Below are 57,671 nucleotides of genomic sequence, written 5' to 3'. Positions count from 1 at the left end.
ACCCTTGCAATCAGCTCCAGAGGATTAAACGGCTTTGTTAGATAGTCATCTGCCCCTAAATTTAAACCGATAATTTTATCCGAATCCTCCGATTTAGCAGAAAGCATAATCAATGGTATATTATTTTCTTCCCTAATCTTCATCGTGGCCCTTAACCCATCCATCATTGGCATCATAATATCCATGATAATAAGATGAATCTCATGATCCTTGATGATATCTATGGCTTCCAACCCATTAAACGCTTTAAATAGTTGATATCCTTCATTTTCTAAATAAATTCCGATCGCATCGACAATCTCCTTATCATCATCACAAACCAACACGTTCATGGAAATTCACTCCCAACTTGTGTATCTACTATTTCTATCACCTTTTAGTATGCCTGCAAAAAGAATCATATCAAGCAAATCTTAACAAACACATGATGAAAATCTTAAGATTTTCTTAATGTCTAAATCATTTACAATAGATATTAAAAAGAATAAAAGCATCAACTATGTTCCTGAAGCTAGGGGTTTTACGCTTCTTTTTGATAATATTAATAACTTTTTAGCATCCTAATCATAGGACATTTAAAACTATAAAAAGGGTGATTAGGTGGATTTCTCGTTCATTTGGCAATCGTTCGTTTTAATTTTAGCAGGTATTTTACTGATAAGAATTTCCGGTCGAAAATCAATCGCACAGATGACACTTTCGCAAACAATCCTTATGATATCTATTGGTACAATCATTGTTCAACCGATTGTTGAAAAGAGTATGCTAAAGGCGGTTGGAGGAGCAGCGGTCTTTGTGGCAACAGTCTTGGTTGTGGATTATTTACAGCTAAAATTCAATGTCATTGAAAAATTTATCACAGGGAAATCCAAAGTGGTGATTGAGAATGGGGAAATCAACCAGCAAAATTTAAAAAAGCTTCGCCTAACCGTTGATCAGCTAGAAATGAGAATGCGAAATCTAGGGATATCTAAAATGGGAGATGTGAAATATGCAACGATTGAACCGAATGGATTACTTGGATATGAATTGAATGATGATGCTAAGCCTTTAACTACGGGAGAGTTTAAACAGTTAATGAACTCCTTTTTAGCTAAATCCCCTGATCTAAATGAGATTAATTCTCCTAGTAAGCAAGAGGCAATAAGCATTTTTGAGGAACTCGATGGCAAGAAAAAGAACAATCCCAAATATCTACAATGAATCCAGGAAATCAACGGTTCACTTGCCCTCTTATAAGCAAATATGTGCACGACACCAAAATTCAAAAAGGTTTGATTATTGTCAAATCATGAAGACCCATTAGGTAGAATCTTAACGTATACTTAACTAGAGAAATAAATGATACCGATTACCCTAAGGGCGGAGAGGATGATGGGATGCGAGTGGTAACAAAGTTGAAAATGGATGAACTAGAGATTATTAAAATCTACACTGGCAAAAGCTTGACCATAACAGTAGAAATTTTCACCGTTCCGGACGGCTATAAAAGCTTGGCAACTAACTCCTACCACTGCCATGACTCTTTAACAGGTATCGGATTGCATAAAGATAAAAAAGAGAGTGCGAAACTAGCCATCAAAGATTTACGAGAATTGATGACAGCGTTTAAGGACTAATACACGAATGACCACAAAACCATGCTGAACCAGCATGGTTTTGGTTTTATTACGCATAGACACACACTTGATAACGCCCCTCTGGTTTTGCTTCCCTTCATCGCAAGGACAAATTCCTCCCCGCTTAAGTTAACAAAAACAACAAATCAATAATTTTAATCAAAGAATTAATTATTTTAATTTTTTTTATAAAATAAATGAATTTCATTATTTACTATTTAATTTTATTGATTTATAATCAAATCAAATAAAGGAAAGGAATTCATTATGGCATATAAAGTAATCACAAATTGTCCGGTCTGCAGCAAAACATTAAGGATTACGAAGCTGCAGTGCTCTCATTGTCACACGACGATTGAAAATGAGTTTGAATTCTCCAAACTGGCGTCATTATCAAAGGATCAGCTTCATTTTGTGGAAGTATTTTTAACATGCAGAGGGAGTATCAAGGAAGTTGAAAAGGAAATGGGGATTTCATATCCAACCGTTCGAGGCAAACTAAACGACATCATTTCAGCCCTTGGATATGTGCAAAAGAAGAAAAATGAGGTAGACGAGAAAAAGGTTGTCGCCATGTTGGAAAATGGCGAAATCACTCCTGAAGAAGCCATTAGGCTTTTAAAAGATGAATAGGGGGAATTTTTCATGAAAGAGGAAATTGCAAGAGTATTAACCATGGTGCAAGAGGGCAAAATTGATGCGGATAAGGGGTCAGAACTGATCCAAGTATTACAGGCGAAAGAAGAAGCAGGAAGTAAGCTAGTAGAAAAACCAACGAAATATTTAGATAAAACATTAAAAGTTCGTGTGGTATCAGCAGAAAATGATAACGTCACGGTCAATTTGCCCGTAAAACTTATCAAGGCAGTATTAATGGCGGGACACAGCATCGCATCCAGTATTCCTCAATCAGAAAAGTATGTAAAGGATCTCGACATACACCTTATTATTGAAGCAATTGAAAACGAATTAGATGGCCAAATTGTGGATGTTAAATCGGCAAACGGAGATACCGTTTCTGTCATTATTGAATAGTGAGTGGCTTATGCTCCATCTAAAAGTGAAAGCAAAAGACGTTCGGCTCACGATCCCCATTCCATATGCCATTTTAAACATCGGTATTTCCATTTTGTCTTCAAAATTTATTCATCAACAGGCAAACAAATGGACAAAAGAGTACTTCGAAAGAAAAAAACTAGACATTACCATTCCACAGATAGACAAAAAAATGCTAAAGCCCATCGTCGAGGAACTGAAAAATCATAAAGGAATCGTGCTCGTAGATGTCAAAGCGAAGGACGGTACTGAGGTTAAGATTAGACTATGATGTTTTATAGAATACACACACCGGTCACTGACCGGCTTTTTTATTTAACTCATGTAAAGAGCATTGCCTTTCCTTATCGGGTGGTGACAGTGTACCGTATTTTAGAGAATTAAGTACTTAAATTTCCCATCATTTGTTGATCAACTACTTTTTCAAAATCAACCGGTTTATTTAATGTAATTCCTCTGCGATTCATAACTGTAATAATTAATCCTAATTCATAATACATAATCTTAGAAAGTATCCCTTTAAGTATGTTTTGATTAATTTCATTAAAAAAATCTAGTAATACATCAGTAGGTAATTTTTCATAACTAATCATTAGGTACACCTTCCCGCACAAATTTCTTATTACGAATTATTTTAAAGAATATTGAAATCATTTTCAATTACTTTTCAAAACTTTCTGAATTTTTATCCCAATAAGGTACTGGCAAAATTGTTACATCAGCCCACGGTGGGATTAATACACCAATTTGTAAGCGTTATTAATATCATAATAGAAGAAACTCGTTTTTTTATTTTTAAGTCTAGCTTACTATCTACCTATTAGTTGTTGAACACTTTGCACCTTTTAGTCTGAAAGTCCTTCAACTCTTTAGAAACTACCAAATGAGTGAGTTAAACAGACCCTTTTGTCGAAAAAACTGCAAGCCTCGTCTAATTTTGTCTCCTTTTAACTTGTTTTATCGAATCTATTCCATATCAGTTAATAAATGCTATAATTCATTTTAATTCTAATAGATATTAAATTTACTGAAAGTTTACTAAAAGTTTACGAGGTGTTATCGATAATGAGACTTGCCCTATGTGAAGCTGCTATTAAAGAGAAAAAAAACGAAATGATTAAATTAGGAATGACAAAAGGACTTCAAAATGAAGAAACCATCAATTGCAGCCAAGAACTAGACAAACTTCTTAACGATTATAATAGGTTATTATCGGACAATAAACATTCTAAACCTATTAATTATTACGATGACTATTACTCTTTACTTAGAGAACACATATTTAGGATTTTATCGCTGCCTTACAAATATTTTTTAATTTAAATGCAATAGTGATACCTCCACTTAAGTCCTTTAATAAACATTTCTAAATGTGTTTAGATTCGTTAGTAATTATAGAGAGAATGCACACATGGCATTCTCTTTTTTTGTCTATTATTAATCAAGGCTTTTTAGGTGGGTGAAATAGGGGCTTAGCAATTATCAAATGGGATAGATGGGAATTTTTTCTTTTTTTATCTACCTTCATTGTTGTAATTAGCAATTGAACTGTAATGACTAACATTAAAATCAAAATCACAGCACTCATATAGTATTGAATATTAGGTTTATATCCGTACGTACCGAATAGAAAAAAAGATAAGATAAACAAAAAAGATAAAAACAGCTCAAAAATTAATGTAATGATAAAAAATAGGATATAAGGAATAACAATCTCTTTGTGAGAAACGTGTTTTAAAGTTAATCCCTCCCAACATAAGTCTGCTAGTTTATGTATTTTCCTCATTGGTACCACTCCTATTAATCCCAACTCAAATCAGGGCGTCAATTAAAGAATATATAAATAGGACTAATTATTTCCTTATTGTCGGAAGAATAAACTATTATTTTTCTTTTATTGTATTTGCGTTGGTTTTATAGCAGTACCTCTAATTTAAAAATAGGTATTAATACTGTTACGCAGTTTAGTATTGCTCTAAAGAAACTTTTAAGCATAACAAAAAGGCTTCACTGGGAGCGAAACCTTTTTGTTAACAAAGCTCATATTAATCTAATGTCTTGATGTAAATTAGATATCCTAACCTACTTTACTTTCTTCTATGGCATGTTGCCAACTTGGGTAGTAATGCAAAGCACTCCGCATTAAATCAGGATAAAGTTGTTTTACCTCTTTTTTACGTAGAGAATTACCTTGGTTCTGTAACTTCTGGATCTGAGTAATGACTTCCTTTGATGTTAATGGAACATCCATTTTTCATTCCTCCCTTTCCGAGTTATCTTTACTATGTTTCCCTTTGGCTAACAATATAAAACCCGAAAGCATAGTTGTATTCCCTTTTTGACTGCAAGGATTTGTAGAAATGGCATTACCACTTCCCTATCTATTTTATCCACTTGGTGTGTACTTTCAGTGAAGAAAATATGAAAAAATTATGAAATGTTACCACTGTCAAACAAAATCTCAGAACAAAAAAAACCTCAGCCCAATTAGGCTGAGAGGTGATTAAAATTAACCCACACGTTTCATACTTTCCTCGTTTTGACCCTTCTCCTTCATCCGGCTAAAAATATTCGCTAGAACCGAACCAGATAAATTATGCCAAACGCTGAAAATCGCACTAGGAACTGCCGCTAATGGAGAGAAATGAGCGGTGGCGATAGCGACTCCCAAACCGGAGTTCTGCATGCCGACTTCCATTGCAACAGCCTTCTGTTTCGCCAGATCCATCCCGCATAAACGGGCAAAGAAGAACCCAAGCAAGAATCCTAACACATTATGAAGAATGACCACTCCAAAAATAATCAGACCCGTTTCGGCAATTTTGGCCGCACTTCCTGCTACTACAGCAGATACAATTAACACAATCGCAACTACGGAAACAAGCGGCAATGCTTTGGCACCGGCTCTGGCCTGCTTTCCAAAGAACTTTTTAATAATAAAGCCCAGCGCCAATGGAATAATGACCACTTGTACAATGGAAAGGAATAATGATGCCACACTGACATCCACCCACTTACTAGCAAATAAAAGGATAAGCAATGGTGTGACAAATGGTGCAAGAATCGTAGAAACAGAGGCAATCGCCACTGCAAGCGCCACGTTTCCTCTTGCTAGAAACACCATAACATTCGAAGCCGTTCCACTCGGGCAGCATCCTACTAAAATAACACCTACAGCAACTTCCTTCGGTAAATCAAGACCGACCGCCAATATAAACGCTAAGAGCGGCATGATGATAAAGTGGCCGATGACACCAAGTGCTACTTCCTTTGGTCTTCTAAAAACTTCTTTAAAATCTGATAATTCCAGTGTCAGCCCCATGCCAAACATAACAATTCCTAATAAAGGAACAATATATCCTCCTAACCACACAAAGTGGGCTGGAAAATTAAATGCAACAACAGCAAAGATTAATACCCATAATGTAAAGGTCTTTCCAGCAAAGCCGCTGATTTTCTCGATGACTCCCATAATATAATACCCTCCTAAATTATTTCGTTTTTCCAAATAATCAATATTTTTATATATTAGAATAAATATTTAAAAAAATCAATATTTTCTGCAAAATAATATTTTCACTAAAAAATGCAAAGGCTTACATGTTTAAAGAGGATTTGCAGTAGATATTTCATCTGTGCATTGTTTGAAAATTTTCTATATAATAAAAATTATATTTATTAAAGGAGCTTACAAATAATGACAAAAACACTTACCAGAGCACCGTTCAAAGCCGATCACGTCGGAAGCTTCCTTCGTCCAGAACGACTAAAACAAGCACGTCTTCAAAAAGAAAACGGAGAAATCACTGCGGAACAACTTCGTGCTATTGAAGATGAAGAAATCATTAGATTAGTAGAAAAACAAAAAGAAGTAGGTCTTTCAGCTGTTACTGATGGAGAATTCCGCCGTGCTTGGTGGCATTTCGACTTCCTAGCAGGCCTTGAGGGCGTAGAGCTTTACGAAGCTGAAGCAGGTATTCAATTTCACGGTGTCCAAACAAAAGCTCACGGACTAAAGGTTAATGGAAAACTAGATTTCGGTCCGCATCCATTTATCGAAGACTACAAATTCTTGCACAGCATCAAGGGTGACCATGTCGCAAAATTCACAATTCCAAGCCCAAATATGCTTTTCTTTAGAGGAGTTATTGAAGAAGCAGCTTATCCAAACAAAGATGAGTTCTTTGATGATTTAATTAAGGTCTACCAAAAAGCGATTCAGGCATTTTACGAAGCAGGCTGCCGTTATTTACAGCTTGATGACACTTCCTGGGCTGTGTTTTTCTCTGAGAAAGGTCACCAACAAATTTCCGATAAAGGCTATACTCCAGAAGAGTTAATTAAAATATTCACTCGTGCCATCAATGAATCGATTGCTAACAAACCAGAAGATATGGTCATCACCATGCATATCTGCCGTGGAAACTTTAAATCTACTTACACAGCAAGCGGCGGTTATGATAACGCATCTGAATATATCTTTGGCGAATTAAAGCTTGATGGCTTGTTCTTAGAATTTGATGATGAGCGCTCTGGTGGGTTTGCGCCGCTTCAACACGCCAATCGCAAAGATGTACAAATCGTTCTTGGTCTAATTACATCGAAGTTCGGTGACCTAGAAGATCCAAATCAGATCAAAGCACGGATTGCAGAAGCAGCAAAGTTTGTAGACTTAGACCAACTATGCCTAAGCCCACAATGTGGATTCTCTTCTACCGAAGAAGGAAATCTATTAACAGAGGAACAGCAATGGGACAAAGTTAGACATGTGATTTCGATTGCGAATGATGTGTGGAAATAAGAGAAATTGGAAGCGCTGGGGACGGTTCTTTTGCTTCCGTGATATCAACTATCCTAATATATATGTACTTACACTAAAGGCAAGGGCTACCACCCTTGCCTTTAGTGCTCTTAAATGGGTGCTAACTTTTTATATTCTTTTGTTTCAGCTGTAAATTCCTTTATTAAAGACCCTATGATGCAAAGAGATTCCTTGTTGTCTCTGTTTATAAATAATAACGATAGATTAGGAAAACCAAATTTAAATAGAGAACGCAGGAGGGCAGCAAAATGGCAGAAATCCCAAAGTCAGACATCAAGACTTTTTGCATGAGTGAATACGATGTATTAAAACGAGTAATCCTTTGTCAGCCTCAATATATGACGATCCGCGAAGTAATAAATGAAACGCAAGAGCATTTTAAGAATGAAGGTATTCATATTGAACGCGCGCTTGAGCAACACAGTAATTTTGTCAAAACGCTAAAGCAGAATGGCATCGAAGTTATTTTATTGCCTTATCATAAAAAATATCCTGAACAGGTCTTTACCCGGGATATTGGTTTTACTCTAGGGCAAACAATCTTTGTTGCTAAGATGGCAACGGATGTTCGCGAAGGGGAGGAAAACGTTTTAAAACAATGGCTGGAGGATGAAGAAATCTCTTATTATAATTTAGCCGAGGAACGAATAGAGGGCGGAGATGTTGTGATTGATCGGGAAAGAATTTACGTGGGGCTCAGCAATCGAACTGACCGTAAAGCTGCTGATCAATTACAGCGTCTTTTGAATCAATTCAATGTCATTCCCATCGCCTTTAAAGCAAAATACCTGCATCTGGATTGTATATTTAATGTCGTTTCTCCTGATGTGGCCCTTATTTACCCAAATGCCTTAACGAAAAAAGACATCGAGATTTTTTCTTCACGCTATGAATTAATTGAAGTTTCGGAAGAAGAACAATTTCAATTAGGTACAAATGTATTGAGTATTGGGAACAAACGGGTATTAAGTCTGCCGGTCAACGAGAAGGTAAACAAGCAGCTTCGTAACCGAGGCTTTCAAGTTATTGAAGTGGATATCACAGAAATCATTAAATCTGGTGGCTCCTTCCGTTGTTGTACCCTTCCTATCTTACGAGAAACGTAAAATAATTATATAAAAATGACCATATAAACAAACCTCAAGCCCGTAAAGGGTGAGGTTGTTTATATGGTCATAAGATACATCCAAAAACCATATAAAAAAATGGCTTGGAGAAACCTCCAACCCGTTTCTAAATTGCTCCATTCCCTTCCACTAACTTCTTCTTATCAGAATCAGAAGGAAACATACCTAGCATGAGAACTACTGGTACGATATTAACCACCGCTAAAACCGTCCCTTGGAAATCTGTACCACTCATTAACCCGTGTACAGTAACTAAAATATACAAAATAGGGTTAAGCGCATGCAGCTTTTGCCATTTTTTATAACCAATTTTCTTTCGGAATTTCGATGTGACAATCGTTAGAATTAAGAAATAAGTCGCAATCGATCCTAATCCGATAGAAATCGTTTCATAGCTGCCGCTAAAAGGAATCAGGATATCAGACCAACTAAATTTCATGTAAGCATCAATCAACAAAATTCCTAAGTGACCGGCAGTCATAATCAATGACCAATCTGACAATACCTCATGAAAAAGAAGGAGATTATTCACTTTTTTTTTTCGTTTCTTCTGGACCGCGGAATATAGTCCTGTTAATACCGCTAAATATAATAATAGATAAGCCACAATCCCTGTCGCTCGGATTGCGTACCATTCTAAAGACTCCATTTTATTCCCCACCTCTCCAAATTTCTTTTGCCTCATTTATGATAACCGCTGGATTATTTTTGACAGAAAGCAAGGCCTTCCCGCGCTCTTCTCCCAATAAAAGAACTACTTTCGCTAATACATCTGCCTCAACTGCCGTAGGCGCCGTTACCGTAGAAGAGATAATGGTGCTTGCAGATGGTTCGCCTGTTGCGGCATCAATAAGATGATGCTTACTACTTCCATTCACCGTCCATCTTCTTTTCATCGAAGTAGAAGTAGCTACCGCCCCTTCGGATACCTGGATGGAAGAGAGCATTTTTGATGGATCAAAGGGATCTTCAATACCAATATTTAAGAGCCGCGGCAGACTTCCAAAAGTCCGAATATCTCCGCCAACATTAACAAACCCATATCCAATATCGGATAAGATATCAGCTGCTCGATCGACCACCCAGCCCTTAGCAATTCCACCTAAATCAATCCGAGTATGCAAAACTACGATTTGTCTAGCCTCATCTAATTGATAAGGTCTCACTTTCGTAAACACTGGAGCTATAGGGGAAGGAGCCGTCAACTCCCTCCCTTTGATTAGCTCAATCGATTTTGTATAGCCGCTGTTTTCAATCGCTGACAATATACCTGGGTTAAACACTCCATTTGTTTCTTCGTAAAATCTAAGTGCTTCTTTTAAAATACTAAATAATTGGTCCGATACCTCGACTTCTTTCCCAAGCTGCTGATTTAACTTGGATAACTCACTATCCTCTTTAAACCGGCTGCAGGTGTCTTCGACAGAGGCAAATAATTTATAAACGGGCATGAGATCATTGGCAAATAGTTCTTGATTGATTGATAGTTGTACCATTGTACTCATGGAATTGAAGTTATATTTATACATGTTCAAGTTCCTCCTGTAGTAGGATCAAATGCACCATTGTACTCATTGAAACGAAATCATTCTTATTCATGATCAGGTTCCTCCGGTTGTCGTATCAAAGCCTCCATGTTGACTCGAAAACGAATGGTCTTGTGAAAAAGATTGATCATCTGACTGCTCAATTCCACTGTTGTCCGTAGAATCTGCACTAGTATCAGTAGATGTACTAGTATCATTTGATGTACTAGTGTCAGTAGATTGGCTAGGGACCTCATAGGTGATTGATGAATCTTGGGTACTTCCACTTTGAGAGACTTGAGTTGAATTTTGTGTGGTCGCTACTGTAGTTGTTGTGCTTGTTGTATCTTTATTGGTAACTCCCATATATGACATCATTCCGGCGACGAGAGCAAGACTGGCAAAGCTCACTCCCCAAGAGGTAAATTTCTTTTTTGGCATGTGAAGGACTCCTTTCAGTTATAAAATGCTTTCTAAGTCCATGTCTGCATTATGAAACGCCAACCTTAATTTAGTCTTAACAGGAATATAGGATCACAGGGACGACTCTCCTGGTTTTTACTATCGAAGTAAACACCCATTTTTACAAAATATGTATAAAAAAAACAATTACTCTTTTGGAAAAATAATCAATAAGAGGTTTTTTTCTATATGGGCAATCAAGCGCGTCCCTCCACTAGAACAGTCCCCCTGGCCACCCCTAAAGCTACAAGATGTCAATTCCCAGTAGTGAGAGGTAATACGAATGAAACACAAAACAAAAATAGCCCCTAAATTATGAAAAAACATAATTTTGGGGCTATTTCATTAATCCTCACTATGCATTTCTTTCCGCACAGAGGGCTACCTCCACTGATTTATGAAAACTAGATATTCATTAAATAACAACTTCCGCTAACTAGACAATGATACAAGTGCAATCTTTTTCAGTCCACAATAAGATATCAGAGATTAAGTCTATTTACGATGGAAGCAGAATCAGTTTACTGAAAATTAACATTATTAGAAAAAGTTAAATGCTATTGTAAATTTTAACAAGGTATACACAACACATAATTGTGATTTGTATTTATGCCATGTGGAATGGGTTGTGCTATATGTTTTTAGCGAACGAAGAATCGGGCTCATCAAAATTAATGGAAGGAGGTGCTGAAGAATTATTTAGGACTTTTATTTAAATAGACCGATAGCTACTGAGAATCAGGTTTATCCTATCAATTTTGTCCTGGCTATTCTATTTTTCTATCCATTTCATTTTCCTAAAATCAATAGGAGGTTATCGCTATATGTCTGAAAGCAAATCGGTACAACGAGCAAATTTACCAAAAAAGGACAAAGAAAATATTATAAAAAAGGCAGCCATTCTTGTTTCTACGTGCCTCATGTTTTTAGGTGCGATAGCTAATATAAATATTACACCTGCACAAGCTGCCGTAGGAACGCATGTTGTAATCAGTGAAGTTTATGGTGGTGGAGGCAATAGTGGTTCATCCTATAAAGATGATTATATTGAACTCTACAATCCTACAAATTCTAGTGTTAGCTTGTCTGGATGGTCTGTTCAATATGCCTCTTCAACTGGTACGTTCAATAACATTACAAATTTAACAGGCAGTATTGGCCCACATCAATACTATTTAATTAAACAGGCTAGCGGCGGTGGAGGAACGGTTAATTTACCGACTGCTAATGTTACAGGTACTACAAACTTAAGTGCAACCAGTGGAAAAGTTGCATTAGCAAAGGTTACCACCTCGGTATCGGGTTCAACAGATTCAAATGTTGTCGATTTTGTTGGCTACGGTTCTGCGAATAATTCAGAAACTTCTCCAGTAGCTACTCTATCTGCAACTAAAAGTGCAGAACGTAAAGACAATAACGGTGGAACCGTTCAGGGGCAAGGTAATGGTTGGGACACGAACAATAATGCAATGGACTTAGTGATTACAAGCAACTTGGCTCCTCAGAATTCATCTTCACCGGCTGAACCTACAACAGAAACAGGAACAGACCCAGGTACAGATCCAGGAACACAGACAGGTGTTGATGATGATAATATGGGGCTGGGGAATCCAAGCGGTGCCACAGCAGTTACTTCCAATTCCAATAATTATTTAATGAATAAGCAGCAATATACACTATCGTACAACAATAGTAAACACGAGCCAAACTGGGTCAGCTGGCATTTAGGTTCCTCTGATATTGGAAGCACTCCGCGTCAGGATGACTTCCGTGCAGATACCACATTGCCGTCGGGATGGTATCAGGTTACTGCTAGTGAATTTTCTGGAAGCGGATTTGACAGAGGGCACTTGACTCCATCTGGTGACCGAACTTCTTCTGTTGCCAACAATTCAGCTACGTTTCTTATGACCAATATGCTCCCTCAAGCTCCAAATAACAACCAGATTACATGGGAAAATTTAGAGTCATATTCCCGTAAACTTGTTTCAGCTGGAAACGAATTATATATTATTTCCGGAGGTTACGGAAGTGGGGGTACCGGGTCAAATGGATATAGAACGACGGTAGGGAATGGAGTTGTCGTGCCGGCAAAAGTATGGAAGGTAATCGTAGTATTGCCTAAGGGAAATAGTGATATTAGCCGTGTATCCACTTCGACAAGAGTAATCGCTGTGATGGTGCCGAATGATCAAACTGCTTCCAGTCAACCTTGGAGCAACTACAGGGTAAGTGTTGACTCGATCGAATCTTTGACCGGATATAATTTCCTATCTTCGATTTCAACAAGCATCCAAGGCAGCATCGAAGCCAATGTTGACAATGGTCCTACAAACTAAGCGACGTGGACGGTTCGCCTCTGGCTTTTTGAGTAAAGTAAGTGATCATTCCCGTTAAGTGCTCTAACTTGAAGTTGAACTTAATGAAATAGATTATAAGTCAAGATTCTCTTGACTTATTTTTTGATTCAAAAAGAGAAAATAATAAAACTTTTACATTATTTCACATAATTTTAACTCACAGATAATGTGAATTTAATAGAAAGTAATTACATTTATTTATGTAGATAATTCAAGATGAAAAAGGAGAGGAAAAAATGAAAAAGAAAAGAAAATTAGCTGCCGGACTAGCCCTATCGATCTCTCTGGCCTCCATTCCGCTTAACTTTGTAGTGGCAGAGTCCATTCCTCAAGTCCAATCCGAGAAAAAACAAGTAGAGAAAACATTTACAGTTTCATCTTCAGGTGAAGCACTGCTTGATCTAACTGCAATCGCTCCGGGTGTGGATTGGAGCAAGAAGGGCCAGGAATCAGCGGTTATCACGTTAACATTAGATGGAAAATACAACCAGGATATTGTTCTCTTTATGGGACAGAAAAAGTTCACTTACAAGGTAGCTCTTGGACACGTCAATCCTGGTGTTCATACATTAAGGGCTTCCCTTAATCTGGACAAGTCCCCAGAAGGAGCGAAACAGGTTAATATTATAAAAATGGATACAAACGTGGCATCTTCTGATTCTGAGGATGCACTAGGCTACCGTTTTTCACCTATCCTATATGGCCGCAATCTGCCAAATATCCCTGGTGCTTATGAGAATAATTATACTGATGTGCCGCTTATGATGTATCATACCCAATCCAAGGATGCAAATGGAAATATAACCATTGAATATACGGTGATTTGTTCAAACGAGGATGGCGGTACTAATACTCCGGCATTAATGGCACGTTGGGGCCGCACAACCGATATCGAGTGGATTTATCGGGTAAAACTGGATCCAAATCACAAGGTAATTTCGGAAAAGTATCAGTCACCTGGTCACGGAACAGTTGATTTTGACGGTTTAAAGGAACAAGACCATCCACTTATGTACACATCTACAAGCAATAACAATTTTAGTGCCGTAAAGGCTGGAGATACGACGAGTGGATACAGATTCTTCCTAAATGCTTCCCAAGAGCTTCCTTCCAATCGCACTCGGGAATACATAATGGATCAAAATCCATGGTCCTATCAAGTCATGGCAAAGGAAATGATTCGTGAAGGAAAAATCGAATCAATTGCAAACCCTGATTCGCAGGAAGTTTCCGATCAACGCAATTACCTGTATGTAGAATTCAACAAAGCGACTTCACCAGCGAATAGTTCAGCAGGAGTAGGAACAGCGATTGGCGTAACATTGAAAGGAGATTCCAAGCAGTACATTTCCAATCATAACGTTCCAGATTGGTCAATAACACGTGACAATCCTGCAGCAACCACTGTGGAACTTCCTGCAGGAACAACCACCAGTGATATTGAAAGCATTCATGCGATTGCTGTTCCGTTTGATTCCAATCCGAACGATGCCATTAATCCACCTGCGAACTACCAAATCAATGTAAAAGATGTCAATCGCGCCTTCATGCTGGACAATGATTATAAACCGCAAGCATCCCTGATGGAGTGGCATGGTACACAAGTTTTAACAGCCCAAAATCCGACCGTGGTTCTATGGACTGCTTCGGATAAACAATAACTGAAGTGAGACGGCGATCTCCAAAAAATGGGTTTCGACTTACTTTTTGGAGCCCCTTTTCTATTTCAATAAAGATTATTTAAGAATGTGCCTATTCCAATCGACCAATTTCTTCAATATCGAAAGGGTATATTCGACTAAATTCTTTATCTGCTATACTAATCAAACGATTGGTTAAAGCAGATGTAACATTCTCTATATAAGCTTTTCCTGTGAATGCATTGAAAGAAGAATGTCGAGATACGTTTGAAAATTCCGCAGGAAATAACCCATCTTTTTACATAGTTTGATGGGCTTCTTGCAAACTTGCATTATTCTATTCAAACCTCTACTTTCCGAAGGCAGTTTTTCATGATTTCTTTGTACAATGAAAAAATCAGGTGAGAAATTCACCTGATTTTTTCACCTTATAATTTTCCAACTCTTCTAATAGAAACCGTCAGATCAACCCACTTCAATTCTGCCATTCATTTTAGTAACTTCTTTAATAGCTTCCTTCATCCCATCATTATCAATTTTAATGAGATAATTCGTTACAGTCTCTGTTAACATTGGCACCATATTTAGGTCCGTACCCCAAACTTTTTCATAGGCAAGAACAGATGTAACAATTTGTTTTAGACCACTGTCTGTTCCGTCATAGTTTTGCCATAAGGATTTATATAAATCTAAAATATCCTGATCATCCTCCAGTTGGATTTCTTCTTCCCCTCTTTTTCCTTTGTAAAAACTGATTAAAGCGCTAAGGGAGAAGGTTAATTTCTTGGGAAGTTCCTTCTTCTTATCCAGATATTCAAGCAAAGACGGTAAATCCCTTGTTTTAAACTTAGACATTGAGTTTAAGGCAATGCTGCTCAAATAGTGCTGGACAAATGGATTCATAAACCTTTCCAGAACAGCCTCTGCAAAAAGCTTCAATTCTTGTTCTGGCATCTCTAATACAGGAATAATTTCTTCATAAATTAACTCTTCCACAAACTTCTTGGTAATTTCATTTGTAACGGCATCACCCACTGTGTCTAATCCGTATAAATAAGCAACAGGAGTCATGGCAGAATGGGCACCATTTAGAATTCTGACTTTACTTGTCCGGTATGGGGTCATATCGCTGACAAATTTAACATCAAGACCTGCTTTGTCAGTAGGAAATTCCTCTTTAATCCACTCTGGACCTTCAATGACCCATTGATAATATTGTTCTCCTACAACAACAAGATCATCTTGATACCCTAACTCTTCCGTGATTTCATGAATGTTGTCACTTGGGTAACCAGGAACAATTCGATCGACAAGGCTGCAGCAGAATGTATTGGCTTCATGAACCCAATAAACAAATTCTTCGCCCAACTTCCAATTGTGCGCATGTTGAAGGATGATTTCCTTCAGTTTTTCTCCATTTCGATCAATTAACTCACAAGGAATAATGATAAATCCTTTGTTTTTATCCCCACCGAACGCTTTATATCGGTGGTATAAAAGAGCTGTTAACCTCGCCGGATAACTTTTCTGCGGTTGATCCTCCAATTGATCATTTTCCTCAAAATAAATTCCAGCCTCGGTTGTGTTAGAAAAGATAAATCTTAATTCAGGGTTTTTGGCGAGCTCTAAATACTGGGAATAATCTGTATACGTGTTAATTCCCCTGCTGATACAATTGATCACGCTATGCTCTCTAACCGCTTGCTTGTTCTTGATTCCTTGCAGGTAAAGCGTGAATAATCCGTCTTGTTCATTTAATTTATGAACACCTGTCCCATGTTCTCTTGGTTGAACAACGACTACACTGCCATTAAAATTGGCTTCTTTGTTCATTTTGTCGATTTTCCAATCCACAAAAGCCCTTAAAAAATTTCCCTCGCCAAACTGTATGACCTTTTCCGGATATTCCCTGTAATCAGCCCATGTTTCCTTCGTTAATTTTTGCATTTATCTATTCATCCCTTTTAGTTAATATCTGAAAGCGTTAACAATATATAACCTTATTTTATCATCAATAAAAGGAATAAAAGTGACAGGTTTTGCTGTATTTATATCTGATTTTGATATGCTTGAACAAAAAAAAAACACAGGTGTTGACCCTGTGTTTTTTCCCGCGTGCTAATGAGCGCGGACTATTTTATGCTCTTTTCGAAAATTTGCTGGAGTCGTATCGATATATTTCTTAAAGATTCGATGAAAATGGGTCATGCTTTCGAAGCCGCATATTTCTGCGATATACGAAACAGAATGATTGGTTTCTACTAAAAGTTCTTTGGCTTTAATCACTCTTTTGGAATTTAAATACACCGTCAAGCCCATCCCGGTTGTTTGTTTAAATACTCTGCTGAAATGAGAGGTACTGACCAGAGCCTGGCTCGCCAGTTCGGTCAGGTTTAAGGGCTGGCTTATATTACTATTAATATAGACTAAAATTTCTTTGACCCACTCAGGTCCGTAGGTGTTTCTTTCGATTAAGTCCTGTTTATCATCCGTAAAGGCACGATATAAATCAAGAAGAATCTGATGAACAATCAGTAAAGAAGCATGCTTATTACCCAGTTGGTTATTTTCCGTTTCTTGATTAATTGTTAAGAGCTGCTCTACCATCTTTTTTTGATTGTCTTGTGGAAGAGCAATTTTAAAATTTTTCACCTTTTTTGCCCTCTCAAACAAATTTAAGAAAGAAAAAGTATCATCTATTAAAATATTATAAATTAATGTCGGGCTGAAAAAAATGATGGTAGATGTAACTGGGTCATCCTTATCAGGCATGGCACGATGAATCGTATCATTTGGGATAAGAAATACATCACCTTGCCGCATGTCATAGAAATTGTCATCAATGAAAAAAGTCCCTTTTCCGCTATAGACATAGACAATTTCATAGTAGTCGTGAATATGATCAGACAATTCCCTCTGCGGGCTTTTCGTATCTCGATAAATAAAAGAAAAAGGAAACAGTAAATTATTGTTTGAAACTTTTTGAACAGTTCTCATTTAGCTCATCACCCATAGTTATCTTATATCAAAAAATGGTACAAATAAAGCAAAACATGTAATTTATATTTCGATTCTTGTTGATTAAGATAGAAGAAAGCAAATGTTAGAGATAATCACACCTAAAAATGAAAGGGTTTTCTTCTCTTCGTTTACAAAATTTTTAAAGGCTGGGAGGAAAATGAATGAGTACAGTAGTGCAATTGCATTCCAAAGACGATGTGGTCATTTCCTTGCATGAGGTCCATCAGGGCGAGAATCTTCAAATTCAAACCGAAGAAAACGGCATCATCAATATTTCTATTCAAGAGGATATTCCTAAGGGGCATAAAATTTTAGTCCGACCTGTAAATAAAGGGGAAGATGTTCTCAAGTTTGGTTATTCAATTGGTAAAGCAAAGAGGGACATTTCTGTTGGAGAATGGGTACATACCCACAATCTTGAAACCGGTTTAAATGGAATCTTGGATTATACCTATCAACCTATCAGCCAACAGGAAGTCAAAAAAGAATCGGAGCATACATTCCAGGGATATCTTCGTGAAAACGGAGAAGCTGGTATCCGAAATGAGATCTGGATTATCAATACGGTAGGCTGCATTAATAAAACCTGTGAAGCTCTTGCTAAAATGGCGAGTGAAAAGTTTAAGGATCGCGGAATAGATGGAATCTATCATTTCCCCCATCCTTTTGGATGTTCCCAGTTAGGGGATGATTTGTCTAATACACAAAAGCTGTTAGCGTCTTTGGCCCAGCATCCAAATGCAGCTAGTGTCTTGGTTGTAGGACTGGGGTGCGAAAATAACCAAATTGAATCTTTTAAAGAGGTGATTGGTGAATTTCCTCCAAATCGCATAAAATTCATGAAGTCCCAGGAAGTGGAAGATGAATTAGAGACTGGTTTAAGTTTAATGGAAGAATTAGTCGAATATGCAGAACAATTTAAACGCCAGCCGGTACCTGTTTCAAAGCTGAAAATAGGATTGAAATGCGGCGGCTCTGATGGGTTTTCTGGTATAACAGCAAATCCCTTAGTTGGAGCGGTATCTGACTTAATTGTTGCTGACGGCGGAACAACGATTTTAACAGAAGTCCCTGAGATGTTTGGGGCGGAAACCATCCTGATGAATCGCGCGGAAAATGAGGAGATTTTTAATAAGATTGTTCACTTAGTGAATGATTTTAAAGAATATTTTATTCGTCATGATCAGGTCATTTACGAAAACCCTTCACCAGGTAATAAAGCAGGTGGAATTAGTACACTTGAGGAAAAATCGCTTGGCTGTACGCAAAAAGGGGGACGTGCTGTCGTTGTTGATGTAAGTTCTTACGGTGAACGAGTAGTAAAACCTGGTTTGAATTTAATCAACGCGCCAGGAAATGACCTTGTCTCTGTTACTGCATTGACTGCAGCTGGTGCTCATATCGTATTATTTACAACGGGTAGAGGAACACCATTTGGCGGGCCGGTACCAACAGTAAAATTAGCGACAAATTCCGATTTAGCCAATCGCAAAAAGAATTGGATTGACTATAATGCTGGACAGCTGCTTGAAGGAAAAACCATGGATGAACTGAAAATTGATTTATTCCAATATATCCTTGATCTTGCATCAGGAGAAAAGAAGACCAATAATGAAAAGTTTGGTTTTAAAGAAATTAGTATTTTCAAAGATGGAGTAGTTCTATAGACACCAAAATTTAGAAGTCCCACAAATAAAATTACCATGTAAAATAAAGGAGTCTAATTCCAAATGAAAAGTATTGTTTGTGAACAACCGAATCAATTTAAAATGGTTGAAGTGGAACGGCCTGAGCTTAAAACGGGAGATGCTCTAGTCCGCATCCGCCGCATTGGTATTTGCGGAACCGATTACCATGCGTACAAAGGAAACCAGCCTTTTTTCAGCTATCCTCGTACACTCGGTCATGAACTTTCTGGTGAAATTGAATCGATCGGTGCGAATTCTGCTGGTTTAAAGGCGGGAGATCAAGTATCATTCATTCCGTACATGAATTGCGGTGAATGTATTGCGTGCCGAAATGGAAAAACAAATTGCTGTACAGATATGAAAGTCTTGGGTGTCCATATTGAAGGCGGAATGAGTGAATGGATCACCGTTCCTTACACTCATTTAGTTAAAACAGAAACGCTGACACTGGACCAGTCTGCGATGATTGAACCTTTAAGTATAGGGGCACATGCGGTTAGACGTTCTGAACTTAAGCAAGGGGAGTACGTTCTAGTCATTGGAGCAGGGCCAATTGGTTTAGGGGTCATGGCTTTTGCTAAGCATGAAGGGGCAACAGTGATTGCCATGGATGTAAACGAAGAACGTTTAGCGTTTTGCCGTGAATGGGCCCGTGTGGATTATACTGTGAACGCATTGGAAAACCCGGTGGAGAAATTGCAGGAAATCACAAATGGGGAAATGCCAACCGTTGTGTTTGATGCAACAGGAAATGCTAAATCGATGTCTGATGCATTTAACTATCCTGCACATGGCGGAAAATTAATTTATGTTGGTTTAACCAAGGGGAATATTTCATTCGATGACCCTGATTTCCATAAAAAAGAACTTACCTTAATGGGAAGCCGCAATGCTACACGCGAAGATTTTGAATATGTAGTGAGAGCAATACAAAATGGCGGCGTGGATATCGAATCATATATTACACATCGTGCAAGCTTTGATGAGATGCTCAATCAATTTGAAGAGTGGTTAACTCCAGAGGCAAAGGTAATTAAGGCGATTGTTGAAGTGTAATAGCTAAATGTTGATTTTATGCACTCTGTTGATTGGAGCGGAATGCGCGAGATCCTCGAAAATGCTATCGCATTTCCTTCGTGCGGTGATTATTCAAGGAAGATTATTCAATGTCCTGCGGGAGTACGGGGCAGGGGAGACCCCGCAGGCGCTGAAAGCGCCGAGGAGGCTCCCCGGCGCACGCCCGCGAACCGCACGCGCATGGAGCGGATATCAACAGACTAGTTTAACACAGCCAAAAGAACAAATGGGATGATTTAGGTATTACAAGAAAGCGCTGACAAAACTTTAGGGGGTAAATAAATGTTATCAAAAATGTTCACTAGAGATAAACTACCTGTAATGATTTTATTATTCATAGCTGGCGTAATCAATTATTTAGACCGTTCTGCATTGTCCATTGGTGCTCCATTTATTAAGGAAGATTTATCATTATCAGCAACACAAATGGGAATCATTTTTAGTAGTTTTTCTGTAGGATATGCTATTTTCAACTTTATTGGCGGAATGGCTTCTGATAAATACGGAGCGAAACTTACTTTGTTTGTTGCCATGATTGTTTGGTCATTATTTAGCGGTGCGATTGCATTAGCCGTTGGATTTACAAGTTTAATTGTCATTCGTGTTTTATTTGGAATGGGTGAGGGCCCTCTTTCGGCAACCATCAGTAAAATGGTCAATAACTGGTTCCCGGCTGACCAACGCGCGTCTGCTGTTGGTTTAACGAATAGTGGAACACCTCTTGGTGGAGCCATTTCTGGACCAATTGTAGGTTTTATTGCTATCTCATTCAGCTGGAAGATATCCTTCCTTTTTATAATGGTTTTAGGTCTTGTTTGGGCAATATTTTGGTGGAAATTTGTTAAAGAAAAGCCTGCTGCATCTGCGGAAAAGTCAACTGTCGTAAAAATCAACACGGTTCCACAGCAAAAACGTCCATTAACCTTTTATTTGAAGCAAAAAACAGTATTATTCACAGCATTTGCATTCTTTTCCTATAACTATATTTTATTCTTCTTCTTAACTTGGTTTCCAAGTTATCTGGTAGATGCTCGTCACATGGATGTTAAAGAAATGAGTGTTATAACAATGATCCCATGGATTGTCGGATTTATTGGACTAGCCTCTGGCGGATTTGTTTCAGATTTTGTTTTCAAAAAATTCACAAATAAAGGTGTATTATTCTCAAGAAAAGTTGTGCTTGTCACTTGTCTATTTATTTCAGCTGTTTGTATCGGAGGAGCTGGTCTTGTAACCACAACAGTCAGTGCGGTAACATTGGTTGCGTTTTCGGTATTTTTCCTATACTTGACAGGGGCCATTTATTGGGCGATCGTCCAGGACGTTGTGGAACAAAGCAGTGTGGGATCAGTAGGCGGCTTCATGCACTTCTTGGCGAATACTGCCGGGATCATCGGACCTGCTTTAACAGGTTTCTTGGTTGATAAATCTGGTTCATTCACATCTGCATTTTTACTTGCAGGGGGGTTAGCAATCTTTGCTTCCTTATCTGTCATCCGTTTTGTTCGTCCCATTAAATATCCCAGCACTAACACGAAATCCGTAAAAATTTCAGGTTAACATTTAAAGAGACAATAAGTTCCAAAAAAAATCGACAGGTGCTGCCTGTCGATTTTTTCGGTCTAGTTAAGAAGTAAAATAGTCAGAATGCATTTCGATTACTTCTGGTAATTGGTCTTTTTTATGGCTAAAATGGTACTGCAATAATTTCTCTGTTTCCTCCTCGTTATTGGAGAAAACGGCTTTAAGAATACTTTGATGTTGACTTACCACATTTTCCATATGGTTTGGTGTCTTTAACTCTAAGTATCGCATCCGATTCAAATGACCTCTCATTTGTAACACAACAGAAATTAATGTTTTGTTTTCAACAAGTTCCAAAAATAGTTGATGAAATGCTTCATCCAACTGCAAGAATTCTATATTTTCTCCCTTAATGATGGCTTGTTGTTGTTTTTCAATTAATTCAATCGCCTTTGCTTCCATTTCTTTTTGACGTAAATCATCTGGATTCCAGTTTCTGGCCACTGATTTGAAAGCACTTATTTCCAAACTTTCTCTTACAAACCTGGCTTCTTCCACTTTCTTTACAGATATTAAAGCAACACGTGCACCCCGTTGTGGAATTATTTCAAGTAACTCTTCTTGAAATAGCATTAGAAAAGCTTCACGAATGGGTGTACGGCTTACTCCTAAAACAGCAGCCAGTTCACTTTCAGATAACATTTGTCCTGGTTTAAAATTTAATGTAATAATTTCTTCCCGGATTTTATCATAGGCTGCTTTTCCCAGTGTTTTTCTGTTATTTGTGGTGATACTTTTAAGACTCAATATGAAACCCCTTTATATAGCATACTTATATACAAAATTTTACTTCTGTAAGTTACTGAAGTCAACAGAACTCTTGCCCAAGAAACGATTTCTCATTTTATTCGATCGTATTCTATTTAATGATTGATTTGATAAAATAACCTACTCCACCAAAAGAAGCGAAGTAGGCATATTAATAGTCTCTCGATAAATTGATTTTAACTATTAGCGGACAATTTTCCCTGGTCCATTGTTTGCAAAGGCAGCTACCTCATCTACTGAAAACACATTACAATCACCATGAACTGTATGTTTTAAGACAGATGCTGCTGTCGCAAATATGATTAGTTCCTGGGAGGGCTTATTTTCTAAGATTCCATGTAAAATCCCTGCCGCAAATGCATCACCACCGCCAACTCGGTCAACGATGTGATCAATCTGGAAAATCTCTGATTGGTACAACTCTCCGCCAGTGAAATAGTTTCCTTGCAGCGTGTTGGTTGAAGCAGAAATAATCGTTCGGAGCGTTGAACTGATATACTGAATGTTTGGATACAATTCAATCATTTTTGAATAGTAATATCTCAATCTATCCTCTTTGGACAAGGAAGGGTCGGCTTGATCTAGGCCGAGAATGTAAACGGCATCCAATTCACCGAAAGAGCATATATCCACAAATGGAAGTAATGTTTTAAATGCATCTGCTGCTTCTTGCTGGCTCCAAAGTTTTGCCCGGAAATTGAAATCAAAGCTTGTAAGTATCCCTTTTTCCTTTGCTTTTTTTAGCGCATGCAAGGTAAGTTCCTTTAATCCTGGGGATAGGGCCGGAGTGATTCCGGTCACATGAAAGAGTTCCGCCCCTGAAAAAACTTCATCAAAATCAATTTCATCCGGTCCAAGCATCGAAAAACTGGAGTACTTCCTGTCATACGTAACTTGGGAATTTCTTTGTCCTACTCCAGTTTCAAGGTAGTAGGTACCTAACCGTTCCCCGCCTTTAATCAGATAGTCCGTATGGACATCGTAGGATTTCATATGTCTCTCAACAGCGATTCCTAATGGATTTTCCGGTACTTTACTGACAAAATAGACGTCATGTCCAAAGTTTGAAAGTGAAATGGCTACATTTGCTTCGGCACCGCCATAATGCATGCTAAGCTGATCAGCTTGAAAGAGCCGTTCACCGCTATTTACGGAATAACGAAGCATAATTTCTCCAAGTGTAACGATTTTTTTCATCAGCAGTTCCCTCTTGCTTCTTGTACTTTTTGAACATATTGCTTGGCATAGTCCGTAATTTTGTCATAATTCCCTTGTTTGGCTGGTGCCACTAAATTTCCACCCACACCGACAGCGACACAGCCATTTTTTATCCATTGATCCACATTATCTAAGTTGACTCCGCCAGTTGGCATAATGTTCACTTGTGGAAGAGGAGCTTTTACTGCCGTTACAAAGTCAGGACCGAAGGCATTACCAGGGAATAGTTTCACGATATCGACCCCGGCCTCTAACGCATGCTTTATTTCGGTGATCGTCATACATCCAGGCATATATGGTATTTGATAGAGATTACATAGCTTTGCTGTATCTGCATCAAATGCCGGACTAACGACAAACTGCGCACCGGCAAGAATCGCGATCCTTGCTGTTGTTGCATCAAGAACCGTTCCGGCGCCAATGACGACATTTGAATTCTCTCCGTAAATAGAAGCTAATTCCTTGATGACTTCATCTGCACCTTTTACAGTGAAAGTAACCTCAATCCCTTGAATGCCGCCTTCTACACATGCTTCTGATATTTTAATAGCTTCTTCCTTGGAATCTGCTCTGACAACGGCGACTACGCCACAGTCGGATATTTTCGTCAATACGTCTAGTTTTTTCATTATTTTCTCCACCTTTCATTTATTCTTTTTCCAACGGCAGCTATTAGTAAAGTTATTGGCCACCCAAACTTTACTTGTGACGCCTTTTCGGTCGCCTATTCGGGCTATTGGCTACCCAACTTTCAAATCGTACTTATGCCGCAAGTTGGGTCGTCAATAATAGGAAATGGGCCATGACAAACTTCGCATGACCCACCAACACCTATCTAACCGCAAATTATTCCTTATCTGATAAGACATATTTCTCCAGAGTACGGCGGACGGCACCGGTACTTGCAAGCATGTCATAAAACATGGACTCAATCTTTTCGCCCAATCCTATCTCATACACATTGACTCCAAAGATCGCTTCATTAGACAGGATTAAATTTATGTTAGATGTTCGGTCACCCAAAGCAACACCCAGAAGAGCCTCTTTCAGGGTCTCAAGCTGAGGGTCAGGACTTAGAGTAAATGGCTGACCTTCATCATCAATGCCAAGGAGATAGCGGCACCACGTTGCAATCGCAAGCGGGATCGCGTTCAAATCGGCCGGATTCAAGTCCTCTCTTTTTACATAAGACTTCAACGTTTCACTGAAGCGGATTCCTACTTTTAAGGAAGTGTCGCAGGCGATGCGCTGCGGCGTATCTGGGATATAAGGGTTGGAAAAGCGTTCGTTCAAAACTTCATCCAGGAATGCCTTCGGGCTGATAATCTTAGGGTCGACCACGACCTTCAATCCTTCTTGGTAACCGATCATTTCTACAAATTTCCTCAGTGTTTCGTCTTTCATTTCATCTGCAATCAACGTATAGCCAAGCAGGCAGCCGGAAACAGCCAATGCGGTATGAAGCGGATTCAGGCAAGTGGTTACCTTCATCGTTTCAATATTGTTCACCGTTTCCCGGTCCGTAAAAATAATTCCCGCCTGCTCCAGAGACGGACGGCCATTCGTGAATTTGTCTTCTATGACAAGATATTCACTTACTTCTGCATTGACGAAAGGTGCCGTATACGTATTTTTCGGTGTGACAATGATATCCATGCCGCTAATCCCTTGGTCAACAAGAGCTTCCTTCACCTTTTCAGATGGCCTTGGCGTAATTTTATCAATCATGGTGAAAGGGAAGGTAATCTTGCCCTCATCTTCGAGATAAGCAATAAAGCCTTCCTCCACAAGTCCCCTCTTGAGCCATTCCTTTGCAATCGTTAAGACGGCAGCTTTGAGCTTGTCGCCATTATGTGAACAGTTATCCATGCTGACGAAAGTCATTGGATATTGTCCTTTCAAATATCTGCGATAAACAAGCGATGTGACAATGCTCATGGCATGGACCGGCTGATCCAATCCAGATTCAAAATCCTTCTCAACCATGCCTAGGAACTCCCCGGATGGATTCGTCAAGGTATAGCCTTTTTCCGTAATTGTAAAACTGGCCATCTGCAGACTTGGATTCTCAAAAATCCCGACAAGTCGCTTGAATTCATCGTTCCTGTTAAAATCAGCTGCAATCGTGTCGACAATGCTGTTAATGACAGTCTTCTCAAAAGAGCCGTTTGCTTTCATGGTCACAAGCAGGGTCAGATTATCATACGGCTTATTTAACCGTTCGATCATGTCAAAATCATACGTTTTCACGGCGATAATTCCAGTCTCGGCTTGTCCTTGGTTTAACAGTTTTTGATGAGCATTAGCAACAAAGGCCCTGAAAATATTTCCGGCACCAAAGTGTACCCACTGCGGCTTTTCTAGCGTGTTTTTGGCGACCTGTTCAAAATCAAATTGCGGAAGTTCGACTCCGATTTCTTTCCAGGCTTCAGCTTCATTAACTATGCTGCTTCTCTTTAACTGTAGCACTTAGTTCTCTTCCCTTCTCTTTTTCAAGGCTGTCCCAAACACCTAGCATGTACATAATTCCAAGCGCTCTGTCATACAGCCCATAACCAGGACGGCAGTGTTTTTCTTCGCCCCAAAGGTGACGGCCGTGATCCGGTCGGACATAACCTGTAAATCCATTTTCATGGTACGCTTTGATGACTTCGGCTACATCGACGCTTCCATCTTGGCCGCGGTGAGAGACTTCAATAAAATCGCCATTTTCAAAAACCTTTACATTACGGATATGTGCAAAATGGATTCGATCATGAAATTCGCGAATCATCGCCGGTAAATCGTTTACAGGATTGGTTCCTAATGATCCAGTGCAGAAAGTTAAGCCATTGTAAGGGCTGTCCACTAAATCTAGGAATCTTCTGATATAATCCCGATTGCGAATAATACGCGGCAATCCGAAAATCGGCCAAGCGGGATCATCCGGATGGATCGCCATTTTCACATCAACTTCTTCACATACAGGGATTACTCGTTCAAGGAAGTATTTCAAGTTGTCGAAAAGAATGTCTTCGGTAACACCCTCATACGCTTTAAACAAATCATCCAACTTAGCCATACGTTCCGGTTCCCATCCCGGCATGGTAAAGTCACCGGCGCCGCCCAAGATTTTTTCAACCATATCTTTTGGATCATCGGTAATCGCAGCTTTTTCATAAAACAGGGCATTGGAACCGTCTGGCAATTCCTTATATAGGTCTGTTCTTGTCCAGTCAAAAACCGGCATAAAATTATAGCAAATTACTTTCACTCCGACTTTAGAAAGCTTCTTAATGGTATCGATATAAATATCGATATACTTATCCCTGGTAGGCAATCCGATTTTGATATCATCATGAATGTTTACGCTTTCTACCACAGCCGGGCTGAATCCTTTACTGCGAATTTGGTCCGCAACCTCCTGGATTCTTTCCATTTCCCATTCTTCCCCTGCAACCTTATCATGCAGAGACCAAACCGCTCCCATTACACCCGGAATTTGCCGAATATGGTCAAGTGTAATCGAGTCGTTCCCTTCACCATACCATCTCCATGTCATTTGCATTGATATCCACTCCTTCTCTTTTTATCGTGAAAAATCTAAATGAACTTTTCTTACTGCGTCTGGATTAGTTTCGATTAATTGAATCGCTTCTTTCACTTGCTCGAAAGGAAACGTATGTGTAACAAAGCTATCTATATCTATTTTTCTATTATTAAAAAGATCGATGACTTCTGGAAACTGGTCCGTTTGCAATCTGGATCCGCTGACTGTCAGTTCTTTTTTCGTAATCTCCAGCTGTGGAATCCCTGACTTTTCTTCACTAAATCCTAACACAACAATTCTTCCAGCAACTGAGGCAAGTTGGACCGCTTGTTCGAATGTTTTTGTTGTACATACCGCATCAATGACAACATTCGCTCCCATTCCCTCGGTTAATTCATTTATTTTTTGAAAAATATCTTCATTCAACGGGTTGACCGTATAATCTGCACCAAGGCTTTCGGCATAGCTCAGCTTTTCTTCACTTAAATCTGAAATGATACATGTTGCTCCTCTATACTTGGCAACCTGCAAGGCACAAATCCCAATCGGGCCGGCGCCCATGATAAACACAACGTCTCCCTGCCTGACATCCCCACGCCAATTTGCTTGTGCTCCAATTGTAAAGGGCTCTACTAAGACCGATTCTTTCCAAGCTAATGTTGGGTCAACTTTGTGAGCCATTTTTTCAGGGACAACAACATACTCCTGATAACCACCATCAATGTGAACCCCAAAAACCTTTAAATTCTGACAGACATTTTGACGTCCAGATCGGCACGCATAGCATTCTCCACAAGTGAGAATCGGTTCGATGACCACATGATCGTTCACCTTTAGAGAGGTAACGTCTGCGCCAGTCTTTACTATTTGGCCAGTGACTTCATGTCCGATTACTCTTGGATAGGTAGCAACTGGTGAGGTTCCATGATAGATATGGACATCTGAACCGCAGATACCAGCCATCTTCACTTGAATCAGAACCTCATTTTCATGTTGAATCTGTGGCATTTCTTTCTCAATGATTTCAAGCTGCCCTGGTTTAACCACTTGTATCGCTTTCATAATTCATACTCCTCCATACCCTTCTTCTCTTAAATACTAGTATACAAGGTAAGAGTCAACAAACTACGGAATACTAGTATACAAGATAGGGTATAAAATTAAATTCATTTGCTATAGCTTCATTATATTACACTGGTATACTAGAATACAATCAATCTGCTATGCTATTAAACCGCTTTCCCTGTCAACTCAGCCTTATATTTTTTAGTAATAGGTTTAACAAACTTAATGACTGCCAATGAAGCAAAAACTGCTAACCCTCCGGCCAATAAAAATGCCGCGGTGTAAGTACCAGATTTCTCCACAAGGAAACCAGTTAATGTAGGACCAATGATTCCAGCAGTATTAGCCAAGAAGTGCATGAATCCTCCGACAGATCCTACGTTCTTTTGGTCGACAACGTCTTGGACAATCGCCCAGTAAATCGCACCTGTTAAATATAAGAAGAAAACGGATAATGCTACTAAACTTACAGCAGCCACTGTGGTCGTAACGAGACCAGCAATCCCAATACAAACGGCAGATGTAAACAAACAAGATACTAATACTACTTTACGAGCAAATAATGCTTTTCCTACTTTTTTATACACAAAATCAGAAACCATACCGCCTGAAGCTAGACCAATGAAACCCAACACCCAAGGAATAACGGTTACGACACTCATTTCTTTAATACTTAGACCACGTGCATCGGTTAAGTAACTTGGGAACCAAGTTAAGAAGAAAAATAGAATATAGTTATAAGCAAAGAACGCAAAAGCAGTAAATAGAACCGTTTTTTGTTTTAAATAAAATGTTAATGGTATTTTTTCACCTGACTGATTTTGACCTGACTTTGCAGAGCCATTATTTTGCTTACTTTCCTCAGCAGGTTTATCTTTAATAAACATGAACCAGCAAACTGCCCACACTAATCCGATGATCATAATGAGGACGAAAGAGATTTTCCAGCCATAATTCAAGGCAATGATCCCAACGATAGGGCCGGCAATCGCTCCCCCTAGTGGTGTACCGCTATTAGCAAGCCCAATGGCAGTTGCCCGTTTATCTGAAGGGAACCAGTTATTGACCATTTTATTGATAGTTGCCGACAACGGACCTTCGCCCATTCCAAAAAGGACCCGAATAACAATCAAGCTGGCAAGGCTGAATGCTAGCGCAATCGCACCGCTGAATAGAGACCAAACAATCATAGCTACGAACAAAGTAAGTTTTGCCCCGTATTTATCAGACGCCATTCCGCCAATAAAGTTGAAAATAGCATATCCAACAGAGAAGCTACTAAAAACGATACCCAATTGTGTCGGTGATAAATGTAAATCTTCGGTAATAAAAGGTGCCGCTATAGAAAGAGCAGATCTGTCTAGGTAGTTCACCACACCTGCCAAGAAAAGCATTACTAATACAATCGTTTTTCCTTTTGAAAACATATGTTAACCCCCTTGTTATGTTTGTGGTTCAAATGCAACCGTTTACTTTTCATGATAAAAAAATATTCATTTCGTCTATTTTAGTTTATCACTCCTTTTGGCTAGTAAATGTAAGCCTATTCAAAACGTCTACATAGAGATAGTAACACATACATATACTAGTATACTAGTATCTTTTGAATGTTTTTTATTTTCCTTTTTTTAACAGGTTTAATAGGAACGGTTCTCCTGGTCACCCAGCCCCTTTTGTCCAAACAAAGGATTTTAATTGAAAATAGCCGCCCACTTAGGTATGAGAATTCATAGGCGGAGAATTTCCGGCTAGTCAGCAATATCTTTATAAAGATTTTCGAATATTTCTTTCGGTAATTTAAATCCAACTGTTTTATCATTTCGCCAATAAATAACCAACTTAACTTCATTGCCTTTTTTTTCGACTTCTAATAATGCATTTTCACCAATATCTCGAATAGAAATTAATTTGTTCCCATCTTTTTTATCTTTCTTTTTATAATCGTAATTGTAGTAACTCATATAGCTCGCCTCCTAACATCAAACTCCTATTTTTTTATTCTACAACAAAGTAGACATTACCTTCTTTCTAAAATATCCACACTTTTAGTACAACTCTTAGCACTAAAAATCTCACTAAAATCATACTGCACAATGGCTATTGTACAATGCTTCTCATCTAATGAGGAAAAAGGTTCAGTCCTCTGCTGCGATAATGTTGCAGGGAACTGAACCTAATTTTTTCATTGCATTTATCTTACTTTTTCACGGCATAATTTTAATACACTATTCAGTAAAACGTTCGCACCTTTAGCGCAGTCTTCATAGGAAGTTAATTCATCCTCACGATGACTGTAGCCATTTACACTTGGTACAAAAATCATCGCAGTTGGTATATAAGAGGCGATGAATTGAGCATCATGTCCAGCGCCGCTATACATTCGATTTTCTTGATAGCCTAACTCTTTGCAAGTGGAATCCAAGGCATTGATTACTTCTTCATTAAAGTCAACCGTATCTCGATCCCATAGAAGTGTTGACTTTATTGAACATCCATTTGAATTTTTTGGTAATTGCTCCACTATTCGGCTTACTTCGGGAATGACCTCAGGATCCTGATGTCTTGCTTCTAAAGTAAAGGTTACCTCTGAAGGAATAACGGTATGAATATTTGGATAGGCATTGATTCTTCCGATGGTGTATACAAGATCCGAATCTAATCTCTGTAATTGTTTTTGCATATCTGCAATCATATTGGCAGCAGTGAACATAGGATCTTTACGCATGCTAATCGGTGTTGTACCTGCATGATTGGATTCTCCGTAGACAGTGATTTCGTAGCATACCATTCCGAGTACACCTACTACAACACCGATATCTAAGTTTTTCCTTTCAAGTACAGGTCCTTGTTCAATATGCAGTTCGATATAAGCGCTCGCTTCTTTTAAACGATTTTTCTCAGATCCTTCGAAACCGCTTTCATTTAATACTTGAGCAAATGAAATGCCATTTTTATCTGTTGAAGCGAGCATTTTTGTTTTATCAAACTTTCCGGATAACACACCGGAAGCCATAAGAGATGGCTCAAACCGTGCTCCTTCTTCATTTGTAAAATTGACAATCGTAATTGGGTAGTCTAACTCGATATTTTCATCTTTTATCGTATAGACCGTCTCTAAAGCAGTTAGGACGCCTAGCACTCCATCGAAACGCCCGCCTTTGACAACAGAGTCTAAATGAGAACCTATGACAATAGGTGGTAAGTCTTTCTTTCCAGGTAATGTGGCATACATGGTCCCCATATCATCGTAGGTTACGGTCATTCCTATTTCTTCACATAATGTTTGGAATTTCTGACGTGCTGCGATATCTTCCGCAGATAATGAAAGTCTCGTTACTCCGTTGTTATCTGTTTTGCCAAATAAACTAAATAAATCAATTAATTTTTCAAGTCGATTCGCATTACACTTTATCACAAGGAGCCCTCCTTTAATTATTTAACCAATTCTTTCTTCTACTACCTTGGAACTTTCTCTTGCTACAAAAGTGTTAGTTAGTAAACTTACACCCACTCCTATGAAAATATTAACCGCAATGGCTACAAAACCAATATTGATATCATTAATGACACTTGGAATATTTGGGAAAATATTTACTAATTTAAATGCAGTGACTGAATTAAATAATACGATGGAAACCCCTGTGATAATACCGGCAATCGCCCCGTACGCATTCATAAGCTTTGTATTAAAGAATCCGAAAATAAGCGCAGGCACTAATTGGGTAATTAAACCATATGACATGATGTTTAAAATAGCCAAAGCTTCTCCGCCAAAAATACTGAAAATATAAGCAGTTAAAATAATGAATAAAACAAATAATTTAGACACGGATAGTTGCTGGCGATCGCTTGAATTTGGCTTAATTAACTTATAAAAACCTGTCATTAACCCGACTGCACCAGACATGACCATTACCGATACCGGTACTAACGCCGTAAGTACGCCAGCCCCGCCAACAATTCCCACAAACCAAGGATCGAATGTTTGCATCGTGAGACGTAACAATGAAAGGTCACCATCAGCACCTTCTAAACCAGGTACTTGAATAATCGCCGAAAATCCAATAAAGAAAGCAAATAAAATTAAAATCGTATACAACGGCAGCGTGATCGCGTTTTTCTTTAATGCACGCTCACTTCTAGCAGATAATACTACACTAAACGACTGTGGTAATAGGTAAAAACCAAATGCATTTAATACGATGGTTGAAATAAACCATGACTTACTAAAGCCTTCAGATGCGAATGTTAACGCTTCGGGTTTAACCGTTTGAAGGGCTTCGAATAAAGGCTTGATGCCGCCAAAATAGTGATAAGGAATATAGATACCTAAGAATACAATCACAAATAAAATCATGATATCTTTTAATACGGCATTCCAAGCAGATCCATGGATACCAGAGACCGTAACATAAATCGTCACAATCGCTGCACCGATCGTTGAAGCCATTAATGGTGAAATCGATCCATAAGAAGCTTCTGATACGATAATTCCTAATCCTTTTAATTGGATGACGATATATGGGATGAGCGCAATTAAACCAATGAAGGCGACAACCAAACCAAGAGCTTTACTATTATAAGTTTTCATAAAGTATTGGGGCTGAGAAATGACCCCATGCTTGTTCGCAAAACGCCAAATTTTAGGGACCATCCAATAGGAAAGCACATAGGCCAAGCAAATATAGGCCGGAACATAGTACGCTGCTACACCTTTTGAATAGGCCCATCCGCTGCCGCCTAAAAAGGTAAAGGTGGTGTAAACTTCACCAGCAATGAGCAGGAATACGAAGAGTGTGCCAAATCCTTTATTCCCAACCGCGAATTCATTGACGTTCATTTCTTTTCCACGGGTTGCTCGAATTCCTAAGTATAAAGCGACGATGGCTACGAGAAAGATAATGATCAACGCACTGTTCATTACACTTCACTTCCTTTATTTGCAGGGTCTAATTTATACACGATGAACAGAACAACCGAAGAAAGAATCATCCATAATACAATCCAAAATAATAAGAATGGTAATCCTAAAATATACGGTTCAATACGATCAGCTACTGGCAGAAGGACACACATACCAATGAAAGGAATAATCAGTAAAAGCTGCGCATACTTTCTCACTTAATTCCCACTCCATTCCTATTCTTGTTTTTTTCATAAAGCTCTTTTCTAAAAAATTGTTGCTTTTTTGATTCGCTGATTGAATGCTAGAATTCGCCGATAGAAGAGGCAAATTCGCTGATAGAATCTCTATATTCGCTGATAGAATCTCTATATTCGCCGATAAATGATTTGGGTCCGCTTAAAATGTTCAATAATTCAATGATAAAGTGTAAATTTATACATTTTTTATGAATTTTTAATAGATAAGTTAAGGGAAAACAACAAATTTTACGAAAACAGCCTTTCATAAACAATTTCACCATCTAGCATCGTTGCATCCACTTTAATGTCGGTTATTTTTTCGATAGGACTGTTCAATAGAGAAGTATCTAATATCACTAAATCTGCCAATTTACCTGCTTCAATGCTGCCTTTACTCTTTTCATCAAAGCTTGCATAGGCTGCGTTATACGTATACATGCGAATGGCATTCATGAGAGACACTTTTTGTTGCTGTCCAAAAGCTGTACCTTGTCGGGTTAATCGAGCAACGGCCGTGTATATGCCCACGAATGGGTTAACGGTTGTTATCGGTGCATCTGAGCCAGCGGCGGTGATGATGCCTTGGTCCACTAAGTCCTTCGCTGCATACATATAATCCGTGCGTTCACCATAATTGCGAATGTAACTTTCCCCAAATTCATATGGGAAGGATGGATTGAGAATCGGAATGACATTTAGTGCCCTAGCTTTTTCTTGCAAGTCAGGCGGACATATCCCTAAATGCTCGACACGATGGCGATGATTCTCACGCGGATGTTCTTGTAATAAACGTTCAATCACGCCCAAATATTGCTCAATCGCCTTATCTCCTTGGGCATGTACGGTAATTTGATAGTCATTTTTATGTGCTTCGGAAAAGATGGAATACAGTTCATCTTCTGTATACATCAAGTAACCGTAATTGTCCCCATCACTTGTGTAAGGCTCACGCGTAGCGATGGTCGGTCCTGTACTGCTGCCATCCGTAAATAGTTTGGCAGGGCCAATTTTGAAAAAGTCATTGCCCGTATGGGTCATGACACCAGCCTTTAACATGTTTTTCGTAAAGTTTTCGCAATCGTTTAGACTAGCAATCATGGCATAAGTTCTGACTTTTAGTTGCTTTTTATTTGAAGCCTTTTGCATGATTCTAAAGGTGTTTTCGTCAAATCCTCCTGCATCATGGACACTTGTAATTCCATGAGAGAATAATTGTTCTTGCGCTTTTGTCAGCGCCTCAAACAATTCTTCATCACTATAAGTCACATTTTGATTAAATTGTAAAAAGGCATTCTCGATAAGGCGGCCTGTAAATTTGCCGTTGTTGTCTTTTTCAATGGTTCCGCCTGGAGGATCAGGAGTGGCGGCATCAATATCGGCTAACTTTAAAGCAGCTGAATTCACAATACCGATATGCCCACAGGTACGGGTAATGACGATTGGGTGTTCTTCTGTTAGTTGATCAAGTTCCTGGATGGTGGGATAACGTTGTTCTTCTACCATTAACTCATTGAATCCAAATACGCGGATAACTTGTCCATTTTTCGCCTTTTGAACAATAAGTGCTAATTTTTCTAATAGCTCTTGAATCGAGTGAATCGAGGGTTCTTTACAGTTGAGGTGCATTAATGTATTGCCGTATAAAAAAAGATGCATATGAGCATCAATCAGACCTGGTAAAACAGATCTCCCATGCAAATCAATGACTTTTGTTGTAGAGGAAATGCGCTTTTTAATTTCTTCTGTTGTTCCTACTGCTGCAATTTTGTTGTCTTCAATTAAACATGCTTCAAAGACTTCGTTTCTATTATTCACTGAAATGACTTCACCGTTTAATAGAGCTGTCTGATTCATTGGGTCACTCCTTTATCTGAATTTTTAGATTATAACAAAAATAAATATAACATAGCTTTTTAGCCGCTAGGTATGAACATAATGTAAAGAAGTTTTCTTAACTGTTTTACATTATGTTATATTATTCTTTGTAAGCGCTCTTTTTTAGGGGAGGTTTAAAATGTCTTATTCGCTAACAGTTCAAGATTTATTTGATAAAAAACATTTTCAAAACGTGGAAATGATAGCAGGTCATGGCGGGGTTTCCAATACAATCAAGTGGGTTCATATACTAGAATCAAAAGAGATTACTAGTTTAATAAAGGGCAACGAATTAATTTTAACAACTGGAATTCAACTCATTGAGGAAAAGACTCTATTCAATTTTGTAAAACAACTGATAGAAAAAGAAGCAGCCGGATTATGTATTGAATTTGGTGAACATATTCATTCCGTACCTCATCATGTAATCGAGCTGGCTAATTTACATCTCTTCCCCATTCTTGTGTTTAGCGAAGTCGTTCCCTTTATTGAAATAACACAAGAAATACATAGTGAATTAATTAATCAACAGTATGAAATGATCAAACGGTTGGAGAATTATTCTCAAGAAATCAACAAATTAACCTTGAAAATCACTCATTATGAACATATTTTAATGAGACTTAATAGATTTTTAAACATGAACGTTGCCTTTATCATAAACGGTCAGCAACCAATGTTTATACCAAATGAGAAACACCATATATATGAGAACTTAAGAGATAATTATGAAACAAAGGGGAATTCAAAGCATTTTGCCAAATGTGAAGTAAATATATTAGAAGAACGTTATGGAGAAGTATGTATTTTCACAGAGGATCGTACGATCAATGAGTTTGAATTGTTAGTATTGGATCGAACGGTTATTGCCCTATCACAATATTTATTACGCAGTTTATATATAGAAGAGAAACAAAATATGCACTCTCGAATGTTATTAGAAGCTTGGTTAGGCGGAACAGTTGAAGATTCTGTGATCACTTCCTTCTTAAAGGAACAGAGTTTTCACCATTTGTTAAATTGCTCCTACTTTGTATTAATCGATCAGATAAAGAAATCCAAAAAAGAAAATGATTTAAATTATTACAAGTTATACTCCCGGAATGTTTTTGAGAAAAAAGGATTCGTTTTATTTCTATTAGAAGAAAAACAACGGCTGATTTATATTATTGCAGATATTTATGGACATGATCTAAAACACCGGATTATCGAATGCATTGAAAAAATCAAGGACTTTAGAAAGAATCATAAATATATAGATATGTCTGTCACTACGGCTGTTGGGCAGATTGTAAAACAATATAAATTAGTCAATCAAAGTTACGAAACGGCACAGGATACCCTGTTAATCCGAAGTAATGCTGCCCATCTTTCTTATTTTTATGAAGATCTGTACTTACATCAATTAGTTCTTCAGCTGCAAAAAAATAAAGCCATTATGGATTTAGCCAAAAGATATTTAGAGCCCCTCTATGAATACGATGCTAAAAATAATGGGAATTTGATTACAACATTACAGGTTTATCTTCAGAATAATTGTCAGAAAAATGAGACAGCTGAAAAGCTATTTATTGTTCGTCAAACCTTATATCATCGTTTGTCTAAAATTGAAAGCTTAATAGGAAATGATTATATGCTTCCGCCAAAACGGCTTGCTGTTGAATTAATGCTGCTCGCTACTCAATTTGATTTCCAACCTGCAGATGTAGAGAATCTCTCTTAAGAAAGAGGGATTTTTTTTCGTGAAGGCTCTGTAAAAGGTGCCTGTTGATTTCCGCTCCAGGTTAACACTGCCTTTTTAAAAAAAGTTGTCAATATGTGAAACGTCTTTTGAAAACGTTTTACATTATGTCTGATGATTATAGGGTCATAACCCTTCACAATAAAGACAGACGAAACAAATTGTAAAGGAGTGACTCAGATGGAAAATGTTCAAACAGGTGAAAATTTAGCCACGAAAGATGAGAAATACCTATGGCATTCCATGAAGTCGTATAACCCGCAAGCTACTACCATCATTCAAAAAGCGGAAGGTGCATGGCTGACAGATATTGAGGGGAATCGTTATTTAGATGCCATGTCGGGACTATGGTGTGTAAATGTTGGTTATGGAAGAGAAGAAATAGCAAAAGCAGCATATGACCAGCTTCTAGAAAACAACTATACACCATTAACAAATGGTCATCCAACGGCGATTTTACTTGCTGAAAAAATCAGCGAATTATTAGGTGGGGATTATGTAGTATTTTTCTCCAATAGCGGCTCTGAGGCAAATGAAACAGCATTTAAAATCGTTCGGCAGTATTACCAGCAAAAAGGTCAAGGCAACCGTTATAAAATTGTCTCTCGTTATCGCGCCTATCACGGGAACTCCATGGGAGCGCTCGCTGCAACAGGGCAAGCAGAACGGAAATATAAATACGAACCATTAGCACCAGGATTTATTCATGTAAAAGCGCCGGATCAATATCGTTCCAATGAGGATGGATTTAAGAATCCCAGCGATTTACCATCCGTTAAAGCAGTAGACGAAATCATGACATGGGAGCATTCAGAAACGATTGCGGCGATGATATTGGAGCCGATTATTACAGGTGGCGGGGTCATTATGCCTCCAGATGATTACTTAAAAGGTGTAAAAGAAGTTTGTGAGAAGCATGGTGCCTTATTAATTGTCGATGAAGTCATCTGCGGCTTCGGACGGACAGGAAAAGCCTTCGGCCATCAACATTATGGGGTCCAGCCAGACATTATTACCATGGCAAAGGGACTGACCAGCGCTTATATGCCACTTTCAGCAACGGCAGTAAAGAGAGAAGTTTATGAAGAGTTTACGAAAAGCGGAAATTATGACTTTTTCCGCCATATCAATACATTTGGAGGCTCTCCGGCGGCTTGTGCAGTAGCATTAAAAAATCTAGAAATTATGGAACGAGAAAATTTATTTGAACAATCTACCGAAATGGGTGCGATTTTAATAGAAGAATTAAAAGCTAGAATTTCACAACATCCTCATGTTGGTGATATTCGCGGAAAAGGATTGCTGATTGGAATCGAACTCGTCGAAGACCGCGATACAAAAAATCCTTTAGCTGTAGAAAAAGTCAATCAAGTGATTGCTAAGTGTAAAGAGCAAGGACTCATTATTGGAAAAAATGGTGTAACCGTCGCAGGATATAACAACGTATTAACCTTATCTCCACCATTAAATATTACTTTAGAGGAAAAAGATTTTATTTTAGCAAACCTAGTTCAAGCAATTGAATCTTTATAAAGCTTTTAAAATCGAAAGGAGAACGGGTAGATGACAAACATGACTGATGTGAAAGAACTTACACATTTTATTGATGGAAAAATGATCAAGGGTGAAAGCGGCCGTTTTTCAGAAGTGTTTAATCCGGCAACAGGGGAAATCATTGCGAAAGTACCGTTAGCTTCCTCAAATGAAGTGAAAGGTGCCATAAAAAAAGCAGAAGCCGCCTTTCCCGAATGGCGTGATCTCTCCGTAGCGAAGCGGGCAGAAGTTATCCTGAATTTCCGCAACTTGCTAAAGCAAAATAAAGATAAAGTCATCGAATTAATCTGTATCGAAAGCGGGAAAACCGAAGAAGATGCACAGGGTGAAATTACTCGTGGATTAGAATCAGTAGATTTAGCGATTAATGCGCCTCATTTCATGAAGGGTGAATATTCCGTAAATGTGGGCGGACAAATTAATGCTTATTCAGCTAAATATCCACTAGGTGTAGTGGCCGCCATCTCTCCCTTCAATTTTCCAATCATGGTGCCATTAGCGCAAACAAGCATGGCAGTAGCCGTTGGAAATGCGGTTATTTTAAAAGCTTCTGAACGTGTACCTATGACCGCTTTATATATTTGTGAATTATGGAAAGAAGCAGGCCTGCCAGATGGTATTTGGACAGTCATCAATGGTGATAAAGAGGCGGTAAATGAACTACTTGAAAATCCAGCCGTACAGGCCATTTCCTTCGTTGGGTCTACACCAGTAGCACACTATATTTATGAAACGAGCGCTAAATATGGCAAACGTGTGGTTGCCTTAGGAGGCGGCAAGAATAATATGGTTGTTATGCCAGATGCTGATTTAGAACAAGTAGCGAATGCTTTCATCAGTGCAGGGTACGGAGCGGCTTCACAGCGGTGTATGGCCATTTCTACCTTAATGCCAGTCGGTCAAGAAACGGCGGATCGCTTGGTAGAAATTTTAAAAGAAAAGGTTGATCGCTTAAAAGTAGGAGCTTTTACAGACGGTGCAGATTACGGCCCAGTTATTTCCTCGCAAGCAAAAGAAAGTATCCTAAAAGCAATTGATCACAGTGAAGAAGAAGGGGCAACACTCGTTTGTGATGGACGTAATAAAGAGATTACCAAAAATAGCGAGGGATTCTTCCTTGCACCAACGTTACTTGACCATGTGAAACCAGGAATGAAAATTTATGAAGAAGAAGTTTTCGGTCCTGTTCGTAATATTGTCCGTGTTGATAGTTTAGAGGAAGCAATAAAATTAATTAATCAGCAAGAATTAGCAAATGGTGTAACGATCTATACCAATAATGGGCTGGCAGCTAGAAAATTCACGACTGAAATTGATGTAGGAATGGTCGGTGTAAATGTACCAATTCCAATTCCAGTAGGTTTTCACAATTTTGCTGGGTTTAAGGGCTCAAGATTTGGCGACGGGCAAATGTTTGGCCCAGATCAAGCACGGTTCTATACAAAGACCAAAACAGTTTCAGAACGCTGGTTATCAGCAAGCGATAATAGTGATCTATCATTTGCATTCCCTAGTAACAAATAATACAGCCAGTTAAGAACAGTGCCTGTCACTCCCCGAATCATGTCGATGAATTTGCGGGTGGTGTCAGGCACTTTTGTAGGAGGGCTTTATTCTTTATTAAGTGGGGGCCTGAGCCTCCACTCTTTTGATTTGGGGAATCAAGTTAAGCACCCGAGCTAATAAATAGACGGAAAAATTCCGCTTAATTATTAATTACGATTAAAAAAAGCTTAAATAGACGGAGAGATTCCGCCTATTTGCTCGAAAAACCTAAAAATGGAGGATTTTGCTATGCATAAGCGGAAAACCTCCGCTTATTTACCCCGAAACGAGCTCCATTCTGCATTTAACCGGAAAACCTCCTCTTATATTTCTTTTGCTTATTGAAAAAGGATTGAGTTTTATCTCAAAAATCCAAGGGAACCTTATTTTGATGCATTATGCACAAGAACTGCCCCCTTGGTTTTAAATATTAAGTATGCGAAACAATTATCTCGCATTCTCCATCCAACTCAAACTCCCCAAACCCAACAGGAATAATAAAATGGGTTCCCTTCCCTAATTCATATTTTTCACCATTATGGATGAGTGATCCCTGGCCCTTAATCACACTGAAAAGCAAGTATTGCTCATCAAATGAAAAGGATACCTTCCCATGGATATCCCATTTATAAACAGAGAAAAATTCGGACTCCACAAAAGTCGTAACCATGGCATTTTCGACTTCCTCCACTCGAGGCGAAATCATTGCATTTTGATGAGGCACTGTCGTTACCTCAATTGCCTTTTCTAAATGCAAATCACGCAGGTTCCCTTCCGCATCCTTGCGATCAAAATCATAAACCCGATAGGTAGTGTCAGAACTCTGCTGCGTTTCCAATACGAGAGTTCCTTCACACAAAGCATGGATCGTACCACTTGGGACATAGAAAAAGTCACCCGGCTTGATTTTAACTCGGCGCAGCAGGTCGTTCCATTTTCCCTCATTAATTTGCTGGATTAGTTCTTCCTTTGATTGGGCGTTATGTCCAAAGATTATATCCGCCTCTTCTTTGCAGTCGATAATATACCAACATTCTGTCTTTCCAAGCTCACCGTTTTCATTCACCTTTGCATAGGCATCATCGGGATGAACCTGTACGGATAAATCCATATTGGCATCCAAGATCTTGGTAAGCAGCGGAAATACCTCTTTCTTTTGACTTCCAAATAACTCAGGATGCTCACTCCAGAGATTGTCCAAAGTCATGCCGGCATATGGACCGTTTTCAATGACCGAAGGGCCGTTTGGATGAGCGGAAATAGCCCAGCATTCTCCTGTTAGTTCTGATGAAATTTCATATCCAAATTCCTTTTGTAATGCCGTTCCGCCCCAAATTCTCTCTTTAAAAACAGGTTTTAATAGTAATGGCTGCAAAATAGCCTCCTCCTAATGATGTAAAATTGATAGCTCGGGGACGGTTCTCCCGGCCCCGAAAAAGCCAAAAGAACCGTCCCCATGACCCACTCATGGTCACCCATGGTCAAGCATTTTGTATTGGGCTTTCACTAATTCATAATAAATTCCTTGTTTAGCCATGAGATTTTCATGATTTCCCTGCTCCAGTATATTCCCGTGATCAAGAACCAAGATGTTGTCGGCTTCCCGGATTGTTGATAACCTGTGGGCAATCATAATTGCTGTTCTTCCTTTTAATAACGTTCTTAATGCCTTTTGAATCTTGACCTCTGATTCCGTGTCAATACTTGCGGTGGCTTCATCCAAAATGAGAATTTTTGGTTCAGCGAGAAGGGCCCTGGCGAAAGAAAGGAGCTGGCGCTCACCCACCGACAAGATATTGCCCCGCTCTTCCACCTCCGTTTGATAGCCATTCGCAAGCTGGTTAATAAACGAATCGGCTCCTACTACCTTCGCGGCAGCGATCACTTCCTCGTCACTGGCTCCTGGATTTCCAAAACGAATATTTTCCATAATCGTTCCTGAAAAGATAAACGTGTCCTGCAGGACCACGCCTATTTGCGAGCGGAGACCCGCAATCGACAATTCGTGAATGGGATGGCCATCGATTTTGACAACACCTGAGGTAGCATCATAGAAGCGGCTGACCAAGTTAGCAATGGTCGTCTTCCCGGAGCCCGTATGGCCGACAAGCGCAACCGTCTCTCCCGCTTTTATCGAAATAGAAATACCGTTTAACGCCTTTCTTGATCCATCATAGGAAAATTCCACATCCTCAAAATCAATCTGCCCTTTAATAGAAGAGAGAATCATAGGTTTGGAGGCCTCCGACACAAGCGGCCTTTCATCTAAAAACTCAAAAATCCGCTCCGAAGAAGCCATTCCAATCAACAGCTGATTATACAACTGACCAAGACGCGAAATCGGCTCCCAGAACATCCCTAAATAAAAGGCAAAGGAGACAAATTCCCCGATTGTACTTTCACCTCCCGAAACAAGAAAAGCCCCGTACCAGATGAGAATGGCCGTCCCCAAAGCATTGGTGACCTCGACAAACGGTCCAAACATGGCATTTTTATGGACTGCTTGTTTCCAAGTTTCAAAGTTTTCCTGGTTGACTCCCTTAAAAAATTGAATGTTTTCTTTTTCTTGGGTAAAGGCCTGCGTGACTCGGATGCCTTGAATGCTTTCATTTAAATGGGAATTGAGCTTCGACTGGACGAGCCGAACCGATTGCCACTGCAGACGGATCTTTTTTCGCAGGCTGGTGGAGATGAAAAACATGATCGGCAAAATCACCATAATCGCAATCGTTAATTTTGCATTCAAAGAAAATAAGATAATAATAACCGACAGCAATAGGAGAAAATCGGTTAATAGATTAATAACACCACTTGTAAACAGCTCCTGCAGGGAATTAATATCATTCATAATCCTCACAAGAATCGACCCGCCCGAACGCTGGTCGAAGAACCTGTGTGATAAGGACTGTACATGTGTAAACAAATGCTGCCGCAAATCATAAATGACATTCTGCCCAAGCTTATTCATCCAGCGGATTCTTAGCAAATTGACAAAATAGGATAAAACATACAACCCTGAAATGATGAAAATCAGCTGGAGCAATAAGGTTGTATCTTTTTCAACAATCGCCTTGTCAAGGGTATAGACGCCAATTAAAATCGGAATGATTAAACGGATGGCTGTTGAAATGATCACTGTCATAAACGAAAGGGGCAGTAAATTTTTTGTATAGGGCTTTAAGTATTGCAGCAAGCGCCACATCTGTTGCCAGTTAAACGATTTATCAATCACTTCATCCTGAGAGTAATGAAACCGCTCGAGGATGAGTTGTTTCTTTCGTTGTTCCTCCATGTTTCAGTTATCCTCCCGCCTTTTGCATAATCGCTGCCTGATCCTGATATTGGATATTGTAGATACGCCGGTACGACCCGCCATGGGCAAGCAGCTGTTCATGTGTGCCGCGTTCGATGATTCTTCCGAGATCCAGCACCAAAATTTCATCGGCATGCTTAAGCGATGAAATACGATGGGCAATAATAAACGTCGTTCTCCCCTTCATGACCTCACGGAGGGCCTTTTGAATATGAAATTCAGTTTCCATATCGACCGCACTAGTGGAATCATCTAAAATGAGAATCGCAGGATTCATACAGATGGCTCGTGCAATCGCAATCCGTTGTTTTTGCCCCCCGGAGAGCCCCATCCCCCGTTCTCCCAGCTTCGTGTCATATCCTTCAGGCAGCTCCATAATAAAATCATGGGCCTGCGCCCGTTTGGCCGCATCGATAATTTCCTCCATCTCCGCATCCGGCCTTCCGTAAGCGATATTTGCCTTGATGGTGGATGAAAACAGAAAGGTTTCCTGTAAGACAACGCCAATTTGCGAACGCAGCATTTTCAACCCATATTCCTGAATAGGACGATCATCAATCCGAATTTCACCTGCCGTCGGTTCATAAAAACGGGACAGAAGCTGAATCATGCTGGTTTTTCCAGAACCTGTTGCGCCAATAAGCCCAATGGTTGTTCCTGGAGGCGCGGAAAAAGTGATTTCCTTAAGTGCGGCCGCCTCTTCCGATTGATAGTGGAACGTGACCTGATCGAAGTTCACCTTTCCTGCCATTCTGCCGGTATTTCTGATGTCATCGCCATCCATAATCGTTTCATCTGCTTCCAATACTTCAAGAAGTCTTTCGCCGGAAGCTTTTGCCTGTGAGAACATATTGATGGTGAATCCCAGGTTCATAATCGGCCAAATAATATACCAAACAAGACTGTAGAAAGCGACAAGCTCCCCGGGTTTTAAGGCTCCACTGATTACTTGAAATCCGCCATAGGCCAGCAAGGCGACAACGGAAATATTGCCAATTAGCTCCATCAGCGGAAAATATTTTGACCATACCACCGACGTAGCAAGCTGCTTGGTCCTGTATTCCTGATTGGAGGAGTTAAAGCGCTTCGTTTCCTCCTTTTCTTTTGACAGGGCTTTAACCGTATGGATCCCGTTAATATTTTCCTGCACCATGGTATTTAAGCGGCCGAACGATTCGCGAATCCCGCGGAACGCCGGATGGACGGCTCTATCGAACTTATAAACCACCACACTTAAAAAAGGCAGTGACATCATCGTGACCAAAGTCAGGGAAACGGAATAATAGAACATCACACAAAGACTGGTCCCCACGACAATGACAAAGCGAAGGACCTCGCTAAAGCCGAAGGATACAAAAAAACGAAAACCTTCCACATCCGCGGTCAAACGGGACATTAGATCCCCTGTCTTTGCGTTATCGTAATAGCTGAAGGATAGCCGCTGCAGCTTTTCATATAGAGCATTTCGGAGCAGGTACACGGATTTAATGCCGAACATATCTGCCAAATAATGCTGAATGAAAGTAGAGAAGGCTTTTACCCCCATGATCACGATAAATCCCAAGGCAATCCACGGCACCCAGTCATATTTCCGCCCAAGCACGACATCATCAATGGTTACCTGCAAAATGACCGGATAGATGACGGTAATCGCAGCGACAAGCAGCATAAAGAGCAACGACCAGATAAAATCCTTTTTAAAAGGAAGATAAAACGACTTTAACTTTTTAAAAACAAACATTTTTTCCTCCTTATGTAACCTGAAAATTTACATCCCTTACATTTATATAGATTTAAGTTAGAAATATTTCGAAAATCGTTAAATTAGGTTGTCAAAATTTTTGATAAACTCCACCTCCGTTAGTGCCATAAACCGGCACCTATGTAAGCCTTTCCATTATTTTAGCAGTACGATTCCCTCCATCCTATTGGTAAAACCATAGATTCATTGGTTAAAATAAAGTCTTTTGCCCACAAAAAAACGTACCACCCTTAGACGTGGCACGTTTCTTCTATTAGTATTATTTATGGCTCTCAGTCAATGTCTGATGGGCCAGCAAAAGCGCCCCTGTAATCCCGGCATCATTGCCTAAACCAGGGCTTACAATATATTCTGACAGCTCCGGCAATGAAACATAATCACGGAGAAACTCCTTCAAATGCTGGTAGATCGAAGGGAATACCTGTTTCTGGTTCATAACGCCGCCGCCCAGGATAATCTTTTTCGGCGAAAGAATCAAAATATATTGCATCAGTGCCTGGGCGATATAGTAGCCTTCTAATTCCCATACTTCATTTCTTTCCACTAACTCAATTCCTTTTTGCCCCCAGCGCCCTTCAATGGCAGGGCCGGCCGCCAATCCTTCCAGACAATCTCCGTGGTACGGGCACCGCCCCTGATATAGATCCTCCGGATGACGCCTAACCAAAATATGCCCCATTTCTGGATGAGAATGCCCTTGAAGCATCTGCCCCTGGACGAGCGCTCCTGCTCCAATTCCTGTTCCAACCGTTATATACAAGCAGCTATCCATCCCTTTGGCTGCACCAAAAGTCGCCTCGCCTAACGCGGCGGCATTCACATCCGTATTAAATCCGATGGGAACCCCAAATTCATCCTCAAACGTTTGCACAAACGGATAATCCTTCCATCCTGGTTTTGGGGTAGACGTGATGTGCCCGTATGTGGGACTTTCCGGGTTAACATCAATCGGGCCAAACGACCCAATTCCAATCGCTTCGATCGGGTATTTTTTAAAAAATTCAATGACCTTCGGAATCGTTTCATCCGGGGTAGTGGTAGGGATTTGAATTCGGTCCACAATCGTTCCCTTTTCGTCTCCAACGGCACAAACAAATTTTGTCCCGCCAGCTTCAATTCCACCAAGCATTCGCAGTTCCTCCTAATCTATTATTCATTTAACTGGCCTGAGCCCTTCAGGAAATGAAACAATGCTCCGATTAGGTTTGCATCATTATCAAATTGACAGGCTTGCACTTCTATTCGCAACGTTGAAATGTCGTCCCTTAACCTCTTCAATTCACGATTGATCCCGTCAATCACTTCCTGCCGCTTGCTAATGCCGCCGCCAATGAGGATCTTTTGTGGGTCCAAGGCATATTTTAAATTATAAATTCCGATGGCGAGCCGTTTATAAAATTCTGCAATACTCTCCTTGGCAATCGTATCACCTTTATCGGCAAGAAGAAATACTTCTTCACCGTTCAACGTTCCTTTTGCCAGTGACTTACTCCTGGCAACCTCCTCCACTAAAGCATGGGTCGAAGCAGTCTTGCTCCAGGTTTGATCAAGCGGATTTTTAGGCAGTGCTCCCATAATCATGTAACCGAACTCCCCGCCGTGGAGAGATGCGCCGCGTAAGATCGATTGGTTAATGACGATACTGCCGCCAATTCCTGTTCCTATGACAATACAAATATAGTATTCCGTGCCTTTTGCTGCACCTAACCATCCTTCCGCCAAAGCGGCGCAATTGGCATCATTTTCGATTGATACCGGGAAACCCGTTCGCTCCCTTATGAGGTCAGTCATACAAACTCCATGTATATACGGAATCGCACTGGCACCGCCAATAAACCCCGTTTTAACATTTACAGCACCGGGTGAACTTAAAGCAACGCCTTGCAATTCAAATGAATTCGAATATTCTTTTGTTACTTGGCTAAGTTTCTGCAAGAAACTTTCTAATCCTTCACAAGGAGTCGGAAACTTCCCACTTTCTAATTTCTTTCCTTCTTGATCCATAACAGCATATTTTATATAGGTGCCGCCCATATCGAATACCATGTACGCTTTCATCCGATTCACCTTTTTAATCAAATTCGTCCTCTTCCTTTAAAAACCATTGTTTTCGGACAACTGTTTATACCATTTCCCTGATTTTTTAACCGTTCGTGTTAAATGGTTCTTTAAATCTACTTCCACTAATCCATATCGGTTCTTATAAGCGTTCGTCCATGACCAGTTATCCATGAAGGTCCATAGGTGATATCCCAAGCAATTCGCTCCCTCTTCAAGCGCTTTATGCACCCATTTCAAGTGTTCCTGAATAAATTCAATCCGATAATCATCCTCAATAAACCCTTCCTCATGACGGAACTTTTCTTCCCCTTCAACACCCATTCCATTTTCCGAAATAAAGAATGGCAGATTACTATAGTTGTCACGGAGGTCAATCATAATATCATAGATAACTTCCTCGCAGATTTCCCAACCACGGTGCGGATTGATTTTCCTGCCTGGCATGATATAAGGATCAAAAAGATGTTCCGGCATAAACGGAGCATTCTCCGGCTCAGGCTTCTCTTTCGCTTTAACACGGCGCGGCTGGTAGTAGTTCACGCCTAATAGATCAATCGGATTATTCCTAATCACTTCCAAATCACCGGCCTCCACGGCTGGAAGCAGGTCTCTTTCATTTAAAATATCAACCAAATCACGGGGATACTCCCCTTTTGTGACCGGATCAAGGAAGCTGCGGTTAAAGAATAAATCTGAAATATGGGCAGCCTTTACATCTTCGGCATCCTGGCTCCGTGGATAAGATGGGGTGAGATTGAGGATAATGCCAATTTTCCCGTCCACATTAATTTTTCTAAAGGCTTCTACTGCCTTCGCATGGGCCACAATGGTATTGTGGGCAACCGTTGCCCCCCGTTTGAAATCCACTATATTTGGATAATGCCAATTATATAAATACCCGGCCTCAACTGGGACGATCGGTTCGTTAAAGGTAAACCAATATTTCACACGGTCGCCAAATAAGCGAAAACAGGTCTCCGCATAATTCACATAGGCGTCGATGACCTCCCGGCTTTCCCAACCGCCTTTTTCCTGCATGCACATCGGCATATCGAAATGATATAAATTCATAAATGGTTCGATGTCATGAGCAATCAATTCGTCGATGACCTGGTTGTAAAAGGCAACGGCCTTCCCGTTTACTTCACCAATTCCATCCGGTATCAAACGTGACCATTGAATCGAGGTCCGAAAGGATTTATGGCCCGTTTCTTTCATCAGCTGTATATCTTCTTTAAACCGATGATAGAAATCCGATGTATGTTCCGGGCCAACCCCATGATGAAAACAAGCAGGTTCCATGCTGTACCAATAATCCCAGATACTTTGCTTTCTTCCATCCTTCAGCGCTGCACCTTCCATTTGCGGGCCTGATGCGGCACTTCCCCACCAAAAGTTTTTCGGAAAACGATAGGTAAGGTTATCTTCTTGCAAACTATTATTCATTGATTATCACCATCCTTTTATTTAATTTTTCTCCATTCACTTGGTGTCGTTCCCACACTTTTTTTGAACTGTTTATAGAAATAAGCCGTATCCGAATACCCGACCTTTTTGCCAATTTCACCTGCACGGTAATGGGTGGTTTTGAGGAGCTCCTTTGCCTTTTCCAATCGGTATCGGTTTAGGTATTCTGAAAAAACCGCCCCTACTTCTTTTTGAAATAATTGCCCCAAATAGATGGCATTGACATGAAACTGCTGGCCCAATGTTTTTAACGAAATCCCTTCATCATAGTGGGCATGGATATAATCAAGGACATTTTGGACAATCGGACTGCGATTATTAACTTGCTTATGGATTGAAAAAATTAATTCCTGGCAATATTCCTTCAAAATGGCTTTCATCTCGTCAATATCAGAGCTATACACGATTCTTTCGATGGCAGCTGTATGATAGGAGAGATCGTTCGGCTGCAACGAATAATGGATATAAGAAAGTAAATCAACGATATATTTTCTGGCAGCTGGTGGGGAGATAAAGCTGGAATTCTTGGTGAGATCCTGAAAAAAAGAATCAATCCGTTGAAAAACTTCTCCCTCTGCTTTCAATAGCTGCTTGACAATCGTTTCTTTAAATTCTTGCTGTTTTTTTAATTCTTCATGCTTATCAATCGTCAAATGTTCGGAAAGAAGTACATTTGGGCATGAATATAGCTGCAATAAGCTATATTCCCTTGCTCTCATAAAACTTTCTTCTAATTCGTCTACCGTTTTTACCGGCTTTCCCATCGCTATATAGAATAAACCGGCCCCTCTTTTGTCATCCTTTAGCTGCTCGACCAGGCCTTGGTTATATCGATACAGTTCCTCTTCCTTTTCGCTCCCTAAAATAATGACCAGGTCTTGATTTGGACTGAATAAACAAACGGCTGCGTAATGTTCCTCAATAAAGGTTCTGATTTCCTTTAAAATCTCAACTCTGTAATAATTTTCAAAGCTTAAAATAGAAACAGCATAATACGGCTGAGTAAACTGGATATCATATAATGACAATCTTTCCAGACAGTCGTTCTTCTCAATCTCGCCATTTAAATACCGCCATAAGGTATTGTCCATTAGCGTAGACGGTTCCTGTGCCTGATTACCTCCCGACAATGCATTCATTTTTCGGCCTACATTTTGAATGGTCGATAATAATTCTTCCTCATCCACAGGTTTGACTAAATAGTTTTCAATCCCTAATAACAAACCTTGCTTAATATACTCAAACTCTTGATAACCAGTTAAAATTATACATCTCACCTGCGGCTGGATTTTTTTCGCTTCCTCAATTAAATCCAACCCGGACATTTCTCCCATTAATATGTCGGTAATTAGGAGATCGACTGGATGTTCTTTAAGATAGGTAAGAGCCTCTTCCCCACTCTCGGCACGCGACACAATTTCAAAGCCATAGTCCTCCCAATCTAGGAGGGCTTGAAGGCCTATCGTAATTAACGGCTCGTCATCAACAAGAAGCACCTTATACATGGCTGGTCCCTCTTACTGGAATAGAAAGTGTCACAATCGTTCCCTTATCTTTGATACTTTTCAAAGAAATGCCGAATGCGTCTCCATATTTCAGTTTTAAACGTTGATGGATATTTCTCAATCCAATTGAATCCATTTCATCCCCGTCTTCACAATTAAGATGCTGGACAATCATCGCAAGATCCTCCTCCGTTATCCCCTTACCATTATCCTCCACTGTGATTTCCAACGTTTCCCCAAGCTGAGTGGCACGAATGTGTAACTCATTGTCAGAACGGTCCTTTCTAAAACCATGAACAAAATAATTTTCGATGATCGGCTGCAAAATGAGCTTTTGCACAAGTGTTTGCTCCACGTCACTAGGTATATGAATATCAACCTGTAGTTTGTTTGGGAATTTAAATTGCATTAATTTTAAATACTGATTGACATATTCAATTTCTGTATATAAAGGTACCGTGTCTTTTGATTCTAACGAGTAGCGGAATAGCTTTGATAAATGGAAAATCATTTTACTAGAAGTTTTTGAACCCTCTACGACAGCCACCATCCGTATCGCCTCTAACGTATTAAATAAAAAATGAGGATCGATTTGGGCCTGAAGCGCTTTTAATTCCGCTTGCTGCTGCTTTAAATTTAACAGGTAAAATTGTTCAATATAATTATTCAATTCATCTAACATCGAATTGATATTGACAGCAATCCTTGATAATTCATCTTCATGCTTGGATCCCGGTATCCTGGCATCCAGATTTCCGTTCTCAACCTGCCGAATAATCGAAACAATCTTATTAATACGCCTTGAATAATTTCGAGTAAACGAATAGGATATTAAAATGGAAATAATGATGAAGAATATAATGACGCCCCACATGGTTCCCCTTACGATCGTCAGCTTTTGCCACCCTCTATCGGGAATAACACTGACATACGTATAATCCCCCTGGTTCGCAATGGTACTGATATAAAAATGGTCATTCTGCCACTTTACTTTTTTCTCATTTGTTTCAGGCTTTATCTGTTTGATTATATCTAAGGGAACATCACCCTTATTGACGGAATAGATGATTTTGCCTTCAGCATCCATGATAAAAAAGGAAGCAGGCACTCCATCGCGCTTTTTGACCATTTTGTCTAGACGATTAGTAGCATAAAAAATAGTAATCTCACCTATTTTTTTTAAGGTCACTGGATTGTTAACGACAATCTTTTTGGTAAAGGTATCTCTTAGCTGCCTGCCTCGTGGAATACCATCCCCGCCAAGATTGGGAATCTCTTCTGAAAGATACAGGCTGCCTAAATGCCTGGAAGGATCGATGATGCTTTTATTCCATCGTAAATTTTGAAAAATGAGCAGGTATTCTACAGAAGGAGTTTCCAACGAACGTAAACTGATCGCGTTAATATCGCTATCTTGACCGAAATAGGCATTGAAATACGTATCAATATTATTCGGTACAAAGGACTTGCCCTCCGAAAATTTATCGAGGCGGTATTCCAAATATTTCGCATACCCGTTTTGAAGGGCAAAGGTCATATCATCAATGACTTCCCCTTTAACATAAAAATCCCTTTTGGATCGATTAATATCTGCATCTTTAGCGGAAAAATAATCCTCCACCCGCTCCATCGTTCTGGTATTGACGTTCACTTCTTTTTGAATAATCACTTCGGAGTAATAGTTCGTGATTGTAACGATTAAAACAATGATGGTTAAAATAATAGTGATAGATGATGCCAAGAATAGTTTATTAAATATTTTTTGAGTAAAACGTCCTTTTCTTCTTAATCCCATTTTGATGTCCTCAAATTATACTTATTGTTTTTTCTAGTCTACCACTGGAACCTACGGTTTCAAATAAAAGCAAGCTGAGATTTTCCACCCAGCTTGACTTTTTTGTTCTTATTTTTGCTTGCTCTTCCAATCGTCAAATTGCTTTTGAATTTCTTTTAAGACTTTGTCAATTCCAGCTTCTTTTAACTTCTTATTATATTTTGGCAAGTACTCTTCCGGGTCAACAGAACCTGTTGCCAATGCCGGATAGAATTCTTTTGATATATTCGTAATCGATGCAAGCTCAGATCTTACTGAGTCGCTGTTAAAATGGAAACCAAGGGTTGGCGCTGTTTTGGCAGATTTGTTAAACTCTTCGAATTTATCCCATTTATCTTTAGGATCATTTTCATACAAATCCAAAACAAAGAAGTTTCCAAGTGAATAAGATGGAACATTATAACGATCGATACGTGCTGGAAGGTCTTTAATTGTTCCGTCGTCATTTTTTTCGTAATGAACACCTTCAATACCTTTGTCAACAAGGTTACGAAGATATGGGTCTGTGTTAAGTAGTGTCAGGAATTCCATTGCTTTCTCAGGATTCTTTGATGTGGCTGAGATGGCCTGAATGGAACCGGATACAGAATCATTAATGGTAATCGGATCTTCAGCCGGAACGGAAACAACATCATACTTAGACGCGCGGGACCACAATAAATCAGCATATGGCTGAGAATCACCCATGCGGACAAACCAGTTTTCTACATCCATCGGCCAGCTGTCTTTACTTGTCGCTGCATCTTCTTTAAGGAATCCAGCCTTATAATATTGATGCATGGTTTTATAGGTTTTCATGGTTAAGTCAGATTCAAATTGATTAATCACATGGTCTCGATCGCCTTCCATTGCAAAGGCAAATGGCATTTCATTATTAAAGATATAATCGTATGGCAGATAGGCTTTGAATGTAGCCATTGGAGTGACGCCAGGTTCATTCTCTTTAATCGTTTTTAGCATCGGTTCAAGGTCTTCCAAGGTTTTTACTTTTGAAAGATCAAAGTGGTATTTGTCTACTAGGCGTTTATTAAAGGTATAAACAGATTGTCTTGCTGCCTCTTTATTAGTAGGAACGCCATAAATTTTTCCGTTGACCTTAATTCCTTCTAACAGGGCCGGATTGAGAGCCTCTTTAAGTTCTTTGCCCTCTTTTCCTAACATATCGTCAATGTCCTTAAAGGCACCTTTTTGGGCATTTTGAACGTAAGAGGTACCATTGGTAAAAATAATGTCAAACGGTTCCCCTGAATTGATCATCACCTGTGATTTTTGATCCCAATCACCCCAGTCAATCTGCGTCATTTTCACTGTGGCATTGATTTTTTTCTTTGTGTACTTGTTGACTTCTGCAAAGACTTTTTCAGTATCTTTTTGCGGGGTTCCAATGGTGTACCAATTAATTTCATAAGGCTGGCCATTTTTACCGCTTTTTTCGGATGTGGCACTGTCTTTGCTGGTGCAGGCAGATAGAAGGGTTCCAGCTGCCAGTACGGATGCGAGAATAATGCCTAACTTCTTTTTCTTCATTCCTCTTCTCCTCTTTCTATTGATTATTCTTTAACGCCGCCAATCGTCAGTCCGCTAATAAAGTACTTTTGGAAGAACGGGTACGAGACTGCGATCGGTAAGGTGGCGATTACAACCATAGCCATTTTGGCTGATTCTTGCGGAATCGTATCAAATAAACTTGTCTGCATGATAGCGACATCCATATTTTTTCTCATAAATTCAAGATTTGCCTCAATTTTCATGAGTAAAGCTTGAAGCGGCACCAGATTAGGGTTATCAATATAAAGCAAAGCTGTAAACCAGTCATTCCAATAACCCAATGTACTGAACAAGGCAATTGTAGCAATTCCCGGTAAGGAAAGCGGGAAGATGATTTGGAAGAAGATTCTCCATTCACTTGCCCCATCGATTCTTGCCGATTCCAATATCGATTCAGAAACGGACTTTAAGAAGAAGGTTCTCATAATGATAATGTAAAATGCATTCATCGCAAGGGGCAAAATCAGTGCCCAAACGGAATTTTTCAAATGGAGGAACTGGGTGACAACGATGTAAGTCGGCACCAGTCCGCCGCTGAAAAGCATCGTAAAGAATGCTAGAAACGTGAAAAATCTTCGATACTTAAATTGCGGTCTGGAAATCGCGTAGGCATAAAAGGTAATCATGAACACACTGATGATGGTACCGATAATTGTAATAAAAATCGTGACACCATAGGAGCGGAAAAAGGACTCCTTCATACCCCAGAGATAATGATAAGCATCCAAGCTCCATTCCTTCGGGATCAATTGAAAACCGTTCCTGACAATACTTTCCTCACTTGTAAACGAAATGATAATGACATAGATAAACGGAAAGATACACGTAAATGCGAGAATCCCAAGCAGCACACTAATAATAGCATTTGCGGCCGGATGCATATGTTGAGGGTTCCGATACTTCTTCCTGATGACCTTAGGCTTTCCCTCTTTTATTTCTTCTACTTGTTTTGAAATAAGAAGCGTTGATTGGGTTTGTTCTAGTTTTGGCATATCATTAGCCGCCGGGCGACTTTTCCTCCCTTCTAAAGAAATGAACATTAAAACAAGGCACTTTCCTCATCCACTTTACGGACAATGTAGTTGGTAATGATCACGAGGATAAATCCAACAGCCGACTGGTATAGACCTGCAGCTGTACTCATGCCGATATCCCCCAGATTCATAAGTCCTCGGTATACGAAGGTATCAATTACATTTGTCACCCCATATAGAGCTCCCGAATCTCTTGGCACTTGATAAAACAATCCGAAATCCGAGTTGAAGATCCGCCCAATATTCATGATGGTCAGGATAATCATTAATGGCTTAAGCATTGGCAGGGTAACATGTTTAATCTGCTTCCATTTTGAAGCGCCATCAATCATCGCTGCCTCATAATACGTCCGGTCAATCCCGACGATGGAGGCTAAGTAAACGATACTGCCGTAACCAACGCCCTTCCACATGCTCATGAATACGAGAATAAATGGCCAATATTTCGATTCGCTATACCACGATATAGGGTCGACATGGAACCAGCCAAGAATATGATTTAACAAGCCGTGTTCCGTACTTAAGAAAGTGAAGACAAAATAACTGCCGATAACCCATGAAATAAAATGCGGGAACAAAATAGAAGTTTGGTAAACCTTCGACAGCCTCTTATTGATTAACTCACTGAGCAAGACAGCTGTTGCAACCGCCGTTACCAGCCCTAATATGATAAAGACAAGATTGTAGAGGATGGTATTTCTGGTAATGATCCAGGCATCATTTGTACTAAATAAATATTTGAAGTTGTCAAAGCCAACCCATTCACTATTCATGACGCTGGCAAAAAATCCATCGGGATCAATTCGGAACTTTTTAAAGGCCAATACCTGTCCAAACATCGGCAAATACGAAAATAGGAGCAGCCAAATTGTTCCTGGTAACACCATAAGCAGCCAAACTCGATTTTTATAGAGATCACTTAATATCCTTTTCATGTTTTTCCTCCTTCCGAATATTATGTAAGCACTTCCATACCTTTATTTTATAGGGAAAAGGGACCTAATTATAGTTGACTAATTTGGGATTAAGTGCAAAAATCTTAGAATTTAATACAGTAAAATGAGAGAACCGACTGAAGCGGTCTAGTCGGTTCTTTTTTATCCTATAAAACTCTAAAAGTCTTAATCTCATACGGTTTGATTTCAACCTCAATCGGCGATGCCGATTCCTCTCCAATTGGTTCCTCCATCAAATCGGTCTCCACCCATGAGTTCATGCCTGCGAGAATATCCAAAGAAATCTTGCCCCTGCGTCCTTCATATTCATGAAGGCGGATAATGATGCCGTTGCCATCATAGGCCGGCTTAATAGAATCAATCCAAACATGGTCCGAATCCATTTCGAGGAAAGACTCTTCCTTTGCCCATTTCCCTTCAGAAGCCACAACAGGATCGTTTAAATCCCACGCTGTCTCCACCGTTTTCGCTTTGCGCCATTCCCCGATATGCGGGTAAAGCGAATAAACGAACGAATGGGTTCCCTGGTCTGCTTGTGGATCAGGATGAATCGCTGATTTTAATAGAGTGATACGCATGATATTTTCTTTAATGTCGTAGCCATATTTGGAATCGTTCAGTAGGCTTACCCCATAGTCTGGTTCTGACAGGTCGGCCCACTGATGGCCGACCGTTTCAAATTTAGCCATATCCCAGCTTGTATTCCAATGAGTCGGGCGCTTCACATTTCCATATTGAATATCATAAGTGGCCTCGGTGGCGCGGATATCCACTGGGAAAGCAGCCTTCAGCAGTTTTCTCTTTTCATGCCAATCCACCGTTGTTTCAAAATCAATGCGGCGGTCATTTTGATAAAAGACAATCCGCTGGGAGATTTCAGAATAATGATAAGTCCACTTAGCAAGAATCGTAAACGTCAATTCCCCATTTTCCACGACTTCAAATCTGATTAAATCACGGATTTCTTCCATTTTTTCTTGATAAAAGAGATCGATATCCCAAGCATCATGGGCAAGTGGCTTATCTTCGAAAATTTGCAAGATATTCCCCTTTTGATTCTCAGCGAAAACCCCACGGCCTGCTTCCTTATCAAAGAGGGACGTCATTTGGCCAAATTCATTCCATTCAACTAGGTAATACGGCGTTTCCAATTTCCGGTCCTGATAGCTGAAATTCGAATTCGTTTCCTGAACGGCTGCCGCCGGCTCAAAATATAACGTCTTGGCCCCAAAGGAAGGAAGGGTGTCGACCTCAATCAGCCAGCCGTTATCCCGTTTTTGATGGGTTAAAATTTCTCCCTTGCTGTTTTTCCAAACGCCTCCGGCAAAATCGGCAAATTGCTGGACCGCCACATTTTTCTTCCCCTGGTGGTGAGTGGCATTAAAGAGCACGACAGAGCGGTCATCCTGTTCGATTCCGTGCTCAATGATACGGGATTCCACGTTTCGAACTAGCTCGTGCGCTTCCTTGTATTCTTCTTTGGCATCCTCATACACCTCATGGATAGAAGAACCAGGAATAATATCATGGAATTGATTGCGCAAAATAATCTTCCAGCCATTTTTCAGCTCGTCCGTTCCCATCCATTGGCCGTTTTCAGAAAGCCATGAAGTGAGGAATTCGGCCCGTCGGTATAGAAGCTCCAATTTTCGATTCATCTGCTTCATAAACGCCTGGCTGGTATAAGTGCCCCGGTGGTACTCGAGGTACAGCTCGCCATCCCATTTATGGATATAGCCATCCGATTCGGCAACATTCTCGTGAAGCTT

Annotated in this window: 49 protein-coding genes (2 of these 49 cut by a window edge); 16 read left to right on the top strand and 33 right to left on the bottom strand. The window is 39.6% G+C overall.

From position 1 onward, the window contains the following. Positions 1 to 332 carry the beginning of a response regulator transcription factor gene (locus tag BR30_RS0111105; protein WP_026565087.1) on the bottom strand. 355 nt of this gene lie to the left of the window's left edge, so only the first 332 of its 687 coding nucleotides appear in the window; its start codon is at positions 330 to 332; its stop codon lies off the left edge, out of view. A gap of 268 nt (positions 333 to 600) precedes the next feature. Here BR30_RS0111105 and BR30_RS0111100 point away from each other — a divergent pair, with 268 nt between their 5' ends. The 5 genes from BR30_RS0111100 (at position 601) to BR30_RS0111080 (ending at position 2,946) form a co-directional block, all read left to right on the top strand. Further along, on the top strand, positions 601 to 1,203 hold the full coding sequence (locus tag BR30_RS0111100) for a DUF421 domain-containing protein (RefSeq protein ID WP_026565086.1): 603 nt from the start codon (positions 601 to 603) through the stop codon (positions 1,201 to 1,203). Between the two features lie 176 nt (positions 1,204 to 1,379). Beyond that, the gene (locus BR30_RS0111095) at positions 1,380 to 1,619 is read left to right on the top strand and encodes a hypothetical protein (protein WP_026565085.1); all 240 of its coding nucleotides are present in this window, start codon (positions 1,380 to 1,382) and stop codon (positions 1,617 to 1,619) included. Between the two features lie 267 nt (positions 1,620 to 1,886). After that, positions 1,887 to 2,252 (top strand): DUF2089 domain-containing protein, encoded by a 366-nt coding sequence (locus tag BR30_RS0111090; protein WP_026565084.1) that lies wholly within the window; start codon positions 1,887 to 1,889, stop codon positions 2,250 to 2,252. Between the two features lie 12 nt (positions 2,253 to 2,264). Further along, on the top strand, positions 2,265 to 2,654 hold the full coding sequence (locus BR30_RS0111085) for an SHOCT-like domain-containing protein (RefSeq protein ID WP_026565083.1): 390 nt from the start codon (positions 2,265 to 2,267) through the stop codon (positions 2,652 to 2,654). Positions 2,655 to 2,664: 10 nt separating this feature from the next. Further along, positions 2,665 to 2,946 (top strand): hypothetical protein, encoded by a 282-nt coding sequence (locus tag BR30_RS0111080; RefSeq protein ID WP_026565082.1) that lies wholly within the window; start codon positions 2,665 to 2,667, stop codon positions 2,944 to 2,946. Between the two features lie 109 nt (positions 2,947 to 3,055). Here the strand turns inward: BR30_RS0111080 and BR30_RS33165 are convergent, their stop codons facing one another. After that, positions 3,056 to 3,268, bottom strand: a complete 213-nt coding sequence (locus tag BR30_RS33165; RefSeq protein WP_035445383.1) for a hypothetical protein — start codon at positions 3,266 to 3,268, stop codon at positions 3,056 to 3,058. 472 nt (positions 3,269 to 3,740) lie between these two features. Here BR30_RS33165 and BR30_RS33160 point away from each other — a divergent pair, with 472 nt between their 5' ends. Continuing rightward, a complete protein-coding gene (locus BR30_RS33160; protein WP_035445380.1) occupies positions 3,741 to 3,998 on the top strand; it encodes an aspartyl-phosphate phosphatase Spo0E family protein in 258 nt (85 codons plus the stop codon). Between the two features lie 754 nt (positions 3,999 to 4,752). Here the strand turns inward: BR30_RS33160 and BR30_RS37300 are convergent. Together BR30_RS37300 and BR30_RS0111055 are read right to left on the bottom strand one after the other, a co-directional pair. After that, complete coding sequence (locus BR30_RS37300) at positions 4,753 to 4,926, bottom strand: hypothetical protein (RefSeq protein WP_180230285.1); 174 nt, start codon at positions 4,924 to 4,926, stop codon at positions 4,753 to 4,755. A gap of 258 nt (positions 4,927 to 5,184) precedes the next feature. Beyond that, positions 5,185 to 6,147, bottom strand: a complete 963-nt coding sequence (locus tag BR30_RS0111055) for a bile acid:sodium symporter family protein (protein WP_026565081.1) — start codon at positions 6,145 to 6,147, stop codon at positions 5,185 to 5,187. 225 nt (positions 6,148 to 6,372) lie between these two features. Here BR30_RS0111055 and BR30_RS0111050 point away from each other — a divergent pair, with 225 nt between their 5' ends. Further along, positions 6,373 to 7,476 (top strand): 5-methyltetrahydropteroyltriglutamate--homocysteine S-methyltransferase, encoded by a 1,104-nt coding sequence (locus BR30_RS0111050; protein ID WP_026565080.1) that lies wholly within the window; start codon positions 6,373 to 6,375, stop codon positions 7,474 to 7,476. A 269-nt stretch (positions 7,477 to 7,745) separates the two neighbouring features. After that, entirely contained in the window at positions 7,746 to 8,603 is an 858-nt protein-coding gene (locus tag BR30_RS0111045) for a dimethylarginine dimethylaminohydrolase family protein (protein ID WP_026565079.1), read from the top strand. Positions 8,604 to 8,730: 127 nt separating this feature from the next. Here BR30_RS0111045 and BR30_RS0111040 read toward each other — a convergent pair whose 3' ends face one another. The 3 genes from BR30_RS0111040 to BR30_RS0111030 form a co-directional block, all read right to left on the bottom strand. Then, a complete protein-coding gene (locus BR30_RS0111040) occupies positions 8,731 to 9,273 on the bottom strand; it encodes a ferric reductase-like transmembrane domain-containing protein (protein ID WP_026565078.1) in 543 nt (180 codons plus the stop codon). 1 nt (position 9,274) lies between these two features. After that, positions 9,275 to 10,153: an FAD:protein FMN transferase gene (locus BR30_RS0111035; RefSeq protein ID WP_026565077.1), complete on the bottom strand. Its 879-nt coding sequence runs from the start codon at positions 10,151 to 10,153 to the stop codon at positions 9,275 to 9,277. Between the two features lie 72 nt (positions 10,154 to 10,225). Next, positions 10,226 to 10,591 (bottom strand): hypothetical protein, encoded by a 366-nt coding sequence (locus tag BR30_RS0111030; RefSeq protein WP_026565076.1) that lies wholly within the window; start codon positions 10,589 to 10,591, stop codon positions 10,226 to 10,228. Positions 10,592 to 11,436: 845 nt separating this feature from the next. On the opposite strand from BR30_RS0111030, the gene BR30_RS35830 reads away from it, so the two are divergent. Next, positions 11,437 to 12,951 carry a DNA/RNA non-specific endonuclease gene (locus tag BR30_RS35830; RefSeq protein ID WP_081825410.1) on the top strand — a complete coding sequence of 505 codons (1,515 nt, stop codon included), beginning with the start codon at positions 11,437 to 11,439 and terminating at the stop codon, positions 12,949 to 12,951. Between the two features lie 257 nt (positions 12,952 to 13,208). Continuing rightward, complete coding sequence (locus BR30_RS33145) at positions 13,209 to 14,633, top strand: hypothetical protein (RefSeq protein WP_051633562.1); 1,425 nt, start codon at positions 13,209 to 13,211, stop codon at positions 14,631 to 14,633. A gap of 444 nt (positions 14,634 to 15,077) precedes the next feature. Here the strand turns inward: BR30_RS33145 and BR30_RS0111010 are convergent, their stop codons facing one another. Together BR30_RS0111010 and BR30_RS0111005 are read right to left on the bottom strand one after the other, a co-directional pair. After that, the gene (locus tag BR30_RS0111010) at positions 15,078 to 16,559 is read right to left on the bottom strand and encodes a tagaturonate reductase (RefSeq protein ID WP_026565074.1); all 1,482 of its coding nucleotides are present in this window, start codon (positions 16,557 to 16,559) and stop codon (positions 15,078 to 15,080) included. A gap of 171 nt (positions 16,560 to 16,730) precedes the next feature. Next, positions 16,731 to 17,609 carry an AraC family transcriptional regulator gene (locus tag BR30_RS0111005; protein WP_026565073.1) on the bottom strand — a complete coding sequence of 293 codons (879 nt, stop codon included), beginning with the start codon at positions 17,607 to 17,609 and terminating at the stop codon, positions 16,731 to 16,733. Between the two features lie 185 nt (positions 17,610 to 17,794). On the opposite strand from BR30_RS0111005, the gene BR30_RS0111000 reads away from it, so the two are divergent. From BR30_RS0111000 to BR30_RS0110985, 3 genes are all read left to right on the top strand, one after another. After that, complete coding sequence (locus tag BR30_RS0111000) at positions 17,795 to 19,300, top strand: UxaA family hydrolase (protein ID WP_026565072.1); 1,506 nt, start codon at positions 17,795 to 17,797, stop codon at positions 19,298 to 19,300. Positions 19,301 to 19,363: 63 nt separating this feature from the next. Continuing rightward, positions 19,364 to 20,377, top strand: coding sequence for a zinc-binding alcohol dehydrogenase family protein (locus BR30_RS0110995; protein ID WP_026565071.1), 1,014 nt, complete (start codon positions 19,364 to 19,366; stop codon positions 20,375 to 20,377). 315 nt (positions 20,378 to 20,692) lie between these two features. Next, entirely contained in the window at positions 20,693 to 21,958 is a 1,266-nt protein-coding gene (locus BR30_RS0110985) for an MFS transporter (protein ID WP_026565069.1), read from the top strand. Positions 21,959 to 22,024: 66 nt separating this feature from the next. Here the strand turns inward: BR30_RS0110985 and BR30_RS0110980 are convergent, their stop codons facing one another. From BR30_RS0110980 to BR30_RS0110925, 12 genes are all read right to left on the bottom strand, one after another. Further along, on the bottom strand, positions 22,025 to 22,729 hold the full coding sequence (locus BR30_RS0110980) for a GntR family transcriptional regulator (RefSeq protein ID WP_035445379.1): 705 nt from the start codon (positions 22,727 to 22,729) through the stop codon (positions 22,025 to 22,027). A gap of 204 nt (positions 22,730 to 22,933) precedes the next feature. After that, entirely contained in the window at positions 22,934 to 23,947 is a 1,014-nt protein-coding gene (locus tag BR30_RS0110975; RefSeq protein WP_026565067.1) for a sugar kinase, read from the bottom strand. After that, positions 23,947 to 24,597 (bottom strand): bifunctional 4-hydroxy-2-oxoglutarate aldolase/2-dehydro-3-deoxy-phosphogluconate aldolase, encoded by a 651-nt coding sequence (locus BR30_RS0110970; RefSeq protein WP_026565066.1) that lies wholly within the window; start codon positions 24,595 to 24,597, stop codon positions 23,947 to 23,949. The genes BR30_RS0110975 and BR30_RS0110970 overlap by 1 nt, the downstream gene beginning before the upstream one ends. A 217-nt stretch (positions 24,598 to 24,814) precedes the next feature. After that, positions 24,815 to 26,437 carry a mannitol dehydrogenase family protein gene (locus BR30_RS0110965; protein WP_026565065.1) on the bottom strand — a complete coding sequence of 541 codons (1,623 nt, stop codon included), beginning with the start codon at positions 26,435 to 26,437 and terminating at the stop codon, positions 24,815 to 24,817. Beyond that, on the bottom strand, positions 26,406 to 27,515 hold the full coding sequence (uxuA, locus tag BR30_RS0110960; RefSeq protein WP_026565064.1) for a mannonate dehydratase: 1,110 nt from the start codon (positions 27,513 to 27,515) through the stop codon (positions 26,406 to 26,408). The genes BR30_RS0110965 and uxuA overlap by 32 nt, the downstream gene beginning before the upstream one ends. 21 nt (positions 27,516 to 27,536) lie before the next feature. After that, entirely contained in the window at positions 27,537 to 28,559 is a 1,023-nt protein-coding gene (locus BR30_RS0110955; protein ID WP_026565063.1) for a zinc-binding alcohol dehydrogenase family protein, read from the bottom strand. Positions 28,560 to 28,726: 167 nt separating this feature from the next. Continuing rightward, on the bottom strand, positions 28,727 to 29,989 hold the full coding sequence (locus BR30_RS0110950; protein WP_026565062.1) for an MFS transporter: 1,263 nt from the start codon (positions 29,987 to 29,989) through the stop codon (positions 28,727 to 28,729). 321 nt (positions 29,990 to 30,310) lie between these two features. Further along, positions 30,311 to 30,523: a hypothetical protein gene (locus BR30_RS0110945; RefSeq protein ID WP_026565061.1), complete on the bottom strand. Its 213-nt coding sequence runs from the start codon at positions 30,521 to 30,523 to the stop codon at positions 30,311 to 30,313. Between the two features lie 230 nt (positions 30,524 to 30,753). Beyond that, positions 30,754 to 31,977 (bottom strand): Zn-dependent hydrolase, encoded by a 1,224-nt coding sequence (locus BR30_RS0110940; protein WP_026565060.1) that lies wholly within the window; start codon positions 31,975 to 31,977, stop codon positions 30,754 to 30,756. A 21-nt stretch (positions 31,978 to 31,998) separates the two neighbouring features. Next, positions 31,999 to 33,483, bottom strand: a complete 1,485-nt coding sequence (locus tag BR30_RS0110935; RefSeq protein WP_026565059.1) for a sodium:solute symporter family protein — start codon at positions 33,481 to 33,483, stop codon at positions 31,999 to 32,001. Continuing rightward, entirely contained in the window at positions 33,483 to 33,683 is a 201-nt protein-coding gene (locus BR30_RS0110930; protein WP_026565058.1) for a DUF3311 domain-containing protein, read from the bottom strand. The genes BR30_RS0110935 and BR30_RS0110930 overlap by 1 nt, the downstream gene beginning before the upstream one ends. A gap of 270 nt (positions 33,684 to 33,953) precedes the next feature. Then, the gene (locus BR30_RS0110925; protein WP_026565057.1) at positions 33,954 to 35,561 is read right to left on the bottom strand and encodes an amidohydrolase; all 1,608 of its coding nucleotides are present in this window, start codon (positions 35,559 to 35,561) and stop codon (positions 33,954 to 33,956) included. Positions 35,562 to 35,721: 160 nt separating this feature from the next. Between BR30_RS0110925 and BR30_RS0110920 the strand changes: the two genes are divergently transcribed. The 3 genes from BR30_RS0110920 to BR30_RS0110910 all read left to right on the top strand — a co-directional run bounded on the left by BR30_RS0110920 (position 35,722) and on the right by BR30_RS0110910 (position 40,401). Next, complete coding sequence (locus tag BR30_RS0110920; RefSeq protein WP_026565056.1) at positions 35,722 to 37,305, top strand: PucR family transcriptional regulator; 1,584 nt, start codon at positions 35,722 to 35,724, stop codon at positions 37,303 to 37,305. A gap of 198 nt (positions 37,306 to 37,503) precedes the next feature. Continuing rightward, positions 37,504 to 38,856 carry an aspartate aminotransferase family protein gene (locus tag BR30_RS0110915; protein ID WP_026565055.1) on the top strand — a complete coding sequence of 451 codons (1,353 nt, stop codon included), beginning with the start codon at positions 37,504 to 37,506 and terminating at the stop codon, positions 38,854 to 38,856. Between the two features lie 30 nt (positions 38,857 to 38,886). After that, a complete protein-coding gene (locus BR30_RS0110910; protein WP_026565054.1) occupies positions 38,887 to 40,401 on the top strand; it encodes a CoA-acylating methylmalonate-semialdehyde dehydrogenase in 1,515 nt (504 codons plus the stop codon). Positions 40,402 to 40,852: 451 nt separating this feature from the next. Here the strand turns inward: BR30_RS0110910 and manA are convergent, their stop codons facing one another. The 12 genes from manA to BR30_RS0110845 all read right to left on the bottom strand — a co-directional run. Then, the gene (gene manA, locus BR30_RS0110900; RefSeq protein WP_026565052.1) at positions 40,853 to 41,800 is read right to left on the bottom strand and encodes a mannose-6-phosphate isomerase, class I; all 948 of its coding nucleotides are present in this window, start codon (positions 41,798 to 41,800) and stop codon (positions 40,853 to 40,855) included. 93 nt (positions 41,801 to 41,893) lie between these two features. After that, the gene (locus BR30_RS0110895; protein ID WP_026565051.1) at positions 41,894 to 43,714 is read right to left on the bottom strand and encodes an ABC transporter ATP-binding protein; all 1,821 of its coding nucleotides are present in this window, start codon (positions 43,712 to 43,714) and stop codon (positions 41,894 to 41,896) included. A gap of 7 nt (positions 43,715 to 43,721) precedes the next feature. After that, positions 43,722 to 45,476 (bottom strand): ABC transporter ATP-binding protein, encoded by a 1,755-nt coding sequence (locus BR30_RS0110890; protein ID WP_026565050.1) that lies wholly within the window; start codon positions 45,474 to 45,476, stop codon positions 43,722 to 43,724. 280 nt (positions 45,477 to 45,756) lie between these two features. Further along, positions 45,757 to 46,626 (bottom strand): ROK family protein, encoded by an 870-nt coding sequence (locus tag BR30_RS0110885; RefSeq protein WP_026565049.1) that lies wholly within the window; start codon positions 46,624 to 46,626, stop codon positions 45,757 to 45,759. Positions 46,627 to 46,646: 20 nt separating this feature from the next. After that, positions 46,647 to 47,555 carry an ROK family protein gene (locus tag BR30_RS0110880; RefSeq protein WP_026565048.1) on the bottom strand — a complete coding sequence of 303 codons (909 nt, stop codon included), beginning with the start codon at positions 47,553 to 47,555 and terminating at the stop codon, positions 46,647 to 46,649. Positions 47,556 to 47,591: 36 nt separating this feature from the next. Further along, on the bottom strand, positions 47,592 to 49,004 hold the full coding sequence (locus BR30_RS0110875; RefSeq protein WP_026565047.1) for a glycoside hydrolase family 1 protein: 1,413 nt from the start codon (positions 49,002 to 49,004) through the stop codon (positions 47,592 to 47,594). Positions 49,005 to 49,021: 17 nt separating this feature from the next. Continuing rightward, complete coding sequence (locus BR30_RS0110870) at positions 49,022 to 50,530, bottom strand: response regulator transcription factor (RefSeq protein ID WP_026565046.1); 1,509 nt, start codon at positions 50,528 to 50,530, stop codon at positions 49,022 to 49,024. Further along, positions 50,523 to 52,271: a sensor histidine kinase gene (locus BR30_RS0110865; RefSeq protein ID WP_231507678.1), complete on the bottom strand. Its 1,749-nt coding sequence runs from the start codon at positions 52,269 to 52,271 to the stop codon at positions 50,523 to 50,525. Before BR30_RS0110865 ends, BR30_RS0110870 begins: the two co-directional genes overlap by 8 nt. Positions 52,272 to 52,433: 162 nt before the next feature. Then, the gene (locus BR30_RS0110860; RefSeq protein ID WP_026565044.1) at positions 52,434 to 53,891 is read right to left on the bottom strand and encodes an ABC transporter substrate-binding protein; all 1,458 of its coding nucleotides are present in this window, start codon (positions 53,889 to 53,891) and stop codon (positions 52,434 to 52,436) included. A gap of 23 nt (positions 53,892 to 53,914) precedes the next feature. After that, positions 53,915 to 54,793, bottom strand: a complete 879-nt coding sequence (locus tag BR30_RS0110855) for a carbohydrate ABC transporter permease (protein ID WP_051633567.1) — start codon at positions 54,791 to 54,793, stop codon at positions 53,915 to 53,917. A 158-nt stretch (positions 54,794 to 54,951) separates the two neighbouring features. Continuing rightward, positions 54,952 to 55,881: an ABC transporter permease gene (locus tag BR30_RS0110850; protein WP_026565042.1), complete on the bottom strand. Its 930-nt coding sequence runs from the start codon at positions 55,879 to 55,881 to the stop codon at positions 54,952 to 54,954. Between the two features lie 167 nt (positions 55,882 to 56,048). Continuing rightward, on the bottom strand, positions 56,049 to 57,671 hold the 3' portion of the coding sequence (locus BR30_RS0110845) for an alpha-mannosidase (protein WP_026565041.1). Its footprint extends 1,488 nt past the window's final position; 1,623 of the gene's 3,111 nt are visible here — the last part of the coding sequence; its start codon lies off the right edge, out of view — the gene reads right to left on this strand; its stop codon occupies positions 56,049 to 56,051.

Source organism: Bacillus sp. UNC41MFS5, from assembly GCF_000686805.1.
Note: the sequence above shows the minus strand (reverse complement) of the source record. Positions and strands in the feature narration are given on the sequence as shown.

What these genes read in the sequence shown, in the direction of transcription:
- BR30_RS33165 (WP_035445383.1), bottom strand. Translation starts at nt 3,268, where the DNA reads ATGATTAGTTATGAAAAATTACCTACTGATGTATTACTAGATTTTTTT.
- BR30_RS0110855 (WP_051633567.1), bottom strand. Translation starts at nt 54,793, where the DNA reads ATGCATCCGGCCGCAAATGCTATTATTAGTGTGCTGCTTGGGATTCTC.
- BR30_RS0111055 (WP_026565081.1), bottom strand. Translation starts at nt 6,147, where the DNA reads ATGGGAGTCATCGAGAAAATCAGCGGCTTTGCTGGAAAGACCTTTACA.
- BR30_RS0110870 (WP_026565046.1), bottom strand. Translation starts at nt 50,530, where the DNA reads ATGTATAAGGTGCTTCTTGTTGATGACGAGCCGTTAATTACGATAGGC.
- BR30_RS0111085 (WP_026565083.1), top strand. Translation starts at nt 2,265, where the DNA reads ATGAAAGAGGAAATTGCAAGAGTATTAACCATGGTGCAAGAGGGCAAA.
- BR30_RS35830 (WP_081825410.1), top strand. Translation starts at nt 11,437, where the DNA reads ATGTCTGAAAGCAAATCGGTACAACGAGCAAATTTACCAAAAAAGGAC.
- BR30_RS0110945 (WP_026565061.1), bottom strand. Translation starts at nt 30,523, where the DNA reads ATGAGTTACTACAATTACGATTATAAAAAGAAAGATAAAAAAGATGGG.
- BR30_RS0111040 (WP_026565078.1), bottom strand. Translation starts at nt 9,273, where the DNA reads ATGGAGTCTTTAGAATGGTACGCAATCCGAGCGACAGGGATTGTGGCT.
- BR30_RS0111095 (WP_026565085.1), top strand. Translation starts at nt 1,380, where the DNA reads ATGCGAGTGGTAACAAAGTTGAAAATGGATGAACTAGAGATTATTAAA.
- BR30_RS0110985 (WP_026565069.1), top strand. Translation starts at nt 20,693, where the DNA reads ATGTTCACTAGAGATAAACTACCTGTAATGATTTTATTATTCATAGCT.
- BR30_RS0111035 (WP_026565077.1), bottom strand. Translation starts at nt 10,153, where the DNA reads ATGTATAAATATAACTTCAATTCCATGAGTACAATGGTACAACTATCA.
- BR30_RS0111005 (WP_026565073.1), bottom strand. Translation starts at nt 17,609, where the DNA reads ATGAGAACTGTTCAAAAAGTTTCAAACAATAATTTACTGTTTCCTTTT.
- BR30_RS0110880 (WP_026565048.1), bottom strand. Translation starts at nt 47,555, where the DNA reads ATGAAAGCGTACATGGTATTCGATATGGGCGGCACCTATATAAAATAT.
- BR30_RS0110875 (WP_026565047.1), bottom strand. Translation starts at nt 49,004, where the DNA reads ATGAATAATAGTTTGCAAGAAGATAACCTTACCTATCGTTTTCCGAAA.
- BR30_RS0111090 (WP_026565084.1), top strand. Translation starts at nt 1,887, where the DNA reads ATGGCATATAAAGTAATCACAAATTGTCCGGTCTGCAGCAAAACATTA.
- BR30_RS0110935 (WP_026565059.1), bottom strand. Translation starts at nt 33,483, where the DNA reads ATGAACAGTGCGTTGATCATTATCTTTCTCGTAGCCATCGTCGCTTTA.
- BR30_RS0111045 (WP_026565079.1), top strand. Translation starts at nt 7,746, where the DNA reads ATGGCAGAAATCCCAAAGTCAGACATCAAGACTTTTTGCATGAGTGAA.
- BR30_RS0110925 (WP_026565057.1), bottom strand. Translation starts at nt 35,561, where the DNA reads ATGAATCAGACAGCTCTATTAAACGGTGAAGTCATTTCAGTGAATAAT.
- BR30_RS0110895 (WP_026565051.1), bottom strand. Translation starts at nt 43,714, where the DNA reads ATGGAGGAACAACGAAAGAAACAACTCATCCTCGAGCGGTTTCATTAC.
- BR30_RS0110920 (WP_026565056.1), top strand. Translation starts at nt 35,722, where the DNA reads ATGTCTTATTCGCTAACAGTTCAAGATTTATTTGATAAAAAACATTTT.
- BR30_RS37300 (WP_180230285.1), bottom strand. Translation starts at nt 4,926, where the DNA reads ATGGATGTTCCATTAACATCAAAGGAAGTCATTACTCAGATCCAGAAG.
- BR30_RS0110915 (WP_026565055.1), top strand. Translation starts at nt 37,504, where the DNA reads ATGGAAAATGTTCAAACAGGTGAAAATTTAGCCACGAAAGATGAGAAA.
- BR30_RS0110890 (WP_026565050.1), bottom strand. Translation starts at nt 45,476, where the DNA reads ATGTTTGTTTTTAAAAAGTTAAAGTCGTTTTATCTTCCTTTTAAAAAG.
- BR30_RS0110995 (WP_026565071.1), top strand. Translation starts at nt 19,364, where the DNA reads ATGAAAAGTATTGTTTGTGAACAACCGAATCAATTTAAAATGGTTGAA.
- BR30_RS0111050 (WP_026565080.1), top strand. Translation starts at nt 6,373, where the DNA reads ATGACAAAAACACTTACCAGAGCACCGTTCAAAGCCGATCACGTCGGA.
- BR30_RS0110850 (WP_026565042.1), bottom strand. Translation starts at nt 55,881, where the DNA reads ATGAAAAGGATATTAAGTGATCTCTATAAAAATCGAGTTTGGCTGCTT.
- BR30_RS0110910 (WP_026565054.1), top strand. Translation starts at nt 38,887, where the DNA reads ATGACAAACATGACTGATGTGAAAGAACTTACACATTTTATTGATGGA.
- uxuA (WP_026565064.1), bottom strand. Translation starts at nt 27,515, where the DNA reads ATGCAAATGACATGGAGATGGTATGGTGAAGGGAACGACTCGATTACA.
- BR30_RS0111080 (WP_026565082.1), top strand. Translation starts at nt 2,665, where the DNA reads ATGCTCCATCTAAAAGTGAAAGCAAAAGACGTTCGGCTCACGATCCCC.
- BR30_RS0110975 (WP_026565067.1), bottom strand. Translation starts at nt 23,947, where the DNA reads ATGAAAAAAATCGTTACACTTGGAGAAATTATGCTTCGTTATTCCGTA.
- BR30_RS0110860 (WP_026565044.1), bottom strand. Translation starts at nt 53,891, where the DNA reads ATGAAGAAAAAGAAGTTAGGCATTATTCTCGCATCCGTACTGGCAGCT.
- BR30_RS0111030 (WP_026565076.1), bottom strand. Translation starts at nt 10,591, where the DNA reads ATGCCAAAAAAGAAATTTACCTCTTGGGGAGTGAGCTTTGCCAGTCTT.
- BR30_RS0110970 (WP_026565066.1), bottom strand. Translation starts at nt 24,597, where the DNA reads ATGAAAAAACTAGACGTATTGACGAAAATATCCGACTGTGGCGTAGTC.
- BR30_RS0110950 (WP_026565062.1), bottom strand. Translation starts at nt 29,989, where the DNA reads ATGTTTTCAAAAGGAAAAACGATTGTATTAGTAATGCTTTTCTTGGCA.
- BR30_RS0111010 (WP_026565074.1), bottom strand. Translation starts at nt 16,559, where the DNA reads ATGCAAAAATTAACGAAGGAAACATGGGCTGATTACAGGGAATATCCG.
- BR30_RS33145 (WP_051633562.1), top strand. Translation starts at nt 13,209, where the DNA reads ATGAAAAAGAAAAGAAAATTAGCTGCCGGACTAGCCCTATCGATCTCT.
- BR30_RS33160 (WP_035445380.1), top strand. Translation starts at nt 3,741, where the DNA reads ATGAGACTTGCCCTATGTGAAGCTGCTATTAAAGAGAAAAAAAACGAA.
- BR30_RS0110885 (WP_026565049.1), bottom strand. Translation starts at nt 46,626, where the DNA reads ATGCTTGGTGGAATTGAAGCTGGCGGGACAAAATTTGTTTGTGCCGTT.
- BR30_RS0110955 (WP_026565063.1), bottom strand. Translation starts at nt 28,559, where the DNA reads ATGAAAGCGATACAAGTGGTTAAACCAGGGCAGCTTGAAATCATTGAG.
- BR30_RS0111000 (WP_026565072.1), top strand. Translation starts at nt 17,795, where the DNA reads ATGAGTACAGTAGTGCAATTGCATTCCAAAGACGATGTGGTCATTTCC.